This window comes from Aeromicrobium sp. P5_D10, assembly GCF_054049535.1.
The window spans coordinates 399,506-454,887 of sequence record NZ_JBFUME010000006.1 but is presented as its reverse complement, the minus strand read 5'-3'; the positions used below and the strand labels follow the sequence as shown (position 1 = coordinate 454,887).

Genomic DNA, 55,382 nt, shown 5'->3' with positions numbered 1-55,382 from the left:
CTGGGCCTCCCGCACCGCTTGCTCCCCCGAGCATGCCGTCATCGCGGCGATCGCCGGCGTCGATACCGACCACGGGGTCTGTTGCCCGGCCAACTCAGTCACCAGCACACGGTCACCGACCACGTATCCAGCCCGGATACCGGGCATCGACCAGTGCTTGGTCAGACTCCGGATCACGATCACACCGTCCAAGGTCGTCCCGGCCAGCGACTCAGTCTCACCTGCCACCGCATCCATGAATGCCTCGTCGACGACGATCACGCGGCCAGGGCGTCGCAGTGCCAGGATCTGCTCTGCAGGATGCAGGACGCCGGTCGGATTCATCGGATTGCCGATCACGACCAGGTCGGCGTCGGCCGGCACAGCGTCCGAGTCGAGCGCGAAGTCATCCCTCGGATCGCACAGCACGGAACTCACAGAGCAGCCGGCTCGCTCCAATGCGGCATGTGGTTCGGTGAACTGTGGGTGGACCACGACAGGACGCTTCCACGGCCGCATGCCTGCCACCAGAGTGAAAGCCTCGGCGGCGCCGGACGTCGGCAGCACCTCGCTGGTCGCCCGTCCATGCAGCGCAGCAAGCGCGCGGCGAGCCGGGGCTGCATCGGGATATGAGTGTGAGTCATCGATCGCATCGTGCAGGGCTTGACTCAGCCACGCAGGACGTTCCCCTGCGTAGACGTTGACCGCGAAGTCGAGCAGACCCGACGTCGCCTCCACGTCGCCGTGGTGCAGCAACGGATCGCCGTTCTCCTCACGTCCGGGCGAAGTGAAGACTTCGGCTCGATGGGCCGCATCTGCGAACCGCTGGGCGAGGTGCGGGTGTCCGGCCCAGTGCACGTGAAGATAGGACGCATGCCAGTTATCGCCGGTGAATCCTGTCGGCTCACCGTCGATCTCCCACGCCGGTCGACCACCATGAACCGGCGTCGTGGCGGTCCGATGAAACTCGTGGCCCGTCACCCGCTCGCCGGCGCGGGTCAGCAAGGAGTCCGACGGCGCGACGGCGGACGGATACCGCAGTGTCAGGCGTTCGGACATCGCCGCGTCAGCTGGCAACACCCCGGCCATGCCGACACCGTCGAGGGAGTCGGACAGATACAACAGTCCAGCGCACTCGGCGACCGTCGGAATCCCTTGCGCCACCGCAGCTCGGACATCAGCCATCAAGCTGGAGTTGGCTGCCAGCTCGGCCGCATGCACCTCCGGGAAGCCACCCCCCAGATAGATGGCTCTCGTGCCGAAAGGTAGCTGCTGGTCCGACAAAGGGTCGAACGTCACGACCCGGCAACCCGCTGCGGTGAGCAACTCTGCCGTCTCCGCGTAGTGGAACGTGAAGGCCTGCCCCCCGGCCATGGCAACGACCGGTCGGTCGTCGCCGATCGCGTGCACCTGCTCCCCGGGTTGCCAGGCAGCGCCGTCGAGGCCGGGCGCCTCACGCGCGACGTCGAGGAGCACGCTCAGATCCAGGTGCTGAGCTACCGCCAGGCCAAGCCGATCGACGAGTTCCTCGGCACCGGAACGTTCAGCAGCCGGCAGCAGACCTAGGTGACGCGACGGCGTCGAGAATGCGTCATCGCGCGGCAGCACACCCAGGACCGGAAGCCCGACGCGATCCATCGACCGGCGGATCTCGTGTTCATTGCGCGACGATCCGACCCGGTTGAGCACGACTCCGGCAACGGACACCTCGCGGTCGTACGCAGTCATTCCCGCCGCGATGGCTCCTGCTGAGCGCGACATCCGGGCTACGTCGATGACCAGTACCACCGGGCTCGACGTCAGCTTGGCGACGTGAGCGGTCGAGGAGAAGCCGTCGGTGCCTATCTGCCCGTCATGCAGACCCATGACGCCTTCGATGATCGCAATGTCTGCAGGCACAGGGCTAGCGGCTCCGTGCAACAGCAGGGGGACGATGCGGTCCTCCCCCACGAGGTGCGGATCGAGGTTCCGGCCTGGCCGACCCGAAGCAATCGAGTGGTAGCCCGGATCGATGTAATCGGGACCTACCTTGTGGCCGCTGACCTCATGGCCCGCGTGACGTAGCGCCGCCATCAGGCCCGTCGCCACCGTGGTCTTGCCCTGTCCGGTGCTCGGTGCGGCAATCACCAGACGAGGCAGAACCGTCACAGGCGGAGTCACCACTCGATGCCTCTCTGGCCCTTCTGCCCCGCATCCATCGGGTGCTTGACCTTGGTCATCTCGGTCACGAGATCCGCGAGCTCGATGAGCTTGGGATCGGCCCTTCGCCCAGTGATCACCACGTGTTGGAATCCGGGACGGTTGACCAGCGTCTCGACGACGTCGTCGACATCGACCCAGCCCCAGTTGATCGGGTAGGTGAACTCGTCGAGGATCAACAGGTCGTGGGTCTCGTCGGCCAGACGACGTTTGATCTCCTGCCAGCCCTCAGCGGCGGCAACCGCGTGATCCTCGGCATCGCCCTGCTTCCGGGTCCATGACCAGCCGGCGCCCATCTTGTGCCATTCGATCGGACCGCCCTCGCCAGTCTGCTCGTGCAGTTGGCCGAGTCGTTCCAGCACGGTCTGCTCACCGATGCGCCACTTGGCCGACTTGACGAACTGGAACACGCCGATCTTCAGACCCTGGTTCCAGCTGCGGAGCCCCAGCCCGAAGGCCGCGGTGGACTTGCCCTTGCCATCGCCCGTATGCACCGCCAGAAGCGGACGATTGCGGCGTTGCCGGGTGGTCAGACCGTCGGCGGGCACGGCAACCGGTTGTCCCTGCGGCATCAGGCTGCTCCTCGTTCGTGGCCACTGTGCGGTTGGCCACTGTGCGGTTGGCCACTGTGCGGTTGACCGATGTGAGCCTGGACCGACTGATGCAGCGTCTCCGCGCTCACATCGTCAACTGGCAGGTATTCGGCGCCCATACGTTCGGCGAGTGCGACTGCCAGTCCGAGTCGCATCGGACCACGCTCGCTGTCGATCACGACCGTCGTGACGCCGAGTGCTGCGATCTCGTCGGCTGCCTGACGCGATCGAGCGACCGCGTCAGTGCCTCCGGTGGCACGACCGTCCGTCACGACGATGAGCAGTGGACGCCGGCTGGGATCGCGCAGGCTCTCGCGCCTGATCACCCGGGCTGCCTCGAGCAGGCCTTCTGCGACGGGCGTACGACCACCGGCAGGCAACTCGTCGAGCCGTGCGGCCGCGATGTCGACGGACTGTGTCGGCGGCAGAGCGACCTCGGCGCCCAGGCCACGGAAGGTCACAAGACCGACCTTGTCTCGGCGCCGATAGGCATCGAGCAGCAGCGCGAGAATCGCGGTCTTGACCTCGGTCATCCGCTTACGGGCCGCCATGGAGCCTGACGTGTCGACGCAAAACAGCACGAGATTGGATTCGCGACCTTCGCGCACTGCGAACCGCAGGTCCTCGGCGTGCAGTGCGACCTTTCCGTTCTGTTGACGATCGGCCTGCTTGCCGGCCGCGGCCATCAGCGTCTCGACCAGGTGCAGCGAACCTGACGGTTCTTGGGTCACCCCAACCCGCCGTCCATGCGAGGTGATGGCGCGGCTGCGCCGTCCCGCGGCTCCGTGGCCGGTTCCGCGTACCGTCAGCGCTTTGGGCCGCCAGGCAGGTGTGCTGGCAGAGACGACCGATTCGTTGCTCGCACTGGTAGGCGGCGCAGGCTGCTGGGCCGGAGCATCTTGAGGTTCGGCCGGTGCAGAGTCGTCACTAGGACCGTCAGGCTGATCGCCCCCATCCTCGCTCTCACCCGGTGGCGAGGGCTCAGGCTCCGGTTCCGGTTCGGGCTCCGGCGGCGGTTCAGGAGGGAGTTCCTCATCACCCAGGATCTGGTCGAGCAACTCCTCATCGAGGCCCGGAGCGTCGAACGGATTACGACGCCGACGGTGCGGCAGTGCCAACAACGCTGCGCGGCGGATGTCTTCGCGTGCCACCTCGTCCCGTCCGTTCCAGGCAGCGTGGGCGACAGCGGTTCGGGCGGTCACGATATCGGCGCGCAGACCGTCGACCTCGAATGCCGCGCACACTTCTGCGATCTTCAACAGCGCCGCGTCGGTGAGTTCCACGAACGGCAACCGAGCCCGAGCTGCGTCGATCCGCTCGGTCAACGCGTGATCAGCGGCCTCGAACTGTTTGACGAATGCAGCGGGGTCCAGATCGAAGCTCATCCGTCGGCGTACGACCTCGGCCCGCAGGTGAGGCTCACGCACCGCCGACACCTCGACCGTCAGACCGAAACGGTCGAGCAGCTGCGGCCGTAGCTCACCTTCCTCGGGGTTCATCGTCCCGATCAGCACGAACCGCGAGGCGTACTCGAGCGAAACGCCGTCACGCTCGACCGTCACTCGGCCCATTGCCGCCGAATCGAGAAGCACGTCGACCAGGTGGTCGTGAAGCAGGTTGACCTCGTCGACATAGAGCAGGCCGCGATGCGCCGCGGCAAGCAGACCGGGTTCGTATTCGACCTTGCCGTGCGAGAGCGCTCGTTCCAGCTGGATCGAACCCAGCACCCGGTCCTCGGTCGCTCCGACCGGCAGTTCGACCAGCCGGGCGGGCCTCACCGTCGTCGGGTGATCGGATGCGAACGGGCCGTCGGGTGAGGCCCCGGCAGCGTCGGCCGGATCGATCGAGAACCGGTCCGCGGCGAACACCTCGACCGGCGGGAGGACCCCGGTCATGGCCCGCACCGTGGTCGACTTCGCCGTACCCTTCTCGCCACGCACCAGGACGCCGCCGATGTGGGGCGAGACCGCATTGAGGATCAGGGCCAGGCCCATGTCGTCGAGCGCATCGCTCTGACAGCCGAGTACGGCAGAAAAGGGATATTGCAGTGGCATGGAGGCTCCCGCTCGATTCGCCGTCGGCTGATTACGCCGAAACTGTGGTCAGGCGCGGGGCCGGTCTTCGGACTTATCAAGTCCCCCAGATTGCAGGGGCCTGACTCACCGCAGCGGGCCTGTGTCGGACTCTCACCGACTTCCCAGATTCTCCCCTCAGATCTTCCGCACCGTTTCCGATGCCTGGACCCTTGGGGCACCTCGTGCCGCTCATGACGATAGCGTGGCGAGCAATGTTGGCCACCGATCCCCCCTCTGCTTCGACATCTCTGAGCGTCATCGGCATCGGCGCGGGCGGCTGGGACGATCTGCCCCAGGCGCATCGACGAATCGTCCTCGGAGCCGCAGTGCTGATCGGCGGCGGACGTCATCTGTCGATGGTTCCGTCAGTCACCGGGCAGCGCCGCGAGACCTGGCCTTCGCCCCTTCGCGAGCAGCTCGCCCCGTTCATCGCGGATCTCGTGAGCGGACCGGTCGTTGCGCTTGCCTCCGGCGATCCTCTGATTTCTGGCATCGGCACGACACTGATCGATCTTCTGGGAGCCGATCACGTGACAGTGCACCCCGCTGTCTCCTCGGTGTCCTTGGCACGGGCCCGGCTCGGCTGGTCGTCCGAGTCCTGTGTCGTGGTCAGCGTCGTAGGACGTGACCCGGCCCGAATCCTGCGCGAACTGGCGCCGGGTCGACGTCTGATCGTGCTGTCGTCAGATCAGGACACCCCCGGACGGATCGCTGCACTCCTCGTCGAGACCGACTACGGCGACAGCACCCTGCAAGTCCTCGGCAACCTCGGCTCAGCGGAGGAAACGCATGTCACCGCCAGCGCCCAAGCCTGGTGCGATACGGCTCCCCGGCTCAACATCATCGGAATCGAGCTGTCGGGCCCGCGCAAGATGGGCTGGACGACAGGACTGCCCGACGACGTCTTCGACAACGACGGCCAGCTGACCAAACGCGATATCCGCGCTTCGGCTTTGGCGCGTCTGTCTCCGACGCCCGGCGAACACCTGTGGGACGTCGGCGGTGGCGCCGGATCAGTCGGCATCGAGTGGATGCGGGCTCATCCGAGCTGTTCGACCACCGCTGTCGAATCAGACGCCGACCGCGCTGGCCGCATCGGACGCAATGCCTCCCGGCTCGGCGTTCCCGATCTGCATGTCGTGACCGGACGGGCGCCAGAGGCCCTGTCGGGTCTCCGCCGCCCCGATGCCGTGTTCATCGGTGGTGGGGCCACCGCGCCCGGCGTCATCGAAACCTGCCTCGCCGCGCTCACGCCCGGCGGACGCATCGTCGTCCACGGCGTGACGCTCGAGACCGAACAGGCCCTCGCCGAGGCCTATCGCACGCACGGCGGAGAGCTGACTCGCCTCACGATCGAGACGGCGTCACCCCTGGGCGGGTTCACCGGCTGGACCCCCGCCCGCACCGTCACTCAGTGGTTCCTGACGCTGCCCGCTTGAGTCTGCGCGACCGCGACGGCGCGTAAAGATAGGACTCGCCGCCTGTCTCGGGCGACAGTGCGTGTCCGACCAGGATCACAGCGGCCTGACGTAGACCGGCAGCCTCGACACTGTCGGCGATCGTCGACACCGTCCCACGTAGAATCTGCTGCTCGGGCTGGCTGGCCCGGTAGACCACGATGACAGGGCACTGCTGCCCGTAGTCGGTCTCAAGTTCGGCCATGACCTCACGGATCCTGGTGATGGCCAGATGCAGTGCGAGGGTGGCCCTGGAGGCCGCGAAATGAGCGAGGCTCTCGGTCGCCGGCATGGCAGTCGATCGTGCCTGTACCCGGGTCAACACGACTGACTGGGCCACATGCGGCACCGTCAGTTCTCGGCCCACCGCCGCCGCCGCAGCTGCGTAGGCGGGGACGCCCGGCGTGACATCCCATGGAACGTCTGCCGCATCCAGGCGGCGGGTCTGCTCGGCCAGTGCGGAGTAGATCGACAGATCTCCCGAAGCCAGGCGCACGACGTCGTGCCCGTTGGCGTGGGCGGCGACAAGATGCGCCGTAATCTGGTCGAGGTCCAGACTCTGGGTGTCGATCAGCACCGCGTCTGCCGCGACATGGCTCAGGACGTCGGGGTCGAGATAGGTGCCGGGGTACAGCACGACGTCGGCGCTCGCCAGCAGCTTGGTGGCCCGGACGGTCAACAGATCGGCCGCTCCTGGGCCGGCCCCGACAAAATGCACTGTCATCGGCTGCCTTCCACGAACTCGGTCCCCACGAATCGTGGCGTCCACACGCCGGCCGGACTGACCCGAGTGCCCTCGGCACCGACGATGATCAAACACAGCATGTCGATGCTGGCCGGGTCGAGTTCGCCCAGCGTCGTGACGGTCAGCGACTCCTCCGCGCGACCGATATCGCGGCCGACGATCACGACGGTGTCGGGCTTGCGGTGCTCCAGCAAGACATCGCGCGCCGTGAAGATCTGCTGGGTACGCGATCGTGAGGCGGGGTTGTAGATCGCCAGCACGAGATCGGCCTCCGCGATGGCACGGAGCCGTTTCTCCACAACGTCCCAGGGCTTGAGCCGGTCGGACAACGAGACGACAGCGAAGTCACCGCCGATCGGCGCCCCCGCCCTCGCGGCGACCGCCTGCACGGCGCTGACCCCCGGTATCACCCGGATCGCGACACCGCGATAGGCCACGTCTTCGGCCGCCTCGAACACGGCCGATGCCATACCGAACACACCCGCGTCTCCCCCAGATACGACCGCGACCTTGTCACCGGCCAGCGCCAGATCCAACGCCAGACGGGCACGATCGACCTCGACGGTGTTGCCAGAGGCGTGCCGAGTCAGCCCCACACGTTGCGGTACCCGGTTGACGTACGGCCCGTAACCGACGACGTGGTCGACCTCCGCGAGTACCTGCGTGGCCTCCGGAGTCAGCCAATGATCCGGGCCGGGGCCTAGGCCGACGACCAGTACTTCGGGCCGCTCAGCCGATGCCTGGACCTCCGTCACCGGCGATTCGGCAGCCGCTCGCGACCGTGAGCCGTGCCGCGAGTCGCCGGTCAGCACGATCAGCGAGAAATACGGCACCGACGCGGCATCGACCTGGGCGACGGGTTGCCAGAGCTCTTCGGGCATCGACGCACGTTCGACGTACAGCGCGTCATCGAGTCGTCCTGCCGCCTCCAGCGCCCGGCGAACGGCGGGGAACGTCCGGCCGAGCTTCATGATGATCGCCGCGTCGGTATCGGCAAGCCGGCGGGCCAGCTCCGCTTCAGGCAGCGTCCCGGGCAGCACTGTGAGCACATCGGTCTGGCGCACCAGCGGTGATGCGGTCGTCGCCGTAGCCGCCAGGAAGGCCGGCACACCAGGCACGATCTCGGTGGGAAACCGGTCAGCCAGGCGATCGTGCATGTACATGTAGGAGCCATAGAACAGTGGATCGCCCTCAGACAGCAGGACGACCGAACGGCCCTGGTCTAGATGGACGGCCAGACGCTGCGCCGATTCTTCGTAGAACTGCGCCAGTGCGCCGACGTAACCGCCCACATGGTCGGTGCTCCCGGTCGTGACGGGATACGTCAACTGCTCCTCGATGACACCGCCTGGGAACAGCTCAGCGGCGATGCGGCGCGCATTCGACTCCTTGCCGACACCAGCGTGATACGCGATGACGTCGGCATTCTCGATGAGCCGGGCGGCCTTGCGCGTGATGAGCTCGGGATCGCCGGGGCCGACGCCGACGCCGTAGAAGTGACCGGTCATTCCTTCTCCTGGGCAAGAGCGTTGAGGGCTGAAGAGGTCATGGCCGATCCTCCGCGGCGTCCCAACACAGTGACGAACGGGATGTCGATGCCATGGTCGTCCGCGAAGGTCGTCATCGCGTGTTTGGACTCGGCCGCACCGATGAATCCCACCGGACAAGCCACAATCGCTGCCGGACGCGGTGCTCCGTCGATCAGCATCTCCAGCAGGTGGAACAGTGCAGTCGGCGCATTTCCGATGGCGACGACCGCGCCGTCCAAGTGCGGCTCCCACAGTGAGACGGCCGCCGCAGTGCGGGTCGTCCTCCACTGTTCGGCGAGGGCGGGGACCTGCGCCTCGTTCAGCATGCACAGCACAGCGTTGTCTGCCGGCAACCGGCTGCGCGTCACGCCTTTGACCACCATCGTCGCATCGCACAGGATCGGCGCCCCGGCACGCAGCGCGGTACGTGCGGCAGGCACAAGTCGATCATCGACCACGAGATCGCCCACCAGGTCGACTTGGCCGCTGCCGTGGATCATCCGTACCGCAAGCTTCTCGGCGTTGGGCGGAACCAACGACAGGTCTGCTTCGCGCCGGATCATGGCAAATGAGTCGTCGTAGATCGCCGGGCCACGATCGATATAGGCGTAGTGACGCGATGGACGCTTCAGTTCGGTCATGGCTGCTCCTCAGGAACGAGAACGCCGCGCCACGGCGTGATGATCACGCCAGGAGCGGAGCTGGTCAGTGCGTGGATCGTCATCCGATCGAGTCCGGCCTCGGTGACAGCTTGGTGCCGGCCTCCCGGGACGTCACCGTAGGGAAGCGGTTGCGACGGCGGCGGGATCCGCATGTCTGGGAGAGCGGACGTCGTCAGTGGTTCAGTGAGCTCGGCGACGTGCCACGCCGCGGTGGCTCCAGTTCCCCGTCGTTCGACGAACTGCTCAGCGAGTTCGACGAGGCGCGCTGCCGCCGCATCCAACGAGATGACCTCGCTCCAGCCGGAGCCGACTCGAAGCTGTACGAGTTCGTGGTCGATCGCGACGAGTCCGAGATCGCAACTGCGGTCGATCAGATCCCCACGCCCGTCGTCGAGCACGAACAGGAACCGTCCGGGCAGGTCGGCCAAACGCGGCGATGACAGTAGCCGCTGATCGAGTTCCACGGCGCTCCCACGCAGATCCGCGCGTCCGCCCGCCAACCCGGTCTGGGGCGAGACCATCACATTGCGTATCAGCTCGTGGCTGCGGCTCGGCAACAGTCCGGTGCTCTCAAGTGCGGATATCACTTCTGCCGGAAGCCCGTCCTCCGCCTGTGGCAGGCCACGCAGTTGGAGATTGGCCCGCGACGTCAGGTGGACTCGACCGTCGCCGTAAGTCCCGGCCACGTCCGCGAGCGCTTCTAGCGAGGACGTCGCGACATGCCCGCCGATCAGGCGTAGACGCACCAGCATGCCGTCGTCTGCGCGCCACGGGCGCAGCGCTCCCGGGCACCGATCCGCACGGCTGCGGTTGGAAGACATCGCGCCAACCCATCTGGTCTCCGGGCCCGTCCGCGAGGCCGCCTGTGACCTGGCGGCGGTTGCCGCTAGGGCCAGCAGGTCTTCGGACTCGGGATCACGCGGGCCGAAGCGCCTTCCCGGACGTGTGTCCAGTGGCTGCGACTCAAGAGCCGCGTGCTGGCCCGTCACCCTCACCGCTGCGCGTCAGCTCCGGATTCTCACCGGATTCCCTGACTCCACGAGGTGGAGAAACTGGCGCGCCCAGCATAACCCCGCCGTTACGGACCGATGGCGGCACCGTCCGCTCAGCCGACGCTGGGCACGGCATCGTTCGTGATGTGTACCGATTCCGCGAAGTTGGCGATCTGCTGATTTCCCCAGCCGAGACCGTCCCAGACTTGGATGACCAGGAACGTCCCTGATGCTTGCTCGACAAACAGCGTGCGGGTGTCACCGGCGCCCTTCATGTGCGCGATGACTCCCTCCTGGTCTCCTACTTGGACGCGGTCCAGCTTGACGCCGCTCGGCACGCCGGTGTCGGACTGTGTGGAAACCGCAATCGTGCCCTCAAGACTCGTCATGCCTTCCACCACATCGCCTTGTTCAGCATCTTTCGGCGCCAAGGTGAGCAGCCCGCGAGTGTCATCCCTGATCTGCCAACCGGCCGGAACCATGTCGAGGACGTAGCCCGTCGGCTGCTTGCCGCTGTACGACACCAGCTCAATGGCAGAACCTGACTGCGGCGGTGCGGCAGCTGTGATTCCCGGCGCATCCGGATCGGTCGGTGACGCGGTCGGGGCCAAGATCGCGAAGGTCCCTATCGCGGCGGCCGCCACCAACGTCGACCCGACGCCGAACCGGCCGGCACGGCGTCGGCGCATGACTCGGCGGGCGCGGGCCAGGTCGGCATCGGCGACCGAGGGGGTCGGATCGTGGGACAGCCCGGCGGCCTCATGCATCAGCGTACGAAGATCGGTCATGACAAGCTCCTGGTGATCGGTGTTGCCAGCGCGACGGCCGGCGGTTCGGGGGTCCTGGGGGCCGTGACATCCAGGACGTCACGTAGTTGGTCGAGCGCCCGTGACGTCTGGCTTTTCACGGTTCCGTGCGAGCAGTTCAGTGCATCGGCTGTGTCGGCGACGCTCATATCGTGGAAGTACCGGTAGACCAGCGCAGCCCGCATACGCGGTGGCAGATTGCCCATCGCTTCGTGCAGGGCATCGATTCTCTGCGACCCCGCGTCGGGTTCCCCCGACTGGCGCTCCGGCATCACGGACAATGTGCGTTCGCGGCGCCGCCACGGTCGGCGGTGCTCGTCCATCAACGCATTGGCCAGCGCACGACGGACGTACCCTTCAGGCTTGGTCGCCTTCTGGAACAGCGGCCACGACAAATAGAGCCGGGTCAAGGTCGACTGCACGATGTCTTCGGCCAGATGCTGATCACCTGCCGTCAGAAGCGTCGCGGTACGCAGCAGCTCAGCACGACGAGCCAGCACATAGGCATGAAACTCCTCGTCGCGCGAAGATTTCATACGCTTTCCTTTGATCTCATGCCCCTATGACGGATGACGACCACGTCGAGGTTGCATCGACACCGAACTTCCGTCCGGAAGCGAATCCGGTGCCAGTAGTCTCCTGGGCGTCGACAACATGCAAAGGACCCACATGACCAACACCGCCGACCTGGGCCCGGTTGAGCTCTCGTTCCACGACAACGTCGCCGTCATCACACTCGATGATTCGGATCATCGCAATCCGTTGAACGACGCGATGGTCGCCGCGATCGGGCAGGCCTTCGATCTGGCCGAGTCGCGACCAGAAGTCAATTGCGCTGTCATCACCGGGCGCGGGCGAGCATTCTGCGCTGGCGCGGAGCTTCGCGTCCTGGAGGATTCGGTGAACGGCGACTTCACCGGCGTCGACACCGTCTATGACGGATTCCTGCGGGTGTTGCGATCGCCTCTGCCCACCATCGCAGCAGTCAATGGACCGGCCGTGGGTGCCGGCATGAACCTTGCTCTTGCCTGCGATATCCGCCTCGCGGGTGATCGGGCCAAGTTCGACACCCGGTTCACCGATCTGCGTCTGCACCCGGGAGGCGGCCACACCTGGCTGCTTGCCCGTGCGGTGGGTGATCAACGGGCTACTGCTGCAGTGCTGTTCGGAGATCAGTGGGACGCCGCCGGAGCCGAAGCTGACGGGTTGGTGCTCCGGGTGGTTCCCGGCGATGAGCTCGTGGCACACGCGATCTCCTTCGCCCAGCGCATCGCGACGGTCGGCCGTCCCCTCGTCGAACGCCTGATCGGCACGTTGAGGTCCGCCCGCGAAGTTCCCACGCATGCCGAAGCGTTGGCGCTGGAGACCGCCGCTCAACGCTGGTCGGTCGGCGAACCCGAGTTCGTCCGGACCGTCCGGGCCCTGCGCGAAAGTATCTCCGGCGGGGCCAAGTAACCGGGTTATCGTCGGAAATCAGCCCGATTCGTGTGACCTTCACCACTTTTACAACGGTGAACGGGTGGGTCAGACGGCCGAGCCCCTCAGGGTCTGCGTACTATCAGGTGGCTTCATGTCATGGAAGCCCACCGCACGCGAGCCGAATCTGCCCCCGCGTGCGTCACTCCAGCATCAGGGGCGGAACGGGACAGTCATTTTCCGCGCAACCTGCGCTTGGGGCCACTCTCAGGTCCGACAGACTCCCATCTCGTAGGCATATCGAGGGAAATATGCGCAGTATCAACCGGGCACTCATCGCCCTGCTTGCAGCCGTCCTGATGTCAGGGCTCGTCATCGGCTCGACGTCGACCTCGGCTTCGGCGCTCAGCAAGTCCAAGACCAACAAAGTGATCAAGAAGGCGGCCGCGCTCAAGGGCAGCCCGTACAAGTGGGGCGGGACGACGCCGAAGGGCTTCGACTGCTCCGGCTACACCCAGTACGTCTTCAAGAAGGCGATCCACAAAAAGATCCCTCGCATCGCCGGTGACCAGGCCAAGAAGGGCAAGAAGGTCAAGAAGGGCGACAAGCGACGCGGCGATCTGATCGTGTTCTACGACGGCGGTTACGCGTACCACGTCGGCATCTACGCCGGTAAGGGCAAGATCTGGCACGCGAGTCGTCCGGGCAAGCCCGTGAAGAAGGAAAAGATCTGGACCAGCGGCTACAAGGTCCGCCGCTTCTAGCTCACAGACCTCGAACGCCCCGCCAGGATGTGCTTGCGGCGGGGCGTTCGCAGTTCACAGCGTCCTGCGCGAACCTATCGCGCCGGCCATGAACAGCAGCAGCGCTGACAGGACACTCAGGAGGGCGATCAGCGCGATGAAACCGTCGGTCGGCATCGCACCGAGATCCCACTCCTCCGCCGGCCTCTTGGCAGCCTGCCAGAAGCCGACGAAGGTCAACACGGCGCCGGTCACGGTCAAGATGCTGCCGGCCGCGTCGATCACTTGTGATGACACACCCACGAGCGACCTGCGCACCATGGCCGAGGCGATGACCCCGCCCATGCCGCACGCAGCCGTGATGATGCCACCGACCGACACCCACAGCGACGACGGGAAGTCTGCTCGCAGGCAGATGACCACCAGACATGCGGACAGGCCGACGACCACAGGAATCAAGATCGCCAGTGCTAGTCGGTCATTGCCGCTGTGATGGGGGAACCATCGAGATGTCATTGGCTTCACGTCGCAGATGATGGCACAACGCTTGCCGTCCGTGTCCCCGAGAGGGCACGATCGTGCCATGACCAAGTACCTCATCTCGTTTCCCAGTGAAGCCATGGTGCTGACCGACGAGGAGTTTCCGATCGTCGTGGCCGAGTCACATGCCGTGATCGAGGAAGCGAAGGCCGCCGGCGTCTATGTGTTCGGTGGCGGGATCGACGATTCGATTGCTCCGGTCCTGGTGTCCGCAGATGGATCAGTGGGTACCGAGGTCGAGACCGAACTCGATGGCGGATTCGCGGTCTTGGAACTGCCGACGCGCGAGGACGCAGTGGAGTGGGCGAGCAAGATCGCGGCCGCATGCCGCTGCCCACAGGAACTGCGCGAGTTCGGTTACGACCCGGCGAGCTAGCTCCGGCGGCCAAGGCGTCTAGGGCACCAGGTTCCAGAAAAGATCTTTCCCGAGTTGGTCAAGCGCCGATTCGTCATGCGTGAGGCCGACATAGCCGCTCTCTTCATGAGTGAAAATATCCGCGGCCTCATGGGCCTGCTCCAGCAGCCCGGTCACCCAGGCGCGTTGATGTTTGTAGACCACGACTCGGACGCCCTTGCGAACCAGCGCAATCGCGACATCGGCGAGAGCCTGGCGCTCCCCCTTCGTCGCCGCCTCCGATGCGACGTCCTCATCCCAGGCCTCGTCGCCAGAAATCAGCAGCCTCTCCAGCTGCGGCATACGCAGCAGGAATGAGCCGTCCGCGCCTCCCAGATCCAGACGGAGCCGTCGCACACCGAGCTTGGTGAGGGGCGTCAGGTCGGCGTGGCGGGTGTTACGAGTCAGGTGCAGCTCGGTCAACTCGTGCAGGTTGAGGAGCGGCCCAACCCCAAGGAGGCCCGGAGAGCCCTCGGCACCGATTCGGAGCGTGCGCAGTTCGGTACATTCGGCAAGAGGCGAGAGATCCGCCCCGCCCGTGAGCACCACATCGAGGCTTGTCAGACCTCGTACCGCCCCGATCCCTTCGATACTGGGCGCGAGACCGAGATCGAGGGTGTACGGCGCCTGCCGGAACATTTTGGCGGCGAATTCTCGGCGGTCGAAGCGTCTCCATGCCTGGTGCAGTTCTTTGAGCACCGCGTCGGGATAGCTGTCTTCTGCGTACTGACCGAGCACTTCCAACGCGCGCGGCGTCCCGAGTGCACCGAGAGCTCGAATAGCGGCGACTCGCGCTGCGGCCTTCTGGCCCACGTACGGCGCCAGGACGGCGACGTCAGAGTCTGGATGGGCAGCCAACCATGCCTTGACCTCCGAAGCCTTCTGCGGCGGTTGGAGTTCTGTCTGGGCGCTGCCTTGCGACGGTGCACGTGAAGCGTCGCCGGCCGCGCCTGCCGCGTGTTTGGCCGCGGCCCGCTGGATCGTCCGCAGGAGCCTTTGCGCGTATTCCAGATCGCCGACCTTGCCGGCGATTCGATCCACGACACTGATGTCCGCGCGAGCGGCCAGAGTCAACAGCGCCCAAAACTTCTGGGAGTCAAAGTCGGTGATGAGTGCTTCGTCCTCGACCACGGCAAGCGCTGCCAGTTCGACGTCCGGCGCGCCGGTCGTCTTGGCTGTGCCCTTGACCGCATTCGGGAAGTTCGAATAGCTGTTGATCTTGCTGAGCAACGCCTTGGCGACGTCGTCGCCGAGGCGCGATCTAAGGGCAGTTTCGATCATCTCGTCGTACATATCCATTGGTGGCAGACGTCCCCTCCGTGTCGCGGCCTCGGCCGGCCGACTCCCAGCACCCGCGACGCTACAGACTCAGCGCAAAGCCTGGCAGCGACCTTGGCCATGAGCTCACCCTCGGAGGTCGCTGGTCAGTCCCTGAATGTCGCCTCGATGATGCACGACCTCGTGAACCGTGTGGGTGGCCACCCACGACAGCCGACGAGTCCGAGGCTCGGGGTAGTTGTAGAGCATCGTCCGGGTCCACTCGGAGGCCGAAAGCTGTTCCCATGTGTGTGCGAGCCAGTCTGCGACCAAGACGACCTCACCTGCGGCCCCGGCCAGCGTCAGGTTCTCGTACTCACCCCAAGCCACACGCTCGTCTCGTCCCATCGGAACCACCTCGACGCCGTTTTCGTGACGGGCGTTCAGTGTTCGTTCTCGCGTCACAACGAGCACGTCACGGACATGCCCGGCGTACTGAACCGCAGTCCAGGTCCCGTCGGGAATGGACGGCCGTTGCTGCCCGGTGGTCAAGGTCTCGGCAAGAACCCGAGCCTCACGGCGCAGCACCGACGGCGCGTCGAGACAGTTCAGCGTCCCGTAATCGTATTGGCAGTCGGGGCACCTCTGGTCCATGCGCACACCATCTCATGCACTCAATCCGCAACTTCACCGTCCTGGACCAAACAGCTCCAAGTTCTGCGTTCCGCAGATCCTGGAGCTGTTGCTAGTCACGGTGGGCGATACTGGGTTCGAACCAGTGACCTCTTCGGTGTGAACGAAGCGCGCTACCACTGCGCCAATCGCCCGTGTCGTGCGACCGAAACTCTAGCTCATCGTGTCACGCGACTGCGAGCCGGTACATCACGGATCGATGCCCTTGGCGGTTTCGCGTGCCCATATCTCCTGGACTTTCAGCGTGATCGGCCCCGGTGCCGGCAGCTCGCGACCGTCGACCTTGGAGATCGCCTGGACGTCGCGGGTCGTGCCGACCAGGATCACCTCGTCGGCCGTCTGCAGGACGTCGATCGGAGCGTCCTGCTCAACGACGTCGAGCTCGCCGGCACACCATTCGAGCACCAACGCACGGGTCACACCGGCGAGCGGTCCTGCCTCGAGCGTGGGGGTGATGAGCCGCTCCCCCACGACGTACATGATGTTGGAGCCGGTGCCCTCGCACAGCATCCCGAGGGTGTTGGGCATGACCGCCTCCGACGCGCCTCGGGCATGCGCGTGCTCGATCATCAGGGCGTTCTCGGCGTACGAGGTCGTCTTCAGACCTGACACCGCTCCGCGCTCATTGCGCGGCCAGGGCACTGTGAGGATCGTCGTTGTCGACGGCGGGCGGGTGACAGGCTCGGTGATGACGACCTGTGTCAGACCTGCGCTGCCTCGGGGTGACCCCAACGGGCCGATGCCTGACGTCACGGTGACGCGGATGCGTCCGAACTCGAGCTCCTGCCCTTCCATCGTCGCCGCGATCCCCTCGCGGATGGCGCCTACGTCGGGTGCGCCGATACCGAGCCCCTTCGCGGATCGCTCGAGACGGTCGAGGTGACGGGTCAGCGCGAACGGCTCCTGACGCTCGATTTTGATCGTCTCGAACACCCCGTCGCCGACGATCATGCCGTGGTCCAACGGCGAAATCGTCGGTTCCTCGGGAGATTTCAGCAGACGTCCATTGAGCCAAGTTCTCATGCCTCCACGCTACGCGGACCCCCCTGTTGGCGCCTCTGCAAGGATCGGCTAATGTTCTTTTCGGCCCGCCAAGCGGAGCCAGTGCGGACATAGCTCAGTGGTAGAGCATCACCTTGCCAAGGTGAGGGTCGCGAGTTCGAATCTCGTTGTCCGCTCGGAGAGGGTCTCTAAACCCATCCTGCGGTGGGTTGGCCGAGAGGCGAGGCAACGGACTGCAAATCCGTTTACACGGGTTCAAATCCCGTACCCACCTCGACATAACTGAATAAGCACGGGCGATTGGCGCAGTCTGGTAGCGCGCTTCCCTGACACGGAAGAGGTCACAGGTTCAAGTCCTGTATCGCCCACAATCAAAAACCCTCGGGAAACCGGGGGTTTTTGCTATTTCTCTCATCCTGCTCCCCCGGTCGCGTAGCATCACCGCGACCGATCCACTCAGATCCAAGGGATCACGTGAACTTCAAGCGCCTCACCACAACTGCGTTGGCAGCGAGCGTCATCGCTACCGGCTTGGCCGCCACCTCGATCATGCCGGCCGAAGCGGCCGCGAAGAATACTGTCCGCGCGACGCCGGCCAAGCCGATCATCAACGAGAAGTTCGCTGTCACCGGCAAACTCGGCACCTCGGTCAAGCGAAAGACCTACTTACAGTTCAAGTCAGCTGGAAAGTGGAAGACGACCGATACCGACCGGACCTCGGCGGCCGGGGCATACAAGTTCACCGGCCGCACCAAGGTCGACCGAGACTTCCGCGTGGTCGCACCGAAGACCTCGATCAAGGGAAAGACGTACAAACGCATCACTGGACCGACCAAGAGGATCAAGGTCGTCGAGCAGACAGCGACAATCAAGGTCTCCAACCCGACGCCGCGTGTAGGTGAAGTCATCAAGGTGACTGGCACCTTCACACCTGCACGCAAGGGTCGCAAGGTGGTAGCCGTGATCACTTTTGACGGGGGCTCATTCAATCTGGAGCCCAGGAAGCAAACCAGCTCAGGTCAAGCCGTCTGGCATGCGATTGCGGAAGCCGGCGATGTCGGACATCCTTCAGCCTTCGCAGCCCACGCAGATAGCTTTCATGGCGCCGCCAAGATCACGTCCCAGAAAGTCACCGTCACCGCGATCGAGTAAGCGAGCGCCCACGGGCCTGGGCCTCACAGCCAATGCCGCCGTTTGAACACCGCGAACAGCACCCCGCTGGTCACGACCATCGCGCCCAATGCCATGGGGTAGCCGATCGTCCAGCCCAGCTCCGGCATCGACTCGAAGTTCATCCCGTAGACCGTGCCGACCAGCGTCGGCGCGAACAGGATCGCGGCCCATGCGGAGATCTTCTTGACCTCTTCGTTCTGCTCCAGACTCGCCTCGGTCAGATGCCGCATCTCCTCGTTCTGACGCTGACCCACGAGGGTGCTCTGCACGCTCAGGGCGTTCTGGAGCAGCGCACGGAAGGCATCGGCCCGTTCCACCGCTCGGATGACGTGATCGTGGACGTCGCGCAGGCGCCGCTGCAGTTCGATCTCGACGGCATATTTGTCTAATCCGCCCTCCAGCGCCGCCAGCATCCCGAGTAGGGGGCGGGTCGCCCGCTGGAACTCGATGACCTCACGCGAAAGCTCGTAGATACGCCGCGACACATCCGGGTCACCGTTGAAGAGCTGGTCCTCGATCTCGTCGATGTCGTTCTCCAAGCCCGCGAGGACGGGGATGTACTCGTCGACGACCTGGTCCAAGATCGCGTAGAGGATCGCCTCCGGCCCCGCGCACAAGAGCTCCGGCGACTGCTCCAGACGGCGACGGACCCGGCGCAGGTCTGGCGACTCCGCATGCCTGACCGTCACGACGAAGCTCTTTCCGATGAAGACGTGAAGCTCGCCGAACTCCACCTTCTCGGTCGCATCGACGTACCGCGCCGGACGGAGCACCGCGAACAAGGTCGCGCCGTAGCGTTCGAGCTTTGGCCGCTGGTGGGCCGCGATAGCGTCGTCGACCGCCAACTCGTGCAGATCGAATTCCTTGGCGACCGAGCGGATCTCCGCCTCGCTCGGCCGGTACAGGCCGATCCACGCCATGCCGCTGCGCTTTTCGAGCAGCTCATAGGTCTCATCGAGGCTCGCTGGGTTCTCAGCGCGGAACCCGTCGACGTAGATCGCATTGTCGACGATGCTCAAACCGTCGTCGCGTGACATGACATCGACAGAGGTGGGGCGCCCGGTCGTGGCGCTGACGGGCGGCGTGGTGGCGGTTTCCTGATGCAGCCTGATGGCACGGCGGAGACGAGGAAAGGACATGAGGGATCTCCCAGAGCGTTCGAGGACCACACCTCGAGGACGCACCGCGAGCTACCGGCGATGCCTATCGACTCGATGTGGCGAGGTGATGAGCGATGAACTGCAATTCGGATACGGACTCAAGACCCTCACCTCCTCATGTCGGAAACGCTGCTGCACCCGGAAGATCGAGTGAGCTGTCCATGGCAGCATACCCGCGCGCGCAGAAGCGTCGTACAGTCGGAAGTGTCGCCCCCGTCGGCTTCCCCTGGAAGGCGGGGGCGACACCTGTGTCACCAGTTGGTCGACGAGTGTTCGCCCGGAGTTTGTGGACCTCGGCAGACCTGCTCCGTAACGTCGGAGACGAGCCGATTGGTCACGCACGATCGGTGCACAGCAGCAGAGCGGGACTTCCTCCAAGAGCCCGCCGCTGCGACTGAGTCCCTTTGGCCGCCCACCACCTCGGCCAAGGGACTTTGTCATGTTCACCCGGCACATCTCCCCCACTCGGTGGACAATCGACGCGTGACGCACAACGACATGTCCGATCGCCTCCATACGGAAGAAGATCTGGAGCGCGCCCGCGCGAACCCCTTGCTCACGCTGGGCCTCGACGATCCGTACGAGGGAATGTTCCGGATCAGCTTCACCAACGGCGACATCATGGCCCTGCAGGTCCGTGGCGAAGACACCGCCAGGTCGACCGCCGCCGAAGTGACCCGACTCTGCCGGTACGACTGGGTCCTCGAGAGCTATTCGACCGACAGTGGCTGGACCCAGGTGGACGGCGAGGCCTAGGCCTCGTCGAGCGGCCGCGGCTGACCCCAGCGCTGGTCCTCGACCGCCTGCTCGACGGCCGCGTTCAAAGCTGCTCCGATGAGCACCGAGATCGACAGGACGTACAACCACAACAGGACCGCGATCGGCGCCGCCAGAGGACCGTAGACCGACATCCCGCCGGTTGAGAAGCCCAACGCCCAGCGGACGAAATAGCTGCCGAGGATCCAGAAGATCAGCGTCAGCACTGCCCCCGGCATCCCGACGGCCCAGTTCTTCCGCACCGGCACGGCAAGGTGGTACAGCGTCGTGACGAAGCCGACCGACAGCACCAACACGGCCGGCCAGTAGAACGCCCTCAAGAACGACCATCGGTCCGACAGCATGTCGGCGGCGAATTCTGGACCTATCAGGACCATCGGCACCAGGACGATTCCGACCAGGAGCGCCACGACGTAGAGGCTGAACGACAGCGCCCGTGTCTTGAGGATGCCGCGGTGTCCCCCGAGACCGTAGATGATCGAGATCGTGTCGAGGAAGACGTTGAGCGCCCGCGAACCCGACCAGAGCGCCAACACGAAGCCGATCGAGATGACGTCGATTCGGCCCCCGTCCAGCACCTCGTCGAGCGTCGGCGCGATGACCTTGTCGACCGTGCTGTCGGTGAGCGCCTTCGACGCCAGATCGATGATCCGATCCTTCAGGACGTCGACCTGCGCGACGTCGTACCGCTCGGCGATGAAGCCGATCGTGCCGGCCAGACCGAAAACCAGCGGCGGGAGCGACAGGATCGCGAAGAACGCAGCTTCGGCCGCCAGCCCGGTGACCCGATAGCGAAAACAGCTGCTGATGGTCCGTGCAATGAGTCTGCGGACCGCTTCGGGGAATCCCGGTCGGTCTACCGGTTCCACCGCCATGCCTCTACCGTAGCGACATGGACCCCCTGCAACGCGAACCCGTGAACCAGGCCTCCCCTTTGGTTGGCTACAACGTCGCCACCGCCGACCAGGCATTGATGGATTCGGTGGCTGCCTTCGGAGGCGATAACTCCGCCGACATCGTCGAGGCGCTGACGCCGCTCGGGGCCCTCGCCGGCTCGGCGGAAGCGCGTGAGCACTGGCATCTGGCCAATGAGAACGAGCCTGTCCTGCGGCCGGTCGACCGATTCGGCAACCGCATCGACGAGGTCGAGTTCCATCCTTCGTGGCATTGGCTCATGAAACAGGGGGTCGGTTTCGGTCTGACAGCCGAGCCGTGGACGTCGACGAGTCCCGTCGCACATCTGCAGCGTGCTGCCGGGTTCATCGCCTGGGGTCAGGTCGAACAAGGACACATGTGCCCCATCACGATGACGTACTCGGTCATTCCGGCATTGCGTGTCGACGACGCGATCGCCAAGCAGTGGACGAGCGGTCTGTCCTCGCGGACGTACGACTTCGGCGTCCGCGAGCCCGATCAGAAGGCGGGCCTGCTGGCCGGCATGGGCATGACCGAGAAGCAAGGCGGATCCGATCTTCGCACCAATGCGACGGTGGCACGTCCCACCGAGACACACGGCGAGTACCTGCTGACGGGTCACAAATGGTTCACGTCGGCACCTATGAACGACGTGTTCCTGGTCCTCGCGCAAGCCCCTGAGGGCGTCACATGCTTCGTTGTGCCGCGTGTCCGTCCAGACGGCAGCCGCAACAATCTCGCGATCGTCCGGCTCAAGGACAAGCTCGGAAACCGATCGAATGCATCGAGTGAGATGGAGTTCGACGAAACCTGGGCCCTGCGTCTGGGCGATGAAGGTCGCGGCATCCGCACGATCATCGAAATGGTCTCGGCGACCCGACAGGACTGCATCCTCGGGTCGGCAGGAATCATGCGCAAAGCGGTGGCCGAAGCCGCCTGGCACACGTCGCGACGAGCAGCGTTCGGCTCGACACTGGCCCAGCAACCCGCCATGATCAACGTCCTGGCCGACCTGGCCGTCGAGAGCGAGGCCGCGACGATGGTCTCGCTACGGCTCGCGTCGGCCGTCGACAAGCCGAATGACGCCCACGAACAGGCACTGCGCCGGATCGGCCTGGCGCTTGAGAAGTTCTGGGTCTGCAAGCGGACCCCGTTCATGGTTGCCGAAGCGCTGGAATGCCTCGGCGGCAATGGATTCGTTGAAGAGTCGGGCATGCCGCTGCTGTTCCGCGAGTCTCCACTCAACTCGATCTGGGAAGGCAGCGGCAACGTCAATGCCCTCGACGTCCTGCGCGCGGTCTCACGTGCGCCGGAGAGTCTCGAGGCCTGGATCACCGAGGTGGGAGGCGTGCGCGGTGAGAACAAGCATCTCGACACGATGGTCGACACGGTTCTGACCGAACTGGCCGACCTGTCCGACATCGAATTGCGGGCCCGCCGCGTCGCCGGTCAGATGGCGGCGACCCTGCAGGGCGCCGTCCTGCTCAAGCACGGCGATCCTGCAGTGGCGGATGCATTCTGCGCCTCGCGACTCGGAGGCGACTGGGGTGGCACGTTCGGGACGCTCCCCCGCGGCCTGGACCTCGCGGGAATCGTCGCGCGCACCACACCGGTGCTGGACACCTGATGCCACGCCACCTGACGATCGCCGCCCTCACATCGGCGCTGACCACGCTTGTCGCCGCGCTGGCCCTGCGTGCCGCCGACGCAACTCTCGCGATCGCTGCGGTGGCGGCGCTAGCAGTGCTGTTCGCCTGGTACGCCCAACTGCATTCCGATGACGGCCAAGCGGCCGGCGGTCTGGTCAACCCTGCGTCGCTGATGACACTGGCAGTCGTCGGACGTCAACCGTGGGCGAATGTGTTGCCCCTCGTCGCCGCACACGTCGCGGGCGCAGTGATCGCCGGATTTGCCGTACTCGGCCTGGAAGACGAACTCGGCGACACCTTGATCTTTGCAGCACCCTCGCTCATCGTGGCGGCGATCGGCGCGGGTGTTGTCGGGTTGATCGGCGCATGGGCGACTCTCAGCGTCGACGGTGGTGGCCCTCAGGCGATGGCGGCGGTTCCGGCCGTCGTGGGCGGCGCGATTCTGCCCCTCGGGCTCATCGCGGTCTACCAACCGGCTGCGGTGCTGGGCCTGGCGACGGCGGGACTGGTGCCGTGGGATGTGGCTCTCGTCGCCGCCGGATCGATGCTTGTCGCCGCATTCGTGGGAGCCTATGCCGTCTCGGTGCTCGTACCGACTGAGTGAGTCGAGCCACAATCCACGCGGGTTTTCGCTGGGATAACCGAACGACTGCTCACTATGTGGACACCTGTATCAGATAACGAGACGAACGCTTGTCCTGACGCGAGACCGACTACAGACTGTTCACATGCTTTCGGCACAGACACTCTGGCTCGTGGGACGTATCCACGTTGACCTCGGTCGTGCCCGCAACATGATGTGTCGCTGATCTACGCGCACCTCCTCTGACTCACATCAATCAGGCGCGCGGCGACCATCTCCGTGACGTTCCTGTCCTGATCGCCGTGTGCCCTGCCCCAAGGGATCCTCATGGCATCAGCACCCGGCACCGACACACCAGCTCGTCGTCCGCGTCCCAAACGCGGCGAGGGCCAGTGGGCGTTGGGCTACCGCGAGCCGTTGAACGCCAATGAGCAGTCCAAGAAGGACGACAACCCGCTCAACGTCCGTGCTCGTATCGAGAACATCTACGCGCACGGCGGATTCGAGTCGATCGACGGCGGCGATCTGCGCGGTCGTTTCCGCTGGTGGGGCCTCTACACCCAGCGCAAAGAGGGCATCGACGGCGGCAAGACCGCGACGCTCGAACCGGAAGAGCTCGACGCCGACCGCTTCATGATGCGAGTGCGGGTCGACGGCGGACAGCTCGATCTCGATCAGTTGCGCACCATCGCCGACATCTCGATCGAGTTCGGTCGTGACACCGCAGACCTGACCGACCGCCAGAACATCCAGTACCACTGGATCGACGTCCGCGACGTCCCGACGATCTGGAACCGGCTGGAGGCCGTCGGGCTCTCCACTCAGGAAGCCTGCGGCGACTGCCCCCGAGTGATCCTCGGCTCCCCCGTCGCCGGTATCTCAGCCGACGAGATCATCGACGGCACCTCGGCGATCGCCGCGATCGAGAGCCAGTTCATCGGCGACCGCGAGTTCAGCAACCTGCCGCGCAAGTTCAAGTCCGCGATCAGCGGCAATCCCGATCACGACGTCGTGCCCCAGATCAACGACATCGCCTTCACCGGCGCCGTCCACCCCGTCCACGGCCCCGGCTTCGACCTCTGGGTCGGCGGCGGACTGTCGACCAACCCGATGCTGGCCCAGCGCCTCGGCACCTGGGTCTCACTCGAGGACGTCCCCGAGGTCTGGAAGGGCGTCGTCAGCATCTTCCGCGACTACGGTTACCGCCGCCTGCGCACCCGTGCCCGGTTGAAGTTCCTACTCGCCGACTGGGGCGTCGAGAAGTTCCGCGAGGTCCTCGAGACCGAGTACCTGGGCCGCAAGCTCGACGACCTCGAAGCACCTGCCTATCCCGAGACGCCCGCGGACCACGTCGGCGTGTTCCCGCAGACCGACGGCAAGTTCTACGTCGGCGTCGCCGCCACGGTCGGACGTATCTCCGGCACGTTGCTCAATCAGGTCGCCGACATCGTCGAGGCCCACGGCAGCACCCGCGTCCGCACGACGCCGATGCAGAAGCTGGTCGTGCTCGACGTCGCCGAGGACAAGATCGAATCCCTGATCGCCGCCCTGGACGCGATCGGCCTGCACGCCCGCCCGTCACAGTGGCGCCGCAACACCATGGCCTGCACCGGTATCGAGTACTGCAAGCTCGCGATCGTCAACACCAAGGACCGCGCCGCGACGCTGATCGACGAACTGGAGAAGCGCGTTCCCGAACTGGATCGTGCCATCACGGTCAACGTCAACGGCTGCCCCAACTCGTGTGCCCGTATTCAGACCGCCGACATCGGCCTCAAGGGCATGCTCGTCAACGACGCCGACGGCAACACCGTCGAAGGCTTCCAGGTCCACCTCGGTGGCGCACTGGGCCTCGATGCGGGGTTCGGCCGCAAGCTGCGGGCGCACAAGGTGTCGGGCGAAGACCTGCCCGAGTACATCGAGAAGCTCTCACGCAGCTACCTCGAAGAGCGCGCCGACGACGAGTCATTCGCCCGCTGGGTCGCCCGAGCAGACGAGGCGGTGCTCCGCTGATGAGGGGGATTCCGTACAACTGCCCGTACTGCGCCGACGAGAACATCCGTCCGCACGGCGAGAAGCACGGGGAATGGGAGTGTCACTCGTGTCTGAGGGCATTCCGGCTCGGCTTCATCGGCCAGCTCTCCCCCGACAACTTGACCACCCATTGAGTACCGCACCCATCACACCAACCGCAGCATCCAACGCAGCACCTTCTGGAAGGAGGCAAGCATCATGACCGCACCAGCACTCATCGCTCTTGCGCACGGCAGCACGGATCCCCGTTCCGCCGACACCATCACAGCCCTTTTGGAGATGGTCGCATGCATGCGGCCTGACCTCCGGGTTGAACCGGCGTTCCTCGATCACGTCGCGCCGAACTTCGACCGTGCCGTCGACCAGCTCGTCGCCGAGGGGCATCAGGAGATCGTGGTCGTCCCGCTGCTGCTGAGCGAGGCGTTCCACGCCAAGGTCGACGTTCCTGCGGCGATTGCCGGGGCCACGACCCGCCATGACGGCGTCAAGATCCACGCCACCAAAGTCCTGGGGATCGAGAACGCCTTCTTCCACGTGCTCGACAAGCGACTGCGTGAGGCTCTGTCGAAGAACCGGGTTCGTGAACTCGATGCTCTGGTCCTGGCCGGTGCCGGTTCGTCCGATCCGATCGCCAATGCGGCGATTTCGCGGGCGGCCCGAGCCTGGGGCTCGCATCACAAGCTCCCGACGATCGCGGCGTTCGCGTCGAGCGTCCCGCCGGCTGCGGGTGAAGCCGTTCGTCAGCACCGTGCCGACGGGCGCCGCCACATCGCGGTGGGTCAGCTCTTCCTCGCGCCGGGCGTCCTGCCCGACCGGGTGGCGGAGTTGGCGTATGAGGCCGGCGCCGTGGCGGTAGCCGAACCGCTGGGAGTCGACGTCGAAGTGGCCCGGATCATCCTGGCCCGCTACGCCGTCGGAGCAGTGGACCTCGTCCCGCTAGAAGCACTCTTCGCCTAGAACCCCCAAGATATCGGCGGTTTTGGGTCGTCCCGGTGAACGGTTCGGCCCATTTCCGCCGACATCTTCTGTTACATGCTCGCCAGTCTGGCCTTTTCTGCTTCCACGTCGAAGGTTGCTGGTGGCCAGTTCAGGTTGAGGGACGCTAGTTGGTCACGTAGGAGGGTTGCTACCGCCCAGTTGCGGTACCACTTGCGGCCAGCCGGGACCAGGTTCCACGGGACGTCGCTGCAACGTTCGAGGACGATCTCATACGCTCGCTGGTAGTCGTCCCACAGCATGCGTTCGTCGAGATCTCCCGGATTGTATTTCCAGTACTTGGTGGGATCGTTGAGCCGTTCGGTCAACCGTTCATGCTGGACTTCGGCGCTGATGTGCAGGAAGCACTTGACGATGTGCCCGCCGCCGTCTTGGAAGCGCTTCTCAAAATCGTTGATCGCGATGTAGCGGCGCTCGATCTCCTCGGTCGGTGCCAGCTGGCGGACCCGGCCGATCAGAACGTCCTCGTAATGGGACCGGTCGAAGATGCCGATCATGCCCGGCTCCGGCAGTGCCTGCTCGATCCGCCACAAGAAGTCGTGCTCCAGCTCGTCCGGCGTCGGCTTCTTGAACGAGGTGATCGATACTCCCTGCGGGTCGAAGAGCCCCGCGACTCCGCGTAGCGTCCCTCCTTTGCCGGACGTATCCATGCCTTGCAGCACCAGCAGGATCTTCGCCGACGACGATTCCGTTCGTCCGGCGGCGAACAACCGCTCCTGCAGATCCGCCAGTTCGCGCGCGATGTCCTTGAGCTGGGACTCCGCCTGACTCTTGTCGCCGTCGAATCCCGGTGTCGCCCGCGAGTCATACTCCGAGAGGACGATCGGACCGGACACGGACAGCAGGTTCCCGAGTGACTGGGTCATGCGGGCAGTATGCCCCACCGGGCCAGAACCCGCCGGGGTCCGTAAGGTGCAGTCATGCAGCCTGATGACGCCGAGCTCAGACGCTTGTATGCCTATCCCGAATCTTCGCGGCCCTGGATCCGGACCAACTTCGTTTCGACCCTCGACGGCGCCGCATTCGCCGGCGACGGGAAGAGCGGCTCTCTGGGCGGCGAGATCGACACCCAGGTCTTCTCGATCCTGCGCTCACTGGCCGATGTCGTGGTCGTCGGAGCCGGCACTGCCCGTACCGAAGGCTACAAGCCCTCTTCGCTGCCGATCGCGATCGTGAGCCGTAGCCTCGACATCCCCGGGATCCTGCTGACCCATGGCCAGATCGTCATCACGACGGCCGACGCTCCCTCGGCGAAGCTCGAGGAGCTGCGTGGAAGCGTCGAGGTCATCGCTGAGGGCCGTGGCGAGATCGACTGGTCCGCCGTCCTCGGAGTCTTCGCCGCCCGCGGCTGGCTGCGCATCCTGTGCGAGGGCGGGCCGACCCTGCACGGCGAACTCGCGGCGCTCGACCTGATCGACGAGGTCTGCCTCACGGTCGCGCCGGTGTTTGCCGCCGGTCCGGCGCCCCGAATCGCGCACGGCCAGCATGCGCTCGATCGGCCCATGCGCCTGGGCCACTCATTCGACGTCGACGACGTGCTGTTGACTCGGTGGGTACGAGATCGCAAGTAGGCTGAATACAACGAAAGGACACCGCGTATGTTTGACGTTGCACTCCTGATCGAGCGACAGCTCAATCCGCTCGACGCCGACCAGATCATCGCACTGCACGAGGGCTTGGACGACACCGTCCGCTACCACCTTCTGTTGCCAGTGGAGAACTCCGCCGCATTGCTCGCCTCTTCGATGACGACTTTCGGCGGTCAGATCGCGCCGATGGCCGACATCGAGAACATCGACGAGCTCCAGAGCAAGATCGTCAGTGCCGGACAGGCCGAATTGGACGCCAGCGCCGCGTTGTTGGTCGAACGCGGGCAACAGGTGTCGGCGACGTTGACCGAGGAAGATCCGATCACGGCACTCTTGGCCTTGGTCAAGAGCACCGCATCCAGCGAGGTCATCGTGCTGACTCAACCGCATCTGGTCAAGGAGTTCCTGCGCATCGACTGGACGTCGCGGGCGCAGCGCAAACTCGACGTGCCCAGCGTCCATCTGCTCGAGCACGTGCCGTTCGACGCCCAGCGTTGATCAGCCGCTGCCACGACCGACGTAGGCTGGACACATGAGTGAAATCCGCGATAGTTCGTACGCCGTCGACAAGACCGATGAGCAGTGGAAAGCCGAATTGACCCCCGCCGAGTACGAAGTACTCCGTCAGGCCGGCACCGAGCGACCGTTCAGCTCATCATATGAAACCGACCCGACCGTCGGTGTCTACTCGTGCCGAGCGTGCGACGCCGAACTGTTCCGCAGCGAGACCAAATTCGACGCGCACTGTGGTTGGCCGGCGTTCTACCAGCCGTTGGCCGAGGACCGCGTCGAGTACGTCGAGGACCCGTCGATCCCCGGCCGCCCGCGCACCGAAGTGCGCTGCGCCAACTGCGGCTCGCACCTCGGACACGTCTTCGAGGGTGAAGGCTTCGACACCCCGACAGATCAGCGCTTCTGCATCAACGGCATCAGCCTCAAGCTCACCCCCGCCTGACCCAACGCTCGCGAGTCACTCGGTTACCGCTCGCGAGTCACTCGGTTACTCACTGCGCGTAACGGAGTGACTCGCCGCCGGTAACTAGGTGACTCGCGGGCGTTAGGGCCAGAGGTTGACCAGGTCGGCGAGAGAGTGCTTCTTGCCGGTGTAGAACGGGACTTCCTCGCGGACGTGGCGACGAGCGCGGCTGGCGCGCAGGTCGCGCATCAGATCGACGATGCGATGCAGTTCGGCGGCTTCGAACGCCAGCATCCATTCGTAGTCGCCGAGCGCGAAGGATGCGACGGTGTTGGCGCGGACATCCGGATACGGGCGTGCCTGCATGCCGTGTTCCTTGAGCATGTCGCGGCGTTCGTCGTCGGGTAGCAGGTACCACTCGTACGAGCGGACGAACGGATACACGCAGACGTAGTCGAGCACTTCTTCATCGGCCATGAAGGCCGGAATGTGCGCGCGGTTGAACTCGGCAGGACGGTGCAATGCCATCTGCGACCACACCGGGGCCATCCGTGCGCCGAGGGCGGTGCGGCGGAACAGGTTGTAGGCCCGCTGCAGCGCATCGCTCGTCGAGGCATGCCACCAGATCATCAGATCGGCATCGGCGCGCAGGCCGCTGACGTCATAGGTACCGCGTACGACGACGTCCTCGGCGGCGAGCTGCTCGAACAGCGCCTGGACTTCTGCCGCCTCGGGCTGTCGAGCGCCGTCGCCCAAAACGCGATCCAAGCGGAAGACCGACCACATCGTGTAGCGGATGGTCTCGTTGATCTCCTTGGCGAGCTTGCCTTTGCCCTTAATTCGGTCTGCGGCGATGGGTGACGTCATGCACCCATTGTGTCAACGTCCAACACACGCCGACCGGCAGCCCGACCCGAGCCGATCACGGCGGGGATGCCGACACCGCGGTACGCCGCACCGCACACCTCAAGGCCAGGTACCTCGGCGATGGACCTTTCCACGGTCTCGACCACATCGAGGTGTCCGACCTCGTACTGGGGCAGCGCTCCGCCCCACCGCTGCACCTGGGCATCGACCAGGCGGCCAGTGCTTCCCGTGGCAGCGGTCAGATCGGCCAACGCACGCTCGATCAACTCATCGTCATCGTGGTGCAGCAGCGCCGTCTCACCGGCACGCCCGATGGACGCTCGTGCGATCGTCAGCCCGTTGGCCTGCTCAGCCGACCAACCCCATTTATTGGTCGAATAGGTCGCAGCCTTGATCGTCGTCCCGTCGATCGGCGGCACGAGGAATCCGGATCCGCCGGGGTCGTTCGCGCCTTCGAGCGCTACCGTCACGATCGCCATACTGGCGTAATCGACGCCGGCGAGCGCGAACGCCGCCGCGGGAGCCACGTCGGCCAGGAGACGGGCCGCTGCTGGAGCGGGGGCCGCCATCACCACAGCGTCGAACTCGAGCACTTCGACCGCCGTCGTCGGCCCGACGATGAGGCGCCAGCCGTCGGGGGTTCGGCTGATTGCCCGGACCGTGCTGTTGAGCCGGACGTCGAATGCGCCAGCTGCCGCGAGGGCGTGGGGCAATCGGCCAACGCCTCCGCGCAGACCGAAGAACACCGGGCCACTCGCCGTCGACGCCGCCCGAGCTCTGGCCGCGCCGTCGAGGAGATCGGGGCCCAGAGCTGCGATCTGCGGCGACGTCGCCAGCAGCGACAACCGGTCGGCATGCCCGGCGTAGACCCCGCCGAGAAGCGGTTCGATCAGGCGATCCACGATCTCGCGACCAACCCGGTCGGCGACGAATGAGGCAACCGAAACGTCCTCCTCGGGAAGCGGCAGGACCGTCGCCTCGACCTCGCGGGTCACGATGCCGGACGCCTTCAGCGCGGCCAGGTCGGCCGGAACACCTTGGATCGTCGGCGGCATGGGCCGCAATGCGCCCCGCGTCCAGATGGCAGCCGATGAGGTCGCGGGATGGACGACCGCGTCGTCGAGCCCGATCTGGTCGACAAGCTCCAGCCCTTCAGGTCTCCGGGCCAGGATCGACTCGGCACCCAGATCGATCGTCATCCCGCCGATCTCGCCGAGTTGCAGTTTGCCCCCGATCCGGTCGGCGCCTTCCAGCACCACAACGTCGGCACCGCCACCCGCCAGCTCATATGCCGCCGACAGGCCCGCCATTCCTGCGCCGACGACGGCCACTCGCATGCGCTGGCTCACCGTCACTTCGGTTCGTAGCCGTGGATGAACTCCACGAGGCGGGTCAGCGAATCGGGATCGGTCGCGGGCAACACACCGTGCCCGAGGTTGAAGACGTGTCCCTCGGCACTTCGACCCGCCTCGATGACCTCGGCCGCCCGAGCGTGGACGAATTCCGTGGGCGCGAACAACGTCGTCGGGTCGAGATTGCCTTGCACAGCCTTACCCGGCCCGATTCGGCGCACTGCCTCGTCCATCGGTACCCGCCAGTCGACGCCGACCACATCGGCTCCGGCATCGCCCATCGCGTGGAGCAGCTCGCCGGTGCCGACACCGAAGTGGATCCGCGGCACGTCGAGGTCGGCCACCGACTCCAGTACGGCGGCTGAGTGTGGCTTGGCGTAGGTCTCGTAGTCGGCCAGCGACAAGGCACCGGCCCACGAGTCGAACAACTGGATGGCCGAAGCGCCGGCCTCGACCTGCAGGCGCAGGAACTGCCCCGCGATCTTGGCGACTCGTCCCAGCAACGCATGCCAGAGATCGGGATCGGAGTACATCAACTGCTTGGTCTTGCGGTGATCGCGTGATGGACCACCTTCGATCAAGTAGGAGGCGAGGGTGAACGGTGCACCGGCGAATCCGATCAGCGGCGTGGAACCGAGCTCGCCCACCAAGGCCTTGACGGCGTCGGTGATCGGCGTGACATCGTCGGCCTCCACGTCCCGGAACTGCCCCAGTTGGTCGAGCGACACGATCGGCTCAGCGACTACCGGACCGGTGCCCGGGACGATGTCTAAATCGACGCCGATGGCCTTCAACGGCACCACGATGTCGGAGAAGAAGATTGCCGCATCCACCCCGTGCCTTCTGACCGGCTGCATCGTGATCTCGACGACCAGATCGGTGCGAAAGCACGACTCGAGCATCGTGGTGCCCTCACGGATCGCAAGGTACTCCGGCAGCGAACGACCGGCTTGGCGCATGAACCACACCGGAGTGTGGTTGGGCCGAACGCCTCGGCAGGCTTGCAGGAACGCACTGTCGCTCAGAAGAGGGTTCACTCCCCCAGTCTCTCAGGTCGTGCGGAGTGTCGGCCCCTGGCGTGGACCCCGACGCGCCTACCATCACAGGGTGGGAGTTACCAGTGAGATCGATCGCACGCCGGCTCAATTCGCCGCTGCAGTCGAGCAGGTACGGCACGCCGTCCTTCGACCCGAAGTCGTGGCCGACGAGATGCCCGCGCCCCAACGGATCGCGCCTTACTCGTTCGCGATTAGCGGCGATGTCATCGTGCGCGATGAGGAGCTGGCCACCGGTCGCTTCATCCTGCTGCACGATCCGGCCGGAAATGACGCGTGGGGTGGAACGTTCCGCTGTGTGACATTCGCCCGCGCCGACATCGAGGCCGACATGGCCGCAGACCCCGTCCTGCCCAGCGTCGGCTGGAGCTGGCTGACCGAAGCGCTCGACGCCTACGGCAGCACCTACACTTCGGCAAGCGGCAGTGTGACGGTCGTGCGGTCGGAAGGATTCGGGGAAATGGCGGGCGAGGGCGGCGATGCACAGATCGAAGTGCGCGCTTCTTGGACCCCGCTCCTGTCGCCGACTGTCAGCGCCGCGAGCCACGCCTCCGCGTGGTCGCATCTTCTCGGGGCGATCTCCGGCCTCCCGCCGCTCGCTCCGGGAGTCATCCCCCTCCAGCGAAAGCGCGGTGTCCGTTGACAGCGTTTGACCAGACGCCATCGGACGAAGTCGACCCGGGACCCAGCGACGCTGCGGCCGAGCCAGTCAAACCCGAGGCGCCCCGCCTTGAACTTCGCGATCCCCTGCCCGCGGTCGTATCGACCGAGGCGCAGCTGCAGGACACGTGTGATCGGATCATGTCCGGCACCGGACCCATCGCGCTCGACGCCGAGCGGGCGTCTGGGTACCGCTACTCCCAACGGGCGTACCTGATCCAGATCCGCCGGGAGGGCTCGGGCACCCATCTGGTCGACCCCACCGCTTTCGACAGTCTGGTGCCACTCGACACCGCCTTCGACGGCAATGAGTGGATCCTGCATGCCGCGACCCAGGATCTGATGTGCCTGGCCGAGGTCGGCCTCTACCCGGAGTCGCTGTTCGACACCGAGTTGGCCGGCCGGTTGCTCAATCTGCCCAGGGTGGGCCTGGCGGCGCTGGTCGAGCACTATCTGGGGTTGAGCCTGGCCAAGGAGTTCTCCGCAGCCGATTGGTCGACCCGGCCGCTGCCCGAGCCCTGGCTCGTCTACGCAGCGCTGGACGTCGAGGTGCTCGTCGAGCTGCGCAATCTGATCGATGCCGACCTGCAGAAGGCCGGCAAACGCGAGTGGGCCGCCGAGGAGTTCGAGGCACTGCTGCTCTTCCAGGGTCCCCCTGAGCGCAAGGAGCCATGGCGCCGCACGTCTGGCATCCACAAGGCTCGCGGACGCCGCGCACTTGCTCTCGTCCGCGAACTCTGGGAGGCGCGTGACCGGATCGCCGCCGAGCGCGATACGACACCGGGGCGCATCCTCCCCGACGCCTCGATTCTCGAACTCGCCACGGCACCGCCCGCCGACGTCAGCGCGCTCAAGTCCATGCGCCTGATGCGCAACCGAGGACCCCGGCGCTTCGCGACCGAGTGGTTCGATGCGATCACCCGCGGCCAGGCACTCAGCGAGATCAAGCTGCCGACCAACACCCAGCGCACTGACGGTCCACCGCCGCCGCGAGCCTGGGCCGACAAGAACCCGGAGGCGGCCGAGCGCCTCGGACGAAGCCGCGAAGTCATCACGGCCGTGGCCGGACAGCACGATCTACCGACCGAGAATTTGATCTCGCCGCAGCTGGTCCGCAATCTGGCCTGGGAACCGCCCGCCGAGATCAGCGTCGAGACCGTCACAGCGGCGCTCAGCGCGCAAGGCGCCCGACCATGGCAGATCAGCCTGATCGTCGAGCCGCTGACGGACGCACTGTCTCCACGCTCGGTCTGAAGTCACAGCCGGCTCACACCTAAGTGAGCGTTGCCTACCCTTACACTTGCTGAGTGCTTGCCAACTTCTTGATCGGACTGCGTGAGGGCCTCGAAGCCAGCCTGGTCGTCAGCATCCTCATCGCCTACTTGGTGAAAACCAACCGGCGTCACGACATCAAGTACATCTGGTTCGGCATCGCGGCCGCATTGGCTCTCGTCATCGCGACCTTCACCGTCATCACGATCGCGGTCGGTTCGCTTCCGTTCCGGACTCAGGAGCTTGTCGGCGGGACATTGTCGATCTTCGCCGCCGGGCTCGTCACGTGGATGATCTTCTGGATGCGGCGCACCGCCCGCGGACTGAAGAAGGAACTCGAAAGCGAATTGGCCGACGCCATCGCGCTCGGTCCTTTCGCCATCACGATCGTGGCGTTCTTGACGGTGGGCCGCGAGGGGCTCGAAACTGCCGCCATCATGTACGGCACCGTCGCAGACGCCTACACGCCCCAGCCGTTCATCGGTGCCGCGCTCGGGCTGCTGGTGGCGGTGATCCTCGGCTACCTGATCTACCGAGGTGCCATCCGGGTCAACCTCGGCAAATTCTTCACCGTCACGGGCTACCTGCTCATCGTGGTCGCAGCCGGCGTCTTGGCCTACGGCATCTACGATCTGCAGGAGGCCGGCTTCCTGCCCCGATTGACCTTCGACGTCGGTCCCATCACGAATCTCGGCAATGCGGCCTTCGACATCTCCGCGACGATCCCTCCCGACAGCTGGTACGGCACGTTGCTCAAGGGCACGGTCAACTTCCAGCCGAACCCCTCGTGGCTCCAGATCATCGGTTGGGCCGCGTACCTCGTGCCGGTCTTGTGGTTGTACTCCCGTAAGCCCAAAGCAGTCGTCGCAGAGCCGCAGAAAGTCAAGACTGTTTGACAGTTGCCCGGCAGGGTTACGGTGTTTCCCATGGACGCGGCACCCGGTGACGGACGATGACCAGGTACGACAAGCCTGCCCTGCCGGGTCCTGCCCTGTTCGCCTCTCAACCGGGCGGGGCCGATCCGGCCGAAATGACAGCTGCCGGTCATCGGATCGCGAACCTGCTGGTGCGTGGACCTCACGGCGACGCCGATCAGCATCTCGTGGACCGGGTATTGCATCTGGCCGATGAGGACGGGCTCGGCACGATCGCCGAGCTCTGGCTCCATGCCCCGTCCGACAGTCTGGCCGGCGCTCTGTGGCGGCTGTACCTGCTGCGCACGTGGGTCCATCGCCAACCCGATGAGGCGGCCCGGGAGTTCGCCGCCGGAAAGGCGTTCGCTCCGGTGGAAGAAGTACTCGCCGGCGTCGTCGATCCTCCGGGACCGCAAGAGGTCATCGCTCTGGTCGACATCGTGGTCCGTGGGATCGTCGCAACCGACTTCGACGTGACCCTCGACCGGGCGGCTGCTTTCGCGCGCATCGTCGCGGTGGGTCGGGCCCAGCTGGAATCGGGTGATCCGCTCAGTGCCGCCAAGCTCGTCGACACCGCATTGGCCCTGCGCCGGGCCGCCGAACTCGAACGGTGTGGCGAACTCCACTAGACACATCTGGCCATCGCGCACCACTCGCCTTGTGTGGACCAGGTGTCGGGTTAGGCTTGTTCCTGCGTCGGGCTGCGGTAGCCCCGGGTCCCAAAATTAGCCGCTTCGAGCGGCCATGCGCCGTGAGGCGCTTCCCAGCCCGGCGTGACCCAACCTCTAGTTGGGCGCGAACGTCGTATACGACTGCGACGGCTGACCGATCAGCTGCAGCTCGGCAAACTCTTCTGCCGTCGGAACCCAGCTGGCAGCTTTCACATTGGCAAGCACCTGCTCGGGCTTGGTGGCTCCCGCGATGACACTCGACACGGCCGGTTGCGCTGCCAATCCACCGATGGCCAACTCCAGAATCGTGATGCCATGTGCCGCGGCGAACTCTTCGAGTCGCTCGATCCGCGACCAGTCCGCGTTCTGGAGGCGGGCCGCCTGCGCCGACAACGACAGGCGGGTCCCTTCGGGTGCCGCCTCACCCCGTCGGTATTTGCCGGTCAGCAGACCGTATGCGAGCGGGAAGTACGGCAAGATGCCGACACCCAATGCCTGACAGGCCGGGGTCAGCTCCACCTCGGCCAGCCGGTTGTAGAGGCTGTACTCGTTCTGTGCCGTCACGAACCCGGCCAGATCGTGTGTGCGCGAGATCCAGGAAGCGTCCACCATCTGCCAGGCCTGCACGTTGGACGCCCCGATGGCCCGGACCTTGCCCTCGGTGACCAACTCGGTGAGCACACCGAGGGTCTCTTCCAAAGGGGTCGACGGATCGGGAGTGTGCAACTGGTACAGGTCTATCCGGTCGGTGCCCAGACGTCGGAGACTGGCCTCGACTGCGGTCCGTACATAGGCCTTCGAGCCCCGGCGCCCCTGGTCATCGCCGTTGACGCCTTGCATGTCCATACCGAACTTGGTGGCGACGACCACGTCATCGCGGCGGGTGCCGAGCGCCGCTCCCAAAAGCTCCTCGCTCTCACCGAATCCGTACACGTCTGCGGTGTCGAAGAATGTCACTCCAGAGTCGATCGCGGCGTCGACCACCTTGCGCGTCTGTTCGAGATCGATCCGAGCGCCGAAGGCGTTACAGCCGATGCCGAGTGTCGAAACTTCGATGTCGCTGGAGCCAAGGGTGCGGGGCGTTTGGGTCATGGCCCCACTTTAGAGATGGCGATGGTGCTCGCTGGTCCCCCCGTCCGGCTAGACTCCTCGAATGCTCATGAGGACCGCGACGCGCAGGATAGCTGCCGTTCTCATGGTGACGTGCGTCGCGATGCTTCTCGTGGCCACCGGCGGCACTGCCCGCAGCACTGCGACGCGTGCCATGTCTGCCGCAGGCCAAGCCACCACGGAGTCGACGCCCGGCCGGCATCTGGCCGTGTCGACACCGTCCCAGCACGATCAACTCCAACTCCACCTCGATTTGGCGTCGACTCCACCAGAGCCGTTCGAACCGATTCTGACGCCGACCATCAGTACCGTCCCGTCGGATGCGCAGACTCGGCTATCGGCCGGCACTCCGGCACCTCTTGGACGGGCTCCGCCGACTCTTTGAGTTCGTGCCCGCCAGTCCACCCCGCGCCCAACGGCGCCATCTGAAAGTCACCTCATGACATCCCGTGCCCCCATGTGGCGCGCGATCGGCGCGTTCGCCGTCATCGCCGTGTCACTCCTGCTCGCCCTCACCACGCCGGCCAAACTCGGCCTGGACCTCAAGGGCGGAACCCAGATCGTCCTTGAAGCCCAGGACACCAAGACCGTCAAAGCCAATGCCGAATCGACCGACCGCGCGCTCAGCGTCCTTCGTGGACGTGTCGATGCGCTCGGCGTCTCGGAGCCGACCCTCGCCCGTTCCGGCGAGAAGCGCATCATCGTCGAACTGCCCGGCGTCCAGGACCCCCGCGAAGCGGCCAAGGTCATCGGCCAGACCGCACAGCTGTCGTTCCACGAGGTGCTGTCTGTTCCCGAGCCGGACGCCAAGCCCGGACCCGACGAACAGATCGTCAACGACGAATCGGGCGCTCCGATCCTGCTCGGAAAGCAGCTCCTCGACGGAAACGGCGTCAAGAACGCCGAAGCCGCGATCCCGCAGGACAGCATCGGCCAGTGGGTCGTCAATGTCTCGTTCAACGGCAAGGGCAGTTCCGGTTGGAAACAACTGGTCAGCGATGCCTGCGCCAACCCCGCCGCGGGCAACCGCGTCGCAATCCTGCTCGATGACAAGGTCATCTCCTCACCCGGCGTAGTGCCCGAGATGTGCCAGTCCGGAGGCGGTGCCAGCACCAGCATCACCGGCAGCTTCACCCAGTCGAGCGCCACCGACCTCGCAGTACTGATCAAGGGCGGCGCCCTGCCGGTCAAGGTCGAGATCGTCGAGCAGAGGACCGTCGGCCCAACGCTCGGCAAGGTCGCGATCGACGCCTCCATCGAGGCCGCCATCATCGGCATCATCCTCACCGGCCTGTTCATCATGTTCGTGTACCGCCTCGTGGGCTTCCTCGCCACGATCGCGCTCGGCACGTACGCGCTCCTCGCCTACGGCATGCTCGTCTGGCTCGGCTCGACGTTGACCCTGCCGGGTCTGGCCGGATTCGTGCTGGCGATCGGATTGGCTATCGACGCCAACGTCCTGGTGTTCGAGAGAGCACGCGAAGAGTACGCCGAACGCAGCGCGGCGGGTCTCTCCCCCGCACTCTCGACCGGCTTCAACAAGGCGTGGTCGGCGATCATCGACTCCAACGTCACGACGATGCTGGCTGCCGCGCTGTTGTTCTTCTTCGCATCCGGCCCGGTCAAGGGCTTCGGTGTGACCCTGTCGATCGGTGTCGTCGCCTCGATGGTCTCGGCGCTGGTTATCGCTCGTGTGCTCTGTGAGTGGGCGGTCAAACGCGCATTCGTCCGCAACCGTCCGGGTATGAGTGGCTTGGCGGGTACCGGTCGTATCCGCAAGTGGCTCACCGAGAGCGGACCCGACCTGATGAAGCGAAGCGGCACCTGGATCGTCATCACTTTGGTCGTCGCCGTGGTCTCCATCGGTGGTATCGCGATCCGGGGCCTCAACCTCGGTGTCGAGTTCACCGGTGGACGTCTCCTGGAGTACTCCACGACCAAAGCGGTTGACGCCGAGAAGGCCCGCGAGGTCGTCGGCGAAGCCGGCTTCCCGAGCGCGGTCGTCCAGTCGTCGTCCGGCGAAGAAGGTCGCGAGAACATCACGGTCCGTCTCGACAAGATCACCGACGACGAAGCAGTCGAGATCCAAGAAGCGCTGGGCACGATCGCCGGCGACGTCGAGAAAGAACGCGATGAGCTGATCGGCCCGAGCCTCGGCAAGGAGTTGCGCAACAAGGCGCTGATCGCCTTCGCGATCGCTGTCGCCGCGCAGATGCTCTACCTCGCCTGGCGATTCCGCTGGACCTACGCCGCCGCGGCCGTGCTGTCGATGTCGTCGGTCGTGCTGACCGTCGTCGGTGCGTTCGCGTGGTGGGGCAAGCCGATCGACGGCGTGTTCCTCGCAGCCGTGTTGTCGATCATCGGTCTGGCGGTCAATGACACGATCGTCGTATTCGACCGGATCCGAGAACACACTCGCGAGAATCGCGATAGGCCGCTGCGTGGAGTCGTCAATGACGCGATCCTGCAGACCATCCCCCGAACCATCAACACAGGTCTCGGAGCGATGTTCATCCTGGCGGCGCTCGCGTTCTTGGGCGGCGACTCGTTGACCGACTTCGCGATCGCGTTGTTGATGGGTCTGTCGGTTGGCATCCTGTCGACGATCTTCACCGCTTCGGCGCTGGCGGTCGTCCTTGAGGAGCGCTTCCCGTTCAATCCGGATGCCGAGGGCAAGAAGGTCATCGACCCCTACGCGAACGTCGACGACGGCAAGAACATCACGGGAGCAGTTGTCTGATCTGACCCCGTCGCGGCGTGATCATTGGGAGCTTCGGCCCTCAATGGTCACGCCGCTCATCATTTGTCCACAGGTTTTGACTGGCCTGCTGACATCTTGTCGCCAATTGGGTAGTTTCGCGCCATGCGCACTATCGGGACGGTCCTGGCAGCTCTATTGCTCGTCGGCGCCTGCTCGTCCGACCCGACGCCGCGCGAGCCGAACGGGTCGGCAACGACGCCTGGGTCTTCGGCGCCGCCGACTGCTGCTCCGACCGTGCCGCCCATGCCCGCGCAGGCCGGCGAGGACTCGCCCGAAGGTGCAGCAGCCTTCGTGAAGCACTACATCGAACTAGTCAACTTCGCCGCCAGGACAGGCGATACGTCATCAATGCTGAGCGCGTCTGCTGACTGCAACGCTTGCACTAGCTTTGCAGATGCTTTTGCAAAGCCACCCGTCGACGGCGAGCGTTTTGCGGGCACGCTTTGGGCGCCCACCGACTACATGGTCTCTTCGAATCGCGAAGGATTGGAAGTCCAAACTGAGATGGACGTTCGTGAAGGCCGAAAGACGCAATCGCACACCTTCGTGTTTGTCCTCTCCAAGAATCCGCCATATCAAGTTTTGGCAATCAGGGATGGTGATGAAAAGTGATTCGCCTTGCAGTTGCGACCGCAGCGATTTGGGGTGTTGGGCTTGGAGTTGCCCAAGCGGACGTTGATTTCGCGCCCGATGAATGGGCGCCGGAGATTCACCTTGACGCTGAGACGGGAGTTCCCGGAAAGCTACCGTCCAATCCAGTAAATGACCCACTTACCGGACCGCCTGACTCTCTGCACTGTTTTGGAGGCACCAGTGGCGAGTGCCGTATGGGTGGCGGCTTCTCAACGCTTCCTCCAGACACTGCGGAACCTCGACCTGAGCCCACCGAAGGGGACGTCCTGCGTGCCGCCCGGACGATCGGTCTTCCGAGCTTGCAGGTCAAGATCCAACCGGGCGACAGGACCCTCGTCAACGTCCCCACGATCTTCCACGCCGAACCCCGGCCGTTCGAGCGAAGCGTGACCCTCCTCGGCTTCGAGGTCGACCTGACGGCCGTTCCGATCAACTTCCGCTGGACCCACGGAGACGGCACCCGCCAGGACACCGCCGGTCCCGGCAAGCCGTACCCCGCGATGGACGTGACCCACCGTTACCTACGTCCCGCCGACGACATCAAAGCCCGGGTCGACGTGACGTACCGAGTCCGATATCGCATAGATGGCAGGGACTGGAAGACGCTCCGTGAGACCCTCACCGCGTCGGGCCCGATAGCCCAGCTCGACGTCGCTGAAGCGGCCCCCGTGCTGACGAAACCCTGAGTGCAACAATGGCCGCATGCCCATTGCAGACCACATCGTCGACCTGATCGGCAACACCCCGCTGGTGCGGCTCAACTCCGTCACGACTCCCGGCGCGGCCACGGTTGCCGCCAAGGTCGAGTACTTCAACCCCGGTGGCAGCGCCAAGGACCGTATCGCGGTCAAGATGGTCGACGCCGCCGAAGCATCCGGAGCTTTGAAGCCCGGCGGCACGATCGTCGAGCCGACGTCCGGCAACACCGGCGTGGGCCTGGCCCTCGTGGCGCAGCAACGCGGCTACAAGTGCATCTTCGTCTGCCCCGACAAGGTCAGCGAAGACAAGCGCAACACCATGAAGGCCTACGGCGCCGAAGTCGTGGTGTGCCCTACAGCCGTCCCGCCTGAACACCCCGACAGCTATTACAACGTCTCCGATCGGCTCGTGCGCGACACCGAAGGTGCTTGGAAGCCCGACCAGTACTCCAACCCCGCCGGTCCCGAGAGCCACTACGAGACCACCGGTCCGGAGATCTGGAAAGGCACCGACGGCAAGGTCACCCACTTCGTGGCCGGCGTCGGCACCGGCGGCACGATCTCCGGCGTCGGAAAGTACCTGAAGGAGAAGAACCCGGCCATCAAGGTCATCGGAGCCGACCCGGAAGGGTCCGTGTACTCCGGTGGAACGGGTCGTCCGTATCTGGTCGAAGGCGTGGGTGAAGACTTCTGGCCCAGCGCCTACGACCCGGCGATCCCCGATCAGATCATCGCTGTCTCCGACGCCGACTCATTCGACATGACCCGTCGTCTGGCCCGCGAAGAAGGTCTGCTGGTCGGCGGTTCATGCGGCATGGCAACCGTCGCTGCCTTGCAGGTCGCAGCCGAGGCAGGTCCTGACGCGCTTGTCGTCGTACTCCTTCCTGACGGTGGCCGCGGCTACCTGTCGAAGATCTTCAACGACGACTGGATGTCGTCCTACGGCTTCTTGCGCGAACCCCTCGACGGCCATCCGCACGAGATCACCGCAGGTGACGTACTGCGCAGCAAGACCGGCGGGATGCCCGCTCTGGTCCACACTCACCCGTCCGAGACGATTCGTGACGCGATCGAGATCCTGCGTGAGTACAACGTCTCCCAGATGCCCGTTGTCGGCGCTGAGCCCCCCGTCGTCATCGGCGAAGTGGCCGGCAGCGTCAACGAACGCGCACTGATCAGCGCGGTGTTCGAAGGCCGGGCGCAGCTCACCGACCCGGTCTCGCAGCACATGGAGCCCAAGCTCCCGTTGCTCGGCGCAGGCGAAGGACTCGATGTTGCACTGAAGGCGCTGAGCGCCAGCGATGCGGTCATGGTCATCGAGGACGGCAAACCACTCGGCGTGCTGACGCGCCACGATCTGCTGGGAGTGCACGTATGAGCACTGTCGACGAGAACAACGGCTTCGCAACCCGCGCAATCCACGCCGGCTATGAACCCAACGCCGAGAACGGCGCCGTCAACGTGCCGATCTACGCCAGCTCGACGTTCGCGCAGGACGGCGTCGGCGGCATGCGCGGCGGCTACGAGTACGCCCGCACCGGCAATCCGACTCGTGCCGCGCTCGAAGCCAACCTGGCGGCGCTGGAAGGCGGCTCGTACGGCCGCGCATTCAGCTCCGGCATGGCTGCCACCGACTGCGCCCTTCGCTCGTTGCTGCGTCCTGGAGACCACTTGGTGATTCCCGACGACGCATACGGCGGAACGTTCCGGCTGATCGACAAGGTCTTCAGCCAGTGGGGCATCACCTACACGCCGGCGGCGGTCAACGACCTCGACGCGATCCGTGCCGCGATCACGCCTGACACCAAGGCCATCTGGATCGAGACCCCCACCAATCCGCTGCTCAACGTCGGAGACATCGCCGCCATTGCGGAGATCTCCCGTTCGGCGGGGACGACGTTCGTGGTCGACAACACGTTCGCCTCGCCGTATCTGCAGCAGCCGCTCGCGCTCGGCGCCGATGTCGTCCTGCACTCGACAACGAAGTACGTGGGCGGACACTCCGATGTTGTCGGCGGTGTACTGGTCACGAACGATCAGGAACTCGACACCAAGTTCGCGTTCCTGCAGAACGGTTCAGGTGGCGTACCCGGTCCCTTCGACGCCTACCTGACGATGCGCGGCGCAAAGACTCTCGCGCTGCGGATGGAGAAGCACTGCGACAACGCCGAGGCGATCGTCAGCTTCCTGCAGGGTCACCCGGCGATCTCGTCGATCCTCTACCCGGGATTGCCAGGACACCCGGGTCACGAAGTCGCCGCCAAGCAGATGCGCCGCTTCGGCGGCATGATCTCGGTCCGGCTTAAGGACCAGCAGGCAGCGTTGGATTTCTGCGCCCGCACCAAGCTCTTCACCCTGGCCGAGAGCCTGGGCGGTATCGAGTCGCTGATCGAGCACCCAGGTGCGATGACCCACGCTTCGACCGCCGGATCGCTCCTGGAGGTTCCTGACGATCTGGTGCGGTTGTCGGTCGGTATCGAAGACATCGCCGATCTGATCGCCGATCTGGAGCAAGCCCTGAACTGATCTGCTCCGCGGCCCTGCCAGAATCAGCACATGAGTGACGTGATGCTGCTGCTGGCTCATCCCCGTTCCGCGAGCTACTGCCATGCCCTCGCTGAGCGCATAGGCCAGAGGCTTCTCGAACAGGGCCACGAGGTGCGATCACACGATCTGTACGCCGAGCGGTTCGATCCGATCCTCACGTCATATGAATCGCACACGAGCGGTGACGTGATCGAGTCGGTGTTGACCCGTGAAGAGGATCCGCTGATCGCGCTGCACCGCGAAGAACTGCGCAGGGCGGAGGGGCTGGTCGTGGTCCATCCCAACTGGTGGGGAATGCCGCCGGCGATCCTGACCGGTTGGGTCAACCGTGTTGTCGTGCCCGGCGTCGCCTACCGCCTGGCCGAAGCCACCGGCCACCCCGAGCCGCTCGCACCGATCCAGAACCTGTTCGTCGTCAATACCTCGGACACCACCGACGAGCGTGAGGAAACTCTCTACAAGGACCCGCTCGCATCGATCTGGGGTCGCTGTATCGCGCCGTACCTCGGCGCGCCGCAGGTCACCAGGCGGGTCCTTCGACCCGTCGCAGACGCCTCTGACGAACAACGCGCCACCTGGCTCGATGAGGTCACGACGCTGGCTGTCACGACATTCGGACCTGCCTCGTAGGCTGGTCCGTATGTCTGAACGCCGAAATCTGCTGGGTGAGATGTCGTGGTTCCAGGTCGCGGCAGGCGTCCTCGCGGCCGTCACAGCGGCGTGGATCGCGTCGAGCCTGGGGGTCGCCGGCACCTTGATCGGCACCGCGGTTGCGAGCTTCGTCGCCTCGATCAGTGCCGCGCTGTACGGCCGGACACTCCACAAGGGCAAGACCCTGCTCGTGCAGACCGCCAGCGGCACGATGATCGAAAAGACCGTGCAGGACGGCGAGATGGCCGAGGCGATCGAACAGGCCGCAGAAGTCGACCGCTCCCCTGTCAGGCGAGCTGAAGTCATCGAGAAGCCCGACCGTCGGCTGCACTGGAAGACCATCATTGCCACGGCGGTGGTTCTGATGCTGCTGGCACTGGCCGCCATCTCCACGGTCGAGCTGGTGTCAGGCAAGTCGCTGGACGGATCTCATGGCACCACGATCGGTGACACCTTCAGCGGAAAGTCGAGCAAGTCATCCGACGACAACAAGAACAAGGATGACGACAAGGACGAGCCCGACAAGGCTCCGGCAACTGAGAAGACGCCGACCCCGAGGCCTACCGCGACCAAGCCGGCACCGACGCCGACTGCCACCACGCCTGCACCGACCCAGACCACGCCGACGCCTGCTGCGACCACCCCGACTCCCACGCCCGAAGAGCCTGTGGAATGAAGCTCTGACCTGCGACGTTGACGCCCACGACTCATTGAAAGGAGCGCACCATGACCATCAAGTTCACCCCCAACCTCTCGGACGAGACCATCGCCGAGATGGAGGTCTTCGAGGCGTTCCGTACCGGCCAGCAGCTGTTGGACGATCGGTTCCCCCGCGACGCGGTGCGGGTGCTGCGCAAGGTCGTCGAGGCCGAGCCGAATCATGCTGCGGCCTGGGAGCTCATCGGACGGGCACACTTCGCGGCCGCCCAGCTCTCCCCGGCTGAGCGCGCGTTCCGGCGTCTCGTCGAGCTCGAGCCGACCAGTGCATGGGCGCAGACCGCGCTGGGGCTCTCACTCGACCGGCAGAGCCGCCACCGCGACGGTGCGGTCCACCACCGCCTGGCGGCTGCAATGGGCGCATCCGACCGTGACATGACCCGTGTCGAGCTCATCGACCGTCCGACAGGCTGACGACCCTGGACACCACGTGGGCGGCCGCGGCGACAGCTGTCGTGCTGATCGTCGCGCCGCCCATCTGGTCGATAACTCGTCATGTCGTGACGCTGGTCCATGAGGCGGGCCATGCTCTTGTCGCTGTCCTGACTGGGCGCCGGCTCAACGGAATCCGGCTGCACAGCGACACATCGGGATTGACCGTCTCCAGCGGCAAACCGCGCGGGCTCGGCATGATCGCCACGGCGGCCGCCGGATACCTCGCGCCCGCGGCTCTGGGCTTCGGAGTCGTCTCACTGGTCGAGGCCGGACGCACCGTGTGGGCGCTCTACCTCGCGCTCGGGACGCTGGCAGCGATGCTGGTCTTCATCCGCAATTGGTTCGGTCTGCTCGTCGTGGCCGTGTGCGGAGCGGCGGTGGCTGCGGTGATCTGGCGAGCACCTGAACGCGTCCACGATTTCGCCGCACTGACCTTCGCCTGGTTCCTGCTCATCGCGGCACCGCGAACCACGATCGACCTGTGGGGCCACCGACGACGTGCCCGCACTCGCACCACGGATGCCGACGTCATGGCGCGGCTGACGGTCCTGCCGGCGGCAGTCTGGAACCTGTTCTTCCTGTTCGTCACCGCCGGGGCGCTGGGCGCAGCGGTGTGGCTGGTTGGATAGAGCGGTGTTCACCCTCGGTAAAGAGCTCTCCGGAGCGCTCGGACGTACTGGCACCATCGACACCCCGCATGGTGAGATCCGCACCCCCGCGTTCATCCCGGTCGGCACCCGCGCGACGGTCAAAGCCGTTCTGCCCGAGGCAATGGCCGAGCTTGGCGCCCAAGCGCTGCTCGCCAATGCGTACCACCTCTATCTGCAGCCGGGTGCCGATATCGTCGACGAAGCCGGTGGCCTCGGAAAGTTCATGAACTGGCACGGGCCGACGTTCACCGACTCCGGGGGTTTCCAGGTACTGTCGCTCGGCGCCGGATTCAAGAAGACGCTGTCGATGGACGCCAACCGGGTCGAGGCAGACGATGTCATCGCCGAGGGCAAGGACCGCCTCGCGACCGTCGACGACGACGGAGTGACATTCAAGTCGCACCTCGACGGCTCGAAGCACCGCTTCACGCCGGAGGTGTCGATGCAGATCCAGCATCAGCTCGGCGCCGACATCATGTTCGCGTTCGATGAGCTGACGACGTTGATGAACACCAAGGACTACCAGATCCGGTCGCTGGCCCGGACCCAGGCGTGGGCCGAGCGTTGCGTCACCGAACACGAACGGCTCAACGCCGAACGCGCGCACAAGCCGCGTCAGGCGCTCTTCGGCGTGGTCCAGGGCGCGCAGCACGAGGATCTACGCCGCCAGGCCGCCCGCGGACTCACCCAGCTCGACTTCGACGGCTACGGGGTCGGCGGCGCGATCGAGAAAGAGAATCTCGGTACGATCGTGCGCTGGGTCAACGAGGAGCTGGAGGTCGACAAGCCCCGGCACCTTCTGGGTATCAGCGAGCCCGACGACCTGTTCACTGCTGTCGAGAACGGCTGCGACACGTTCGACTGTGTCAGCCCTTCGCGGGTCGCCCGCTCGTCGCGGATCTACACCATGACGGGCCGCCGCAACCTCAATGTCGCTGCTTCACGTCGCGACTTCGGCCCGATCGATCCCGAGTGCGACTGCTACACGTGCGCCAACTACTCCAAGGCGTACTTGCACCACCTGTTCAAGACCAAGGAGTACATCGCCGGGACGCTGTGCACGATCCACAACGAACGGTTCACCGTCCGTCTGGTCGACTCGATGCGCGATCACATCGAAGCCGGCACGTTCAACGACTTCCGCGACGACTTCCTGGCCCGCTTCTACGCCTGATGGTTAGGACGCCCAGTAGGTCGGCTCGCGTTCCTTCAAGATCCGAATCACAGCGACCGTGACGGGCATGAAGATCAGCTCCACGGCGCACTTGAACAAGAAGCCGACCACGAAGTAGTTGAGGAACTGTCCGCCGGTCGAGATGCCGATCGCCGATGCCGCGATCGCGCAGAAGATGAAGGTGTCGGCGGCCTCGCCCACACCGGTCGAGCCGGCCAGACGACGCCAGAGGCCCGGTTCGGCTGAACGGGCCTTCATCCGCACCAGCACGTACGAGTTGAGGAACTGCCCGACGAGATAGGCGATCATCGAGGCGGCGACGATCTGCACGCCCGACCACACGACGCTCTCGAACGCCTCCTGGTTCTCGTAGAAACTGGCGGCCGGCAACTGGATGGCCACCAAGAAGGTCGCGAATGCCAGCACCGCGGTGCCGAAACCGACGAGGATCGCTCGCCGCGCGGCCTGGAAGCCGTAGACCTCCGAGATCACGTCGCCCAGGATGTAGGCAAGCGGAAACAAGATCGCGCCACCGTCGGAGATGACCGGCCAGATCTGCACCGGACCGATCGAGAAGTCGCCCGAGCCGAACTCCGTGGCCTTGGTGGCGGCGATATTCGACACCACCAGAACCACACAGAACAACGCCAGGATGATGTCGAAGTACGACGAGCCGCGCGAGGCGTAGTGGATACCTCGCGGGGCACGAACAGGGGCAGCCGCAGAACTCATACGCCCCATCCTGCCAGTCACCCACCGCTCTGGGAGAATCAACACATGAGTGACCAGCTGCCCCACCGCACTGACGTGCTCGTCGTCGGAGCCGGCCCCGCTGGCGCAGCGGCCGCCGCATGGACGTCCCGCCTGGGGCTGGACACGATCGTGGCCGACGCTGCGACGTTCCCGCGCGACAAGACATGCGGCGACGGACTCACGCCACGCGCAATCGCCGAGCTCGAGCGGCTCGGTCTCGGCGACTGGGTACGAAGTCACGGCACCAACCGCGGTCTGCGTGCGGCGGGCTTCGGTCAGGAGCTGCTGCTCCCCTGGCCCGGCGGCTCGCTGCCCGACTACGGTTCGGCTGTCCCGCGCACCGAACTCGACGACAAACTCTTCCGCGTCGCCGTCGACTCCGGCGCGACTCCGCTCGAAGGCGCCCGCGCCGTCGATGCAATCCGCGACGAGACCGGCAAGGTCACCGGGGTCAAATTCGTTCTCGGCAAGGCACGCGTGCCCCACACGGTGTCATGCGATCGGCTGATCGTGGCCGACGGCGTGCGGTCACCGCTCGGACGCAAACTCGGACGCGAATGGCACCGCGATACCGCCTACGGCGTCGCAGGTCGCTCCTACGTCAAGTCGACCCGCAGCGATGATCCGTGGATCTCCTCGCATCTTGAGCTTCGCGGTGAAGATGATGAACTTCTACCGGGTTACGGCTGGATCTTCCCGCTGTCCGACGGTGAGGTGAACTTGGGCGTCGGTGCACTGGCGACCGCCAAGCGTCCAGCTGAGCTGCAGATCAGGCCGCTGATGGAGTACTACGCCACACTGCGCCGCGAAGAGTGGGATCTCAGCGGGGAGCTGCGTATTCCCACCAGCGCCTTGTTGCCGATGGGCGGGGCCGTCTCGGGTGTCGCCGGACCCAACTGGGCCCTGATCGGGGACGCCGCCGGATGCGTCAACCCACTCAACGGCGAAGGCATCGACTACGGCATGGAAACCGGCCGCGAAATCGCCGAACTCATGCGCTCGCACCGGGATCTGTCGAGCGCCTGGCCCGCACTCCTCACGAGCCACTATGGCGAGGCGTTCTCCATCGCCCGCCGGCTGGCCGGACTCATCACGGTTCCGCGGCTGCTGCCGACGGCCGGACCCATCGGCATGCGGTCGCACACCCTCATGACATTCGCCCTGCGAGTCATGGGCAATTTCGTCACCGACGAGGACCGCGACTTCACCGCGCGGTTGTGGCGGTGGGCCGGACGTCAATCGGTTAGGCTCGACGACCGGCCACCGTTCACGTCCTGACACGTTCACACAAGCCAAAGGCCCGACCGAAGTCGGGCCTTTGACGGTGCAACGGTTGCTTAGGCAGCCGGCGGCGCGGGCGGGTTGTTATTGCCCTTGTTGATCTCCGGGATCTTCTCGCCGGATTCCTTGAACGACAGCGCGGTGAAGACAGTCAACGCGATTGCTGCGATGAACAGCACCCAGCCGGACCAACCAACACCGGCTCCGTCACCTGCGGTCAGTGCACGAAGAATGACGAGGAACGTGCCCAAGCCGGACAGGGCCAGCGCAATCAGGTTCCACGGCACACCGGCCGGCAACTGATCCTTGGCGAAGGCCTTCACAGCGACGACCGCCGTACCAGCGAGAATCAGCAACATGCCGAGAGTCGCATAACTGGTCCAAGCATTCGTGCCCACAGTCACCGACATGTAGCTCGCCGATACGTAACGCTCGAAAAACGAGAACAGCAGTGCGAGCACACCCGCAATGAGTGCGCCTTGTTCGAACTTGCCCAAAGACTTTAAGTCAACGGCCATGACAGTATTTCTCCCAACGATGAGTGATAACAACTGCAATCTAGTGCCGAAGGACCACCTAAGGTAGTCATTTCACGCTTGAACCGACCAGCGAGTCGCAATTGGCCGTTGTGGTATGGGCCGATATCTGATCTAGGACGGGCGTCAATCCGTGGACCGGATTGTCGGCCAGTTCGCACTCGCACGAGCGGGTCTACGGCACAATCGCGGTATGAACGCTGATGTCATCGTCGTGGGAGCCGGCCTTGCCGGGCTCGTTGCCACCGCAGAACTCGTCGAAGCCGGCAAGAAGGTCGTGCTGCTCGACCAAGAAGGTGAGCAAGGGATCGGGGGGCAGGCCTACTGGTCGTTCGGCGGCCTGTTCTTCGTCGATTCACCGCAACAGCGACGCATGGGTATCAAGGACTCGGTCGATCTTGCGATGCAGGATTGGATGGGCAGCGCCCAGTTCGACCGCACGGAGGACGCCTGGCCGAGGCGCTGGGCCGAGGCGTACGTCAACTTCGCCGCCGGCGAGAAACAGAGTTGGTTGAAGGAACGTGGACATAGCGTCTTCCCGGTGGTCGGCTGGGCCGAGCGCGGCGGCGGCCTTGCCGGCGGGCACGGAAATTCGGTCCCGCGCTTTCACATCACGTGGGGCACCGGACCGGCGCTAGTCGAACTGTTCGAACGGATCGTCCGCGAAGCTCATGCCCGCGGGCAGGTTGAATTCGCGTTCCGTCATCGGGTCGACGAGTTGATCGTCACGAACGGGGTTGTCACTGGCGTGACGGGCCAGGTGCTCGAACCGACGTCGGCGGACCGCGCGGCCCCGACATCACGCACGTCGATCGGAGAATTCTCGCTGACCGCGCAGGCCGTCATCGTGACGACCGGCGGTATCGGCGGCAACCACGACCTCGTCCGGGCGAACTGGCCCGAGCGGCTCGGCACTCCCCCTGAGCACATGATCTCCGGCGTCCCGCAGCACGTCGACGGCCGCATGCTCGGCATCGCCGAGAAGGCCGGTGCGAGTCATATCAACCGCGATCGCATGTGGCACTACGTCGAAGGAATCAAGAACTGGGATCCGATTTGGCCGATGCACGGCATCCGCATCCTTCCCGGCCCTTCGTCGCTGTGGCTCGACGGCGCCGGTCAGCGGTTGCCGGTACCCGGCCTGCCGGGCTTCGACACCCTCGGGACGCTCAAGCTGCTGCGGCAAAGCGGCCACGACCATTCCTGGTTCGTCCTGACCCAGGCGATCATCGAGAAGGAATTCGCGCTGTCGGGTCAGGAGCAGAACCCTGACCTGACCGGCAAGAGCATCAAAACCCTGCTCAAGGAGCGTCTGTCCAAGGGCGCCACGAGCCCGGTCGAGGCGTTCAAGTCCAAGGGCGAGGACTTCATCGTGGCCGACACACTTGACCAGCTGGTCGCCGGAATGAACGCGCTGACCCCCGATTCACCCGTCGACTTGGCGGTCGTGCGGCGCCAGATCGAGGAACGCGACCGAGAACTCGACAACGACTTCACCAAAGACCTCCAGATCGCGGCGCTGCGGCAGGCTCGTTCGTATCGCGGCGACAAACTCATCCGGGTAGCGAGCCCGCACAAGATCCTCGACCCCAAGAAGGGTCCGTTGATCGCCGTACGGCTGCACGTGCTGACCCGCAAGTCACTCGGCGGCCTGGAGACCAACCTCGACTCCCAAGTCATCGGCGCCGGCGGGGAACCGCTCGAAGGGCTGTACGCAGCAGGCGAGGTCGCCGGATTCGGCGGGGGCGGGGTCCACGGCTATAACAGCCTCGAAGGGACGTTCCTCGGTGGTTGCCTGTTCAGCGGCCGGGCCGCCGGAAGAGCAGCCGCCAAGAACGTCAGCTGACCGGCAATCCCCCGGACCCGCCCGAAGAAGCCGTACCTTGGATCACATGACTCTCGCACCTGTGTTGAAGCTCAATGACGGGCACCAGATTCCAGCCGTCGGATTCGGGACGTACAGCATCTCCGATCCGGCGCTCATCGCTGAGGCGATCGACTCGGGCTATCGCCTGATCGACACCGCCACCCGGTATGACAACGAGTCGGCGGTCGGTCAGGGCATTGCTCAGTCATCCGTGCCGCGCGATGAACTGTTCGTCACGACCAAGCTGCCAGGCCGGGCGCACGGTGCCGAGGGACCTCGGCGGGAGCTCGAAGCCTCACTCGAGCGACTGGGGCTCGACCGGGTCGACCTCTACCTGATCCACTGGCCGAATCCGAGCGCCGGCCTGTACGTCGATACCTGGCGGGCCTTGATCGAGCTGCGCGACGAGGGACTGACCACGTCGATCGGCGTATCCAACTTCCTGCCCGAGAACCTCGACGACATCGTCACCGAGACAGGCGTCGCCCCGGCGGTCAACCAGGTCGAGCTGCACCCGTTCTTCCCGCAGGCCGAACAGCGGGCGGCCGATGATGCGATCGACACCGTCACCCAGAGCTGGACGCCGATCGGACGCGGCACAGACCTGCTGGAGCACCCGGTGCTGACCGAGATCGGCACCAAGCACCGCAAGTCAGCAGCTCAGGTCGTGCTGCGTTGGCACACGCAGATCGGCGCGGCACCGATCCCCAAGTCGGCGACTCCTGAGCGTTTCAGGTCGAATCTCGACATCTTCGATTTCGAGCTCGACAGCGAGGACCTGCAATTGATCAGCGGCCTGCAGACAGGGCGCCGGATCGGCGGCGACCCCCGCCATCACGAAGAGTTCTGATCGCTCACGACAAGATCACCGCGGCAAGGTCACAGGCCGGAACCGCCGGACTGTAACGGAAGCCCTGCGCCTCGTCGCAGCCGCGTTCACGCAGATACGACTCCTGCTCAACCGTCTCGACGCCTTCGCCGACCACGACCATGCCCAGGGCGTGTGCCATCAAGATGATGGTGTTGACGATCGCGGCATCTGTCGAATCGACGACGACGTCGCTGATGAACGATCTATCGATCTTGATCTTGTCGATCGGGAAACGGGTCAGATAGGCCAGGCTCGAAAAGCCCGTTCCGAAGTCATCGATGACGATGCCGACGCCGAGCGAACGGACGGTCTGGATCACGTCGACGACCTCGCGCGGATCGTCCATGAAGACGCCCTCGGTGATCTCGAGTTCGAGCCGTTCGGCCGGCAAGCCGGAGTCGTCCAGCGCCCCGCGAAGCACACGCAGCCACTTGTGATCGTGGAACTGGCGCGGCGAGACGTTGACGGCGAGCTTCAGCGGGAATCCCAGCTCGGCCGACATCTTGACGGTGTCGAGGCAGGCCTGCCGCAATACGAGTTCGCCCAACCGGATGATCAGCCCGTTGTCTTCGGCCACCGGGATGAACTTGTCGGGCGGCACGAACGTCCCGTCGCACTTCCTCCAGCGAGCCAAAGCCTCGACGCCGACGACGTCTCCGGTCTCCAGCGAAACCTGCATCTGGTAGAAAACCGAGATCTCATCGCGATCGAGCGCCCGCCTCAACGCGGCAGCGAGAGCCAGCTTGTCGTTGGACTCTTCGAGCATCGAATCCTCGAACCACCGGAACGAGTTCCTGGTCGCAGTCTTCGCTTGATACATCGCGGTATCGGCATGTTTGAGCAACGTCTCGGCATCGCGTCCGCCGAAGGGATACATCGCCAGGCCCATGCTGGCCGTCACGATGATCTCGTGCCCTGCGCACAGGACCGGCTCGGGAATCGCGTCCAGCACCGCTGTCACACGACGCTGGACCTGCGCCGGAGAGTCGGCCCCGACCAAGACGAGCACGAACTCATCACCGCCGAAACGGGCGACCAGGTCTGACGGACCGACGTGCTCGCGCAGCCGATCGGCCATCTTGATCAGCAGTTCATCGCCGACATAGTGGCCCAATGAGTCATTGACTCGTTTGAAGTGGTCGATGTCGATCAGCGCGACGGCCACTCCACGCCCCGTCCGCTGGGCGTTGAGAAGTTCTCCCTCGAGTCGCTCGGCCAATTTGATCCGATTCGGCAGATCGGTCAAGAAATCGTAGTGCGCCATATGACGGATCAGCGTCTCGGCCTCGCGACGCTGCGTGATGTCGTAGGCGACCGAGAGGAAGCCCGTGACCTCCCCCGTATCGCCGCGGATCAACGCTGTGGCCTCGTTGACGGGTATCACGGTGCCGTCCTTGCAGCGGTAATCGACCTCGCGCTGCTCGAGCGGTTCATGCGTGACGCTCCACAACGAAGGCGGGATCCCGATTCCGACCCGCAAGGAACCGATCGTCGATCCGATCAACTCGTCGTGCTCGAACTTGAGCAGGCGTTCTGCTGCCGGATTGGCCGTGACGATCGTCCCGTCCGGATCGGAGGCGATGATGCTGAACGGGAGGCTGTCGAGGATCGAGCGTCGGAGCCCGTCGGCCTGCCGCGCGTTTTCGACGGCCTGCGCCAAGATTCGCTCGGTGACATCGATGATCGAGGCCAGAACGTACGTCTTGCCACGGATCTGAATCGGGTTGAGACCGATCTCGATCGGAAACTCCCGCCCGCTCGCATGTCGGCCGAACAGTTCTCCTCCCGCCCCCATGGAACGCGTGTCCGGGCGATCGAAGAAGCCATCTCGAAAAGCCACATGAACGCCTCGGAAACGTTCCGGTATCAGGTCCTCGACGCGCATCTTCAGCAAGTCATGGCGACCGTGGCCGAACAACAGCTCGGTCTGGGTGTTGACGAGGGTGATCCGGCCGCGCTCGTCGACCATGACCATGGCGTTGGGCGTCGCTTCAATGATCTGACGCAAGACGGAACTGTCACGATCGGCATGGAACCAGGGCTCGGACACGTACGCCACCCTTTCGTCGTGCAGGAATCCTACGGCGCGACCAGCGACATGACCAGGCAACACCCCGATCGTGCTCCGTGGGACTAGATTGCCTGACATGACTGCTCTTGCGCTGATCTTCGCTGCAATCGCCTCCGCCCTGCACATCTTGTTCTTCAAGCTGGAGTCATTCAGCTGGCGCACGCCCAAGACCTGGAAGACCTTCGGACTGGAATCGCAAGAGGCCGCAGACACCACCGCGCCTATGGCCTACAACCAGGGCTTCTACAATCTGTTCCTGGCGATCGGCGCCGCAGTGGGTATCTGCCTCATCGCGTTCGGCGACCGCCACGACACCATCGGCTGGACGCTGATCATCTTCGCTTGCGGCAGCATGCTCGGCGCAGCGCTGGTACTGATCTCGACCGGCGCGTCCTATGCCCGGGCAGCGGCGATCCAAGGCGGTCCGGCCCTGATCGCCGTCGTGGCGAGCATCGTCGCCTCCAGGTGATTTTGTGACGTAGGGGCTCGTTACAGTGATGCCGTGCTTCGAATTGCGACCGTCAACGTCAATGGCATCCGTGCCGCCCACAACAAGACCAGAGGCCAGAGTTCGGGCTTGAGCGAGTGGCTCGCCGAACGTGAAGTCGATGTCGTCACGCTGCAAGAGGTCCGGGCACCCGACGAGATCGTGCGCGAGATCTTGTCGACGACCGGCTATCACGTCGTACACACCGAGGCCGCTGCCAAAGGACGCGCCGGGGTCGCGATCCTCAGCCGCGCCGAGCCCGTCGCGCACCGGGTCGGCAACGGCGATGACTACTTCGACGACTCAGGCCGGTGGATCGAGTCCGATATCGCGCTGCCGGACGGATCGACCCTGACGACGGTTTCGGCCTATGTCCACTCGGGCGAGGCCGGAACTCCTCGACAGGACGACAAGTACCGTTTCCTGGAGCAGATGGCCGTCCGCATGGCCGAGATTCGTGCGACCGGTGCCCACG

56 protein-coding genes, 4 tRNA genes and 2 riboswitches (2 of these 62 running past the window's edge) are annotated in these 55,382 nt (G+C 65.0%); of the genes, 36 read left to right on the top strand and 24 right to left on the bottom strand.

Annotated elements, in window-relative coordinates; translation table 11 throughout:
* The 3 genes in view from ACXJKC_RS14780 to ACXJKC_RS14770 are tightly spaced (at most 8 nt apart) and all read right to left on the bottom strand, a layout consistent with a single transcriptional unit that may run on beyond the window.
* A protein-coding gene (locus ACXJKC_RS14780; protein WP_456697493.1) for a cobyrinate a,c-diamide synthase crosses the window boundary here: on the bottom strand, positions 1-2,127 show its 5' portion. 261 nt of this gene lie to the left of the window's left edge; only the first 2,127 of its 2,388 coding nucleotides appear in the window; the start codon lies at positions 2,125-2,127; its stop codon lies off the left edge, out of view.
* 8 nt (positions 2,128-2,135) lie between these two features.
* Positions 2,136-2,750: a cob(I)yrinic acid a,c-diamide adenosyltransferase gene (cobO, locus tag ACXJKC_RS14775; RefSeq protein WP_456697492.1), complete on the bottom strand. Its 615-nt coding sequence runs from the start codon at positions 2,748-2,750 to the stop codon at positions 2,136-2,138.
* The gene (locus ACXJKC_RS14770; protein WP_456697503.1) at positions 2,750-4,819 is read right to left on the bottom strand and encodes a magnesium chelatase subunit D family protein; all 2,070 of its coding nucleotides are present in this window, start codon (positions 4,817-4,819) and stop codon (positions 2,750-2,752) included. The genes cobO and ACXJKC_RS14770 overlap by 1 nt, the downstream gene beginning before the upstream one ends.
* 61 nt (positions 4,820-4,880) lie before the next feature.
* Positions 4,881-5,029: riboswitch (cobalamin riboswitch) on the bottom strand.
* Between the two features lie 29 nt (positions 5,030-5,058).
* Between ACXJKC_RS14770 and cbiE the strand changes: the two genes are divergently transcribed.
* Positions 5,059-6,285 (top strand): precorrin-6y C5,15-methyltransferase (decarboxylating) subunit CbiE, encoded by a 1,227-nt coding sequence (gene cbiE, locus ACXJKC_RS14765; protein ID WP_456697491.1) that lies wholly within the window; start codon positions 5,059-5,061, stop codon positions 6,283-6,285.
* Here the strand turns inward: cbiE and cobM are convergent.
* From cobM to ACXJKC_RS14735, 6 genes are all read right to left on the bottom strand, one after another.
* The gene (cobM, locus tag ACXJKC_RS14760) at positions 6,254-7,027 is read right to left on the bottom strand and encodes a precorrin-4 C(11)-methyltransferase (protein WP_456697490.1); all 774 of its coding nucleotides are present in this window, start codon (positions 7,025-7,027) and stop codon (positions 6,254-6,256) included. The genes cbiE and cobM overlap by 32 nt on opposite strands.
* Complete coding sequence (locus ACXJKC_RS14755; RefSeq protein ID WP_456697489.1) at positions 7,024-8,556, bottom strand: precorrin-2 C(20)-methyltransferase; 1,533 nt, start codon at positions 8,554-8,556, stop codon at positions 7,024-7,026. The genes cobM and ACXJKC_RS14755 overlap by 4 nt, the downstream gene beginning before the upstream one ends.
* Positions 8,553-9,218 carry a precorrin-8X methylmutase gene (locus ACXJKC_RS14750; protein ID WP_456697488.1) on the bottom strand — a complete coding sequence of 222 codons (666 nt, stop codon included), beginning with the start codon at positions 9,216-9,218 and terminating at the stop codon, positions 8,553-8,555. Before ACXJKC_RS14750 ends, ACXJKC_RS14755 begins: the two co-directional genes overlap by 4 nt.
* Positions 9,215-10,060: a nitrite reductase gene (locus ACXJKC_RS14745; RefSeq protein WP_456697487.1), complete on the bottom strand. Its 846-nt coding sequence runs from the start codon at positions 10,058-10,060 to the stop codon at positions 9,215-9,217. The genes ACXJKC_RS14750 and ACXJKC_RS14745 overlap by 4 nt, the downstream gene beginning before the upstream one ends.
* 56 nt (positions 10,061-10,116) lie before the next feature.
* Positions 10,117-10,311: riboswitch (cobalamin riboswitch) on the bottom strand.
* 33 nt (positions 10,312-10,344) lie between these two features.
* Entirely contained in the window at positions 10,345-11,019 is a 675-nt protein-coding gene (locus ACXJKC_RS14740; protein ID WP_456697486.1) for a hypothetical protein, read from the bottom strand.
* Positions 11,016-11,573, bottom strand: coding sequence for a SigE family RNA polymerase sigma factor (locus ACXJKC_RS14735; RefSeq protein ID WP_456697485.1), 558 nt, complete (start codon positions 11,571-11,573; stop codon positions 11,016-11,018). The genes ACXJKC_RS14740 and ACXJKC_RS14735 overlap by 4 nt, the downstream gene beginning before the upstream one ends.
* Positions 11,574-11,706: 133 nt before the next feature.
* Between ACXJKC_RS14735 and ACXJKC_RS14730 the strand changes: the two genes are divergently transcribed.
* A complete protein-coding gene (locus tag ACXJKC_RS14730) occupies positions 11,707-12,492 on the top strand; it encodes an enoyl-CoA hydratase-related protein (protein WP_456697484.1) in 786 nt (261 codons plus the stop codon).
* 272 nt (positions 12,493-12,764) lie between these two features.
* Positions 12,765-13,217 carry a C40 family peptidase gene (locus ACXJKC_RS14725; RefSeq protein WP_456697483.1) on the top strand — a complete coding sequence of 151 codons (453 nt, stop codon included), beginning with the start codon at positions 12,765-12,767 and terminating at the stop codon, positions 13,215-13,217.
* Between the two features lie 54 nt (positions 13,218-13,271).
* Here the strand turns inward: ACXJKC_RS14725 and ACXJKC_RS14720 are convergent, their stop codons facing one another.
* Positions 13,272-13,712 carry a hypothetical protein gene (locus ACXJKC_RS14720; RefSeq protein ID WP_456697482.1) on the bottom strand — a complete coding sequence of 147 codons (441 nt, stop codon included), beginning with the start codon at positions 13,710-13,712 and terminating at the stop codon, positions 13,272-13,274.
* A 67-nt stretch (positions 13,713-13,779) separates the two neighbouring features.
* On the opposite strand from ACXJKC_RS14720, the gene ACXJKC_RS14715 reads away from it, so the two are divergent.
* Positions 13,780-14,112: a YciI family protein gene (locus ACXJKC_RS14715; RefSeq protein WP_456697481.1), complete on the top strand. Its 333-nt coding sequence runs from the start codon at positions 13,780-13,782 to the stop codon at positions 14,110-14,112.
* 18 nt (positions 14,113-14,130) lie between these two features.
* On the opposite strand, the gene ACXJKC_RS14710 is transcribed toward ACXJKC_RS14715, so the two are convergent.
* The 4 genes from ACXJKC_RS14710 to ACXJKC_RS14695 all read right to left on the bottom strand — a co-directional run bounded on the left by ACXJKC_RS14710 (position 14,131) and on the right by ACXJKC_RS14695 (position 17,103).
* Positions 14,131-15,411 (bottom strand): hypothetical protein, encoded by a 1,281-nt coding sequence (locus tag ACXJKC_RS14710; protein WP_456697480.1) that lies wholly within the window; start codon positions 15,409-15,411, stop codon positions 14,131-14,133.
* A 123-nt stretch (positions 15,412-15,534) separates the two neighbouring features.
* Positions 15,535-16,041 carry a DinB family protein gene (locus ACXJKC_RS14705; RefSeq protein WP_456697479.1) on the bottom strand — a complete coding sequence of 169 codons (507 nt, stop codon included), beginning with the start codon at positions 16,039-16,041 and terminating at the stop codon, positions 15,535-15,537.
* Positions 16,042-16,142: 101 nt separating this feature from the next.
* Positions 16,143-16,214 (bottom strand) — tRNA-Val (locus tag ACXJKC_RS14700).
* Between the two features lie 55 nt (positions 16,215-16,269).
* Positions 16,270-17,103, bottom strand: coding sequence for an aminotransferase class IV (locus ACXJKC_RS14695; protein ID WP_456697478.1), 834 nt, complete (start codon positions 17,101-17,103; stop codon positions 16,270-16,272).
* A gap of 83 nt (positions 17,104-17,186) precedes the next feature.
* Here ACXJKC_RS14695 and ACXJKC_RS14690 point away from each other — a divergent pair.
* The 4 genes from ACXJKC_RS14690 (at position 17,187) to ACXJKC_RS14675 (ending at position 18,234) form a co-directional block, all read left to right on the top strand.
* Positions 17,187-17,258: transfer RNA gene (locus ACXJKC_RS14690), tRNA-Gly, on the top strand.
* Positions 17,259-17,285: 27 nt separating this feature from the next.
* A tRNA-Cys gene (locus tag ACXJKC_RS14685) sits at positions 17,286-17,356 on the top strand.
* A 20-nt stretch (positions 17,357-17,376) separates the two neighbouring features.
* Positions 17,377-17,450: transfer RNA gene (locus ACXJKC_RS14680), tRNA-Val, on the top strand.
* Between the two features lie 106 nt (positions 17,451-17,556).
* Positions 17,557-18,234, top strand: a complete 678-nt coding sequence (locus ACXJKC_RS14675) for a hypothetical protein (protein ID WP_456697477.1) — start codon at positions 17,557-17,559, stop codon at positions 18,232-18,234.
* Between the two features lie 23 nt (positions 18,235-18,257).
* Here ACXJKC_RS14675 and ACXJKC_RS14670 read toward each other — a convergent pair whose 3' ends face one another.
* Positions 18,258-19,394 carry a magnesium and cobalt transport protein CorA gene (locus ACXJKC_RS14670; protein ID WP_456697476.1) on the bottom strand — a complete coding sequence of 379 codons (1,137 nt, stop codon included), beginning with the start codon at positions 19,392-19,394 and terminating at the stop codon, positions 18,258-18,260.
* Between the two features lie 504 nt (positions 19,395-19,898).
* Here ACXJKC_RS14670 and ACXJKC_RS14665 point away from each other — a divergent pair.
* Positions 19,899-20,171, top strand: coding sequence for a hypothetical protein (locus tag ACXJKC_RS14665; RefSeq protein ID WP_456697475.1), 273 nt, complete (start codon positions 19,899-19,901; stop codon positions 20,169-20,171).
* Here ACXJKC_RS14665 and ACXJKC_RS14660 read toward each other — a convergent pair.
* The gene (locus ACXJKC_RS14660; RefSeq protein WP_456697474.1) at positions 20,168-21,067 is read right to left on the bottom strand and encodes a YihY/virulence factor BrkB family protein; all 900 of its coding nucleotides are present in this window, start codon (positions 21,065-21,067) and stop codon (positions 20,168-20,170) included. The genes ACXJKC_RS14665 and ACXJKC_RS14660 overlap by 4 nt on opposite strands.
* 17 nt (positions 21,068-21,084) lie before the next feature.
* On the opposite strand from ACXJKC_RS14660, the gene ACXJKC_RS14655 reads away from it, so the two are divergent.
* From ACXJKC_RS14655 to ACXJKC_RS14640, 4 genes are all read left to right on the top strand, one after another.
* Positions 21,085-22,734: an acyl-CoA dehydrogenase family protein gene (locus ACXJKC_RS14655; protein WP_456697473.1), complete on the top strand. Its 1,650-nt coding sequence runs from the start codon at positions 21,085-21,087 to the stop codon at positions 22,732-22,734.
* A complete protein-coding gene (locus ACXJKC_RS14650; RefSeq protein ID WP_456697472.1) occupies positions 22,734-23,360 on the top strand; it encodes a hypothetical protein in 627 nt (208 codons plus the stop codon). The genes ACXJKC_RS14655 and ACXJKC_RS14650 overlap by 1 nt, the downstream gene beginning before the upstream one ends.
* 306 nt (positions 23,361-23,666) lie before the next feature.
* Positions 23,667-25,352 (top strand): nitrite/sulfite reductase, encoded by a 1,686-nt coding sequence (locus tag ACXJKC_RS14645; protein WP_456697471.1) that lies wholly within the window; start codon positions 23,667-23,669, stop codon positions 25,350-25,352.
* 219 nt (positions 25,353-25,571) lie between these two features.
* Positions 25,572-26,330, top strand: a complete 759-nt coding sequence (locus tag ACXJKC_RS14640) for a sirohydrochlorin chelatase (RefSeq protein WP_456697470.1) — start codon at positions 25,572-25,574, stop codon at positions 26,328-26,330.
* Positions 26,331-26,401: 71 nt separating this feature from the next.
* On the opposite strand, the gene ACXJKC_RS14635 is transcribed toward ACXJKC_RS14640, so the two are convergent.
* Positions 26,402-27,235: a PPK2 family polyphosphate kinase gene (locus ACXJKC_RS14635; RefSeq protein WP_456697469.1), complete on the bottom strand. Its 834-nt coding sequence runs from the start codon at positions 27,233-27,235 to the stop codon at positions 26,402-26,404.
* A gap of 54 nt (positions 27,236-27,289) precedes the next feature.
* On the opposite strand from ACXJKC_RS14635, the gene ACXJKC_RS14630 reads away from it, so the two are divergent.
* The 3 genes from ACXJKC_RS14630 to msrB are packed head-to-tail and all read left to right on the top strand — an operon-like array spanning position 27,290 to position 28,913.
* Positions 27,290-27,940, top strand: a complete 651-nt coding sequence (locus tag ACXJKC_RS14630) for a dihydrofolate reductase family protein (RefSeq protein WP_456697468.1) — start codon at positions 27,290-27,292, stop codon at positions 27,938-27,940.
* 27 nt (positions 27,941-27,967) lie between these two features.
* Positions 27,968-28,456 carry a hypothetical protein gene (locus tag ACXJKC_RS14625; RefSeq protein WP_456697467.1) on the top strand — a complete coding sequence of 163 codons (489 nt, stop codon included), beginning with the start codon at positions 27,968-27,970 and terminating at the stop codon, positions 28,454-28,456.
* 34 nt (positions 28,457-28,490) lie between these two features.
* Positions 28,491-28,913: a peptide-methionine (R)-S-oxide reductase MsrB gene (gene msrB / locus ACXJKC_RS14620; RefSeq protein ID WP_456697466.1), complete on the top strand. Its 423-nt coding sequence runs from the start codon at positions 28,491-28,493 to the stop codon at positions 28,911-28,913.
* Positions 28,914-29,015: 102 nt separating this feature from the next.
* Here msrB and hemQ read toward each other — a convergent pair whose 3' ends face one another.
* Genes hemQ through hemE form a run of 3 tightly spaced genes read right to left on the bottom strand, consistent with a single transcriptional unit; the run spans position 29,016 to position 32,130 of the window.
* Positions 29,016-29,741, bottom strand: coding sequence for a hydrogen peroxide-dependent heme synthase (gene hemQ, locus ACXJKC_RS14615; RefSeq protein ID WP_456697465.1), 726 nt, complete (start codon positions 29,739-29,741; stop codon positions 29,016-29,018).
* On the bottom strand, positions 29,738-31,090 hold the full coding sequence (gene hemG, locus ACXJKC_RS14610; protein WP_456697464.1) for a protoporphyrinogen oxidase: 1,353 nt from the start codon (positions 31,088-31,090) through the stop codon (positions 29,738-29,740). Before hemG ends, hemQ begins: the two co-directional genes overlap by 4 nt.
* A 2-nt stretch (positions 31,091-31,092) precedes the next feature.
* Complete coding sequence (gene hemE / locus ACXJKC_RS14605; RefSeq protein WP_456697463.1) at positions 31,093-32,130, bottom strand: uroporphyrinogen decarboxylase; 1,038 nt, start codon at positions 32,128-32,130, stop codon at positions 31,093-31,095.
* Positions 32,131-32,200: 70 nt separating this feature from the next.
* Between hemE and ACXJKC_RS14600 the strand changes: the two genes are divergently transcribed.
* From ACXJKC_RS14600 to ACXJKC_RS14585, 4 genes are read left to right on the top strand one after another with little or no spacing between them, the layout of a single operon-like run.
* The gene (locus ACXJKC_RS14600) at positions 32,201-32,791 is read left to right on the top strand and encodes a DUF3000 domain-containing protein (RefSeq protein WP_456697462.1); all 591 of its coding nucleotides are present in this window, start codon (positions 32,201-32,203) and stop codon (positions 32,789-32,791) included.
* Positions 32,788-34,062, top strand: a complete 1,275-nt coding sequence (locus ACXJKC_RS14595; protein WP_456697461.1) for an HRDC domain-containing protein — start codon at positions 32,788-32,790, stop codon at positions 34,060-34,062. Before ACXJKC_RS14600 ends, ACXJKC_RS14595 begins: the two co-directional genes overlap by 4 nt.
* A 53-nt stretch (positions 34,063-34,115) precedes the next feature.
* Positions 34,116-34,976: an iron uptake transporter permease EfeU gene (gene efeU / locus ACXJKC_RS14590; RefSeq protein WP_456697460.1), complete on the top strand. Its 861-nt coding sequence runs from the start codon at positions 34,116-34,118 to the stop codon at positions 34,974-34,976.
* 56 nt (positions 34,977-35,032) lie between these two features.
* Positions 35,033-35,623: a hypothetical protein gene (locus ACXJKC_RS14585; protein ID WP_456697459.1), complete on the top strand. Its 591-nt coding sequence runs from the start codon at positions 35,033-35,035 to the stop codon at positions 35,621-35,623.
* Between the two features lie 156 nt (positions 35,624-35,779).
* Here ACXJKC_RS14585 and ACXJKC_RS14580 read toward each other — a convergent pair whose 3' ends face one another.
* Positions 35,780-36,757, bottom strand: coding sequence for an aldo/keto reductase (locus ACXJKC_RS14580; RefSeq protein WP_456697458.1), 978 nt, complete (start codon positions 36,755-36,757; stop codon positions 35,780-35,782).
* A 67-nt stretch (positions 36,758-36,824) separates the two neighbouring features.
* Here ACXJKC_RS14580 and ACXJKC_RS14575 point away from each other — a divergent pair, with 67 nt between their 5' ends.
* The 11 genes from ACXJKC_RS14575 to tgt all read left to right on the top strand — a co-directional run bounded on the left by ACXJKC_RS14575 (position 36,825) and on the right by tgt (position 47,041).
* A complete protein-coding gene (locus ACXJKC_RS14575) occupies positions 36,825-37,160 on the top strand; it encodes a hypothetical protein (RefSeq protein ID WP_456697457.1) in 336 nt (111 codons plus the stop codon).
* Positions 37,161-37,214: 54 nt separating this feature from the next.
* A complete protein-coding gene (gene secD / locus ACXJKC_RS14570; protein WP_456697456.1) occupies positions 37,215-39,515 on the top strand; it encodes a protein translocase subunit SecD in 2,301 nt (766 codons plus the stop codon).
* A gap of 123 nt (positions 39,516-39,638) precedes the next feature.
* On the top strand, positions 39,639-40,148 hold the full coding sequence (locus tag ACXJKC_RS14565) for a DUF6318 family protein (RefSeq protein ID WP_456697455.1): 510 nt from the start codon (positions 39,639-39,641) through the stop codon (positions 40,146-40,148).
* 215 nt (positions 40,149-40,363) lie between these two features.
* On the top strand, positions 40,364-40,855 hold the full coding sequence (locus ACXJKC_RS14560; RefSeq protein WP_456697454.1) for a hypothetical protein: 492 nt from the start codon (positions 40,364-40,366) through the stop codon (positions 40,853-40,855).
* Between the two features lie 16 nt (positions 40,856-40,871).
* A complete protein-coding gene (locus tag ACXJKC_RS14555) occupies positions 40,872-42,245 on the top strand; it encodes a cystathionine beta-synthase (protein ID WP_456697453.1) in 1,374 nt (457 codons plus the stop codon).
* Positions 42,242-43,393 (top strand): cystathionine gamma-synthase, encoded by a 1,152-nt coding sequence (locus tag ACXJKC_RS14550; RefSeq protein ID WP_456697452.1) that lies wholly within the window; start codon positions 42,242-42,244, stop codon positions 43,391-43,393. Before ACXJKC_RS14555 ends, ACXJKC_RS14550 begins: the two co-directional genes overlap by 4 nt.
* A 30-nt stretch (positions 43,394-43,423) precedes the next feature.
* Positions 43,424-44,044: an NAD(P)H-dependent oxidoreductase gene (locus tag ACXJKC_RS14545; RefSeq protein ID WP_456697451.1), complete on the top strand. Its 621-nt coding sequence runs from the start codon at positions 43,424-43,426 to the stop codon at positions 44,042-44,044.
* 10 nt (positions 44,045-44,054) lie between these two features.
* Positions 44,055-44,741: a hypothetical protein gene (locus ACXJKC_RS14540; protein WP_456697450.1), complete on the top strand. Its 687-nt coding sequence runs from the start codon at positions 44,055-44,057 to the stop codon at positions 44,739-44,741.
* Between the two features lie 50 nt (positions 44,742-44,791).
* Complete coding sequence (locus ACXJKC_RS14535) at positions 44,792-45,196, top strand: tetratricopeptide repeat protein (protein WP_456697449.1); 405 nt, start codon at positions 44,792-44,794, stop codon at positions 45,194-45,196.
* Positions 45,193-45,846 (top strand): M50 family metallopeptidase, encoded by a 654-nt coding sequence (locus ACXJKC_RS14530; RefSeq protein ID WP_456697502.1) that lies wholly within the window; start codon positions 45,193-45,195, stop codon positions 45,844-45,846. Before ACXJKC_RS14535 ends, ACXJKC_RS14530 begins: the two co-directional genes overlap by 4 nt.
* Before the next feature lie 4 nt (positions 45,847-45,850).
* Positions 45,851-47,041 (top strand): tRNA guanosine(34) transglycosylase Tgt, encoded by a 1,191-nt coding sequence (gene tgt, locus ACXJKC_RS14525; protein WP_456697448.1) that lies wholly within the window; start codon positions 45,851-45,853, stop codon positions 47,039-47,041.
* Between the two features lie 3 nt (positions 47,042-47,044).
* Here tgt and ACXJKC_RS14520 read toward each other — a convergent pair whose 3' ends face one another.
* Positions 47,045-47,773 (bottom strand): queuosine precursor transporter, encoded by a 729-nt coding sequence (locus ACXJKC_RS14520; RefSeq protein WP_456697447.1) that lies wholly within the window; start codon positions 47,771-47,773, stop codon positions 47,045-47,047.
* A gap of 45 nt (positions 47,774-47,818) precedes the next feature.
* On the opposite strand from ACXJKC_RS14520, the gene ACXJKC_RS14515 reads away from it, so the two are divergent.
* The gene (locus ACXJKC_RS14515; RefSeq protein WP_456697446.1) at positions 47,819-49,072 is read left to right on the top strand and encodes a geranylgeranyl reductase family protein; all 1,254 of its coding nucleotides are present in this window, start codon (positions 47,819-47,821) and stop codon (positions 49,070-49,072) included.
* Between the two features lie 59 nt (positions 49,073-49,131).
* On the opposite strand, the gene ACXJKC_RS14510 is transcribed toward ACXJKC_RS14515, so the two are convergent.
* Positions 49,132-49,593 carry a hypothetical protein gene (locus ACXJKC_RS14510; RefSeq protein ID WP_456697445.1) on the bottom strand — a complete coding sequence of 154 codons (462 nt, stop codon included), beginning with the start codon at positions 49,591-49,593 and terminating at the stop codon, positions 49,132-49,134.
* A 211-nt stretch (positions 49,594-49,804) separates the two neighbouring features.
* Between ACXJKC_RS14510 and ACXJKC_RS14505 the strand changes: the two genes are divergently transcribed.
* Positions 49,805-51,457: an FAD-binding dehydrogenase gene (locus tag ACXJKC_RS14505; protein WP_456697444.1), complete on the top strand. Its 1,653-nt coding sequence runs from the start codon at positions 49,805-49,807 to the stop codon at positions 51,455-51,457.
* 46 nt (positions 51,458-51,503) lie between these two features.
* Entirely contained in the window at positions 51,504-52,328 is an 825-nt protein-coding gene (locus tag ACXJKC_RS14500) for an aldo/keto reductase (protein WP_456697443.1), read from the top strand.
* 4 nt (positions 52,329-52,332) lie between these two features.
* Here the strand turns inward: ACXJKC_RS14500 and ACXJKC_RS14495 are convergent, their stop codons facing one another.
* Positions 52,333-54,357: a putative bifunctional diguanylate cyclase/phosphodiesterase gene (locus ACXJKC_RS14495; RefSeq protein ID WP_456697442.1), complete on the bottom strand. Its 2,025-nt coding sequence runs from the start codon at positions 54,355-54,357 to the stop codon at positions 52,333-52,335.
* Positions 54,358-54,496: 139 nt separating this feature from the next.
* Between ACXJKC_RS14495 and ACXJKC_RS14490 the strand changes: the two genes are divergently transcribed.
* A complete protein-coding gene (locus tag ACXJKC_RS14490) occupies positions 54,497-54,889 on the top strand; it encodes a DUF1304 domain-containing protein (RefSeq protein ID WP_456697441.1) in 393 nt (130 codons plus the stop codon).
* Positions 54,890-54,922: 33 nt separating this feature from the next.
* On the top strand, positions 54,923-55,382 hold the 5' portion of the coding sequence (locus ACXJKC_RS14485) for an exodeoxyribonuclease III (RefSeq protein ID WP_456697440.1). The gene runs 356 nt beyond the window's last position; the window shows 460 of its 816 coding nt (coding positions 1-460); its start codon is at positions 54,923-54,925; the stop codon falls past the right edge of the window.

What these genes read in the sequence shown, in the direction of transcription:
- cobO (WP_456697492.1), bottom strand. Translation starts at nt 2,750, where the DNA reads ATGCCGCAGGGACAACCGGTTGCCGTGCCCGCCGACGGTCTGACCACC.
- cbiE (WP_456697491.1), top strand. Translation starts at nt 5,059, where the DNA reads ATGTTGGCCACCGATCCCCCCTCTGCTTCGACATCTCTGAGCGTCATC.
- cobM (WP_456697490.1), bottom strand. Translation starts at nt 7,027, where the DNA reads ATGACAGTGCATTTTGTCGGGGCCGGCCCAGGAGCGGCCGATCTGTTG.
- ACXJKC_RS14755 (WP_456697489.1), bottom strand. Translation starts at nt 8,556, where the DNA reads ATGACCGGTCACTTCTACGGCGTCGGCGTCGGCCCCGGCGATCCCGAG.
- ACXJKC_RS14750 (WP_456697488.1), bottom strand. Translation starts at nt 9,218, where the DNA reads ATGACCGAACTGAAGCGTCCATCGCGTCACTACGCCTATATCGATCGT.
- ACXJKC_RS14745 (WP_456697487.1), bottom strand. Translation starts at nt 10,060, where the DNA reads ATGTCTTCCAACCGCAGCCGTGCGGATCGGTGCCCGGGAGCGCTGCGC.
- ACXJKC_RS14740 (WP_456697486.1), bottom strand. Translation starts at nt 11,019, where the DNA reads ATGACCGATCTTCGTACGCTGATGCATGAGGCCGCCGGGCTGTCCCAC.
- ACXJKC_RS14735 (WP_456697485.1), bottom strand. Translation starts at nt 11,573, where the DNA reads ATGAAATCTTCGCGCGACGAGGAGTTTCATGCCTATGTGCTGGCTCGT.
- ACXJKC_RS14730 (WP_456697484.1), top strand. Translation starts at nt 11,707, where the DNA reads ATGACCAACACCGCCGACCTGGGCCCGGTTGAGCTCTCGTTCCACGAC.
- ACXJKC_RS14725 (WP_456697483.1), top strand. Translation starts at nt 12,765, where the DNA reads ATGCGCAGTATCAACCGGGCACTCATCGCCCTGCTTGCAGCCGTCCTG.
- ACXJKC_RS14720 (WP_456697482.1), bottom strand. Translation starts at nt 13,712, where the DNA reads ATGACATCTCGATGGTTCCCCCATCACAGCGGCAATGACCGACTAGCA.
- ACXJKC_RS14715 (WP_456697481.1), top strand. Translation starts at nt 13,780, where the DNA reads ATGACCAAGTACCTCATCTCGTTTCCCAGTGAAGCCATGGTGCTGACC.
- ACXJKC_RS14710 (WP_456697480.1), bottom strand. Translation starts at nt 15,411, where the DNA reads ATGATCGAAACTGCCCTTAGATCGCGCCTCGGCGACGACGTCGCCAAG.
- ACXJKC_RS14705 (WP_456697479.1), bottom strand. Translation starts at nt 16,041, where the DNA reads ATGGACCAGAGGTGCCCCGACTGCCAATACGATTACGGGACGCTGAAC.
- ACXJKC_RS14695 (WP_456697478.1), bottom strand. Translation starts at nt 17,103, where the DNA reads ATGAGAACTTGGCTCAATGGACGTCTGCTGAAATCTCCCGAGGAACCG.
- ACXJKC_RS14670 (WP_456697476.1), bottom strand. Translation starts at nt 19,394, where the DNA reads ATGTCCTTTCCTCGTCTCCGCCGTGCCATCAGGCTGCATCAGGAAACC.
- ACXJKC_RS14660 (WP_456697474.1), bottom strand. Translation starts at nt 21,067, where the DNA reads ATGGCGGTGGAACCGGTAGACCGACCGGGATTCCCCGAAGCGGTCCGC.
- ACXJKC_RS14655 (WP_456697473.1), top strand. Translation starts at nt 21,085, where the DNA reads ATGGACCCCCTGCAACGCGAACCCGTGAACCAGGCCTCCCCTTTGGTT.
- ACXJKC_RS14650 (WP_456697472.1), top strand. Translation starts at nt 22,734, where the DNA reads ATGCCACGCCACCTGACGATCGCCGCCCTCACATCGGCGCTGACCACG.
- ACXJKC_RS14645 (WP_456697471.1), top strand. Translation starts at nt 23,667, where the DNA reads ATGGCATCAGCACCCGGCACCGACACACCAGCTCGTCGTCCGCGTCCC.
- ACXJKC_RS14640 (WP_456697470.1), top strand. Translation starts at nt 25,572, where the DNA reads ATGACCGCACCAGCACTCATCGCTCTTGCGCACGGCAGCACGGATCCC.
- ACXJKC_RS14635 (WP_456697469.1), bottom strand. Translation starts at nt 27,235, where the DNA reads ATGACCCAGTCACTCGGGAACCTGCTGTCCGTGTCCGGTCCGATCGTC.
- ACXJKC_RS14630 (WP_456697468.1), top strand. Translation starts at nt 27,290, where the DNA reads ATGCAGCCTGATGACGCCGAGCTCAGACGCTTGTATGCCTATCCCGAA.
- ACXJKC_RS14625 (WP_456697467.1), top strand. Translation starts at nt 27,968, where the DNA reads ATGTTTGACGTTGCACTCCTGATCGAGCGACAGCTCAATCCGCTCGAC.
- msrB (WP_456697466.1), top strand. Translation starts at nt 28,491, where the DNA reads ATGAGTGAAATCCGCGATAGTTCGTACGCCGTCGACAAGACCGATGAG.
- hemQ (WP_456697465.1), bottom strand. Translation starts at nt 29,741, where the DNA reads ATGACGTCACCCATCGCCGCAGACCGAATTAAGGGCAAAGGCAAGCTC.
- ACXJKC_RS14585 (WP_456697459.1), top strand. Translation starts at nt 35,033, where the DNA reads ATGACCAGGTACGACAAGCCTGCCCTGCCGGGTCCTGCCCTGTTCGCC.
- ACXJKC_RS14580 (WP_456697458.1), bottom strand. Translation starts at nt 36,757, where the DNA reads ATGACCCAAACGCCCCGCACCCTTGGCTCCAGCGACATCGAAGTTTCG.
- ACXJKC_RS14575 (WP_456697457.1), top strand. Translation starts at nt 36,825, where the DNA reads ATGAGGACCGCGACGCGCAGGATAGCTGCCGTTCTCATGGTGACGTGC.
- secD (WP_456697456.1), top strand. Translation starts at nt 37,215, where the DNA reads ATGACATCCCGTGCCCCCATGTGGCGCGCGATCGGCGCGTTCGCCGTC.
- ACXJKC_RS14565 (WP_456697455.1), top strand. Translation starts at nt 39,639, where the DNA reads ATGCGCACTATCGGGACGGTCCTGGCAGCTCTATTGCTCGTCGGCGCC.
- ACXJKC_RS14560 (WP_456697454.1), top strand. Translation starts at nt 40,364, where the DNA reads ATGGGTGGCGGCTTCTCAACGCTTCCTCCAGACACTGCGGAACCTCGA.
- ACXJKC_RS14555 (WP_456697453.1), top strand. Translation starts at nt 40,872, where the DNA reads ATGCCCATTGCAGACCACATCGTCGACCTGATCGGCAACACCCCGCTG.
- ACXJKC_RS14550 (WP_456697452.1), top strand. Translation starts at nt 42,242, where the DNA reads ATGAGCACTGTCGACGAGAACAACGGCTTCGCAACCCGCGCAATCCAC.
- ACXJKC_RS14545 (WP_456697451.1), top strand. Translation starts at nt 43,424, where the DNA reads ATGAGTGACGTGATGCTGCTGCTGGCTCATCCCCGTTCCGCGAGCTAC.
- ACXJKC_RS14540 (WP_456697450.1), top strand. Translation starts at nt 44,055, where the DNA reads ATGTCTGAACGCCGAAATCTGCTGGGTGAGATGTCGTGGTTCCAGGTC.
- ACXJKC_RS14535 (WP_456697449.1), top strand. Translation starts at nt 44,792, where the DNA reads ATGACCATCAAGTTCACCCCCAACCTCTCGGACGAGACCATCGCCGAG.
- ACXJKC_RS14520 (WP_456697447.1), bottom strand. Translation starts at nt 47,773, where the DNA reads ATGAGTTCTGCGGCTGCCCCTGTTCGTGCCCCGCGAGGTATCCACTAC.
- ACXJKC_RS14515 (WP_456697446.1), top strand. Translation starts at nt 47,819, where the DNA reads ATGAGTGACCAGCTGCCCCACCGCACTGACGTGCTCGTCGTCGGAGCC.
- ACXJKC_RS14510 (WP_456697445.1), bottom strand. Translation starts at nt 49,593, where the DNA reads ATGGCCGTTGACTTAAAGTCTTTGGGCAAGTTCGAACAAGGCGCACTC.
- ACXJKC_RS14505 (WP_456697444.1), top strand. Translation starts at nt 49,805, where the DNA reads ATGAACGCTGATGTCATCGTCGTGGGAGCCGGCCTTGCCGGGCTCGTT.
- ACXJKC_RS14500 (WP_456697443.1), top strand. Translation starts at nt 51,504, where the DNA reads ATGACTCTCGCACCTGTGTTGAAGCTCAATGACGGGCACCAGATTCCA.
- ACXJKC_RS14490 (WP_456697441.1), top strand. Translation starts at nt 54,497, where the DNA reads ATGACTGCTCTTGCGCTGATCTTCGCTGCAATCGCCTCCGCCCTGCAC.